The sequence below is a fragment of the Empedobacter sp. UBA1574 genome, assembly GCF_002322895.1.
GTDB classification, from domain to species: domain Bacteria; phylum Bacteroidota; class Bacteroidia; order Flavobacteriales; family Weeksellaceae; genus Empedobacter; species Empedobacter falsenii_B.
On the sequence record NZ_DCOI01000025.1, the window covers coordinates 1 to 57,671 of the forward strand.

At 31.9% G+C, this 57,671-nt stretch carries 61 protein-coding genes and 1 riboswitch (1 of these 62 running past the window's edge); of the genes, 22 read left to right on the forward strand and 39 right to left on the reverse strand.

The window, feature by feature from the left end:
- The first annotated feature begins 281 nt into the window (after positions 1–281).
- The 3 genes from B3578_RS07170 to B3578_RS07180 all read left to right on the forward strand — a co-directional run bounded on the left by B3578_RS07170 (position 282) and on the right by B3578_RS07180 (position 3,064).
- Positions 282–923 (forward strand): hypothetical protein, encoded by a 642-nt coding sequence (locus tag B3578_RS07170; protein WP_312068475.1) that lies wholly within the window; start codon positions 282–284, stop codon positions 921–923.
- Positions 924–1,787, forward strand: a complete 864-nt coding sequence (locus tag B3578_RS07175) for a hypothetical protein (RefSeq protein ID WP_219035105.1) — start codon at positions 924–926, stop codon at positions 1,785–1,787. It begins immediately after the preceding gene.
- A 521-nt stretch (positions 1,788–2,308) separates the two neighbouring features.
- Positions 2,309–3,064, forward strand: a complete 756-nt coding sequence (locus B3578_RS07180) for an acyl-CoA desaturase (protein WP_286496360.1) — start codon at positions 2,309–2,311, stop codon at positions 3,062–3,064.
- Between the two features lie 34 nt (positions 3,065–3,098).
- On the opposite strand, the gene B3578_RS07185 is transcribed toward B3578_RS07180, so the two are convergent.
- The 8 genes from B3578_RS07185 to B3578_RS07220 form a co-directional block, all read right to left on the reverse strand.
- The gene (locus tag B3578_RS07185; protein WP_291047553.1) at positions 3,099–3,707 is read right to left on the reverse strand and encodes a class I SAM-dependent methyltransferase; all 609 of its coding nucleotides are present in this window, start codon (positions 3,705–3,707) and stop codon (positions 3,099–3,101) included.
- Positions 3,707–4,543 (reverse strand): hypothetical protein, encoded by an 837-nt coding sequence (locus B3578_RS07190; protein ID WP_291047555.1) that lies wholly within the window; start codon positions 4,541–4,543, stop codon positions 3,707–3,709. The genes B3578_RS07185 and B3578_RS07190 overlap by 1 nt, the downstream gene beginning before the upstream one ends.
- 87 nt (positions 4,544–4,630) lie before the next feature.
- A complete protein-coding gene (locus B3578_RS07195; RefSeq protein WP_291047557.1) occupies positions 4,631–5,317 on the reverse strand; it encodes a LytR/AlgR family response regulator transcription factor in 687 nt (228 codons plus the stop codon).
- A complete protein-coding gene (locus B3578_RS07200; RefSeq protein WP_291047559.1) occupies positions 5,310–6,350 on the reverse strand; it encodes a sensor histidine kinase in 1,041 nt (346 codons plus the stop codon). The genes B3578_RS07195 and B3578_RS07200 overlap by 8 nt, the downstream gene beginning before the upstream one ends.
- Positions 6,343–6,855, reverse strand: coding sequence for a hypothetical protein (locus tag B3578_RS07205; RefSeq protein WP_291047561.1), 513 nt, complete (start codon positions 6,853–6,855; stop codon positions 6,343–6,345). Before B3578_RS07205 ends, B3578_RS07200 begins: the two co-directional genes overlap by 8 nt.
- A complete protein-coding gene (locus B3578_RS07210) occupies positions 6,842–7,006 on the reverse strand; it encodes a hypothetical protein (protein ID WP_291047563.1) in 165 nt (54 codons plus the stop codon). Before B3578_RS07210 ends, B3578_RS07205 begins: the two co-directional genes overlap by 14 nt.
- Before the next feature lie 60 nt (positions 7,007–7,066).
- Positions 7,067–7,648 carry an intradiol ring-cleavage dioxygenase gene (locus B3578_RS07215; protein WP_291047565.1) on the reverse strand — a complete coding sequence of 194 codons (582 nt, stop codon included), beginning with the start codon at positions 7,646–7,648 and terminating at the stop codon, positions 7,067–7,069.
- 20 nt (positions 7,649–7,668) lie between these two features.
- Positions 7,669–8,304: a hypothetical protein gene (locus B3578_RS07220; protein ID WP_291047567.1), complete on the reverse strand. Its 636-nt coding sequence runs from the start codon at positions 8,302–8,304 to the stop codon at positions 7,669–7,671.
- A 152-nt stretch (positions 8,305–8,456) separates the two neighbouring features.
- Between B3578_RS07220 and B3578_RS07225 the strand changes: the two genes are divergently transcribed.
- The 4 genes from B3578_RS07225 (at position 8,457) to B3578_RS07240 (ending at position 12,425) form a co-directional block, all read left to right on the forward strand.
- On the forward strand, positions 8,457–9,170 hold the full coding sequence (locus tag B3578_RS07225) for a CoA transferase subunit A (RefSeq protein ID WP_038331757.1): 714 nt from the start codon (positions 8,457–8,459) through the stop codon (positions 9,168–9,170).
- Between the two features lie 6 nt (positions 9,171–9,176).
- Positions 9,177–9,833 (forward strand): 3-oxoacid CoA-transferase subunit B, encoded by a 657-nt coding sequence (locus B3578_RS07230; protein WP_219035112.1) that lies wholly within the window; start codon positions 9,177–9,179, stop codon positions 9,831–9,833.
- Positions 9,834–9,922: 89 nt separating this feature from the next.
- On the forward strand, positions 9,923–12,208 hold the full coding sequence (locus B3578_RS07235) for a GH92 family glycosyl hydrolase (RefSeq protein WP_291047571.1): 2,286 nt from the start codon (positions 9,923–9,925) through the stop codon (positions 12,206–12,208).
- An 85-nt stretch (positions 12,209–12,293) separates the two neighbouring features.
- Complete coding sequence (locus B3578_RS07240; RefSeq protein ID WP_257468234.1) at positions 12,294–12,425, forward strand: hypothetical protein; 132 nt, start codon at positions 12,294–12,296, stop codon at positions 12,423–12,425.
- A 46-nt stretch (positions 12,426–12,471) separates the two neighbouring features.
- Here the strand turns inward: B3578_RS07240 and B3578_RS07245 are convergent, their stop codons facing one another.
- Positions 12,472–12,906 carry an FKBP-type peptidyl-prolyl cis-trans isomerase gene (locus B3578_RS07245; protein WP_125350278.1) on the reverse strand — a complete coding sequence of 145 codons (435 nt, stop codon included), beginning with the start codon at positions 12,904–12,906 and terminating at the stop codon, positions 12,472–12,474.
- A gap of 87 nt (positions 12,907–12,993) precedes the next feature.
- Here B3578_RS07245 and B3578_RS07250 point away from each other — a divergent pair, with 87 nt between their 5' ends.
- Entirely contained in the window at positions 12,994–13,890 is an 897-nt protein-coding gene (locus B3578_RS07250) for a hypothetical protein (RefSeq protein WP_291047573.1), read from the forward strand.
- Positions 13,891–13,942: 52 nt separating this feature from the next.
- On the opposite strand, the gene B3578_RS07255 is transcribed toward B3578_RS07250, so the two are convergent.
- From B3578_RS07255 to B3578_RS07330, 16 genes are all read right to left on the reverse strand, one after another.
- Positions 13,943–14,698, reverse strand: a complete 756-nt coding sequence (locus B3578_RS07255; protein WP_219035115.1) for an enoyl-CoA hydratase/isomerase family protein — start codon at positions 14,696–14,698, stop codon at positions 13,943–13,945.
- A 208-nt stretch (positions 14,699–14,906) separates the two neighbouring features.
- A complete protein-coding gene (gene paaZ, locus B3578_RS07260) occupies positions 14,907–16,958 on the reverse strand; it encodes a phenylacetic acid degradation bifunctional protein PaaZ (protein WP_219035116.1) in 2,052 nt (683 codons plus the stop codon).
- A gap of 151 nt (positions 16,959–17,109) precedes the next feature.
- A complete protein-coding gene (locus B3578_RS07265; protein ID WP_219035117.1) occupies positions 17,110–17,703 on the reverse strand; it encodes a transferase hexapeptide repeat family protein in 594 nt (197 codons plus the stop codon).
- Positions 17,704–17,784: 81 nt separating this feature from the next.
- Positions 17,785–18,990, reverse strand: a complete 1,206-nt coding sequence (pcaF, locus tag B3578_RS07270; protein WP_286496259.1) for a 3-oxoadipyl-CoA thiolase — start codon at positions 18,988–18,990, stop codon at positions 17,785–17,787.
- A 51-nt stretch (positions 18,991–19,041) separates the two neighbouring features.
- Positions 19,042–19,455 (reverse strand): hydroxyphenylacetyl-CoA thioesterase PaaI, encoded by a 414-nt coding sequence (gene paaI, locus B3578_RS07275; RefSeq protein WP_291047578.1) that lies wholly within the window; start codon positions 19,453–19,455, stop codon positions 19,042–19,044.
- 13 nt (positions 19,456–19,468) lie between these two features.
- Positions 19,469–20,626, reverse strand: coding sequence for a 3-hydroxyacyl-CoA dehydrogenase NAD-binding domain-containing protein (locus tag B3578_RS07280; protein ID WP_291047580.1), 1,158 nt, complete (start codon positions 20,624–20,626; stop codon positions 19,469–19,471).
- 3 nt (positions 20,627–20,629) lie between these two features.
- Positions 20,630–21,415, reverse strand: a complete 786-nt coding sequence (locus B3578_RS07285) for an enoyl-CoA hydratase-related protein (RefSeq protein ID WP_038335712.1) — start codon at positions 21,413–21,415, stop codon at positions 20,630–20,632.
- A gap of 6 nt (positions 21,416–21,421) precedes the next feature.
- Positions 21,422–21,910: a 1,2-phenylacetyl-CoA epoxidase subunit PaaD gene (paaD, locus tag B3578_RS07290; protein ID WP_219035122.1), complete on the reverse strand. Its 489-nt coding sequence runs from the start codon at positions 21,908–21,910 to the stop codon at positions 21,422–21,424.
- Positions 21,904–22,680 (reverse strand): 1,2-phenylacetyl-CoA epoxidase subunit PaaC, encoded by a 777-nt coding sequence (gene paaC, locus B3578_RS07295; protein ID WP_219035123.1) that lies wholly within the window; start codon positions 22,678–22,680, stop codon positions 21,904–21,906. The genes paaD and paaC overlap by 7 nt, the downstream gene beginning before the upstream one ends.
- A 3-nt stretch (positions 22,681–22,683) precedes the next feature.
- Positions 22,684–22,971 (reverse strand): 1,2-phenylacetyl-CoA epoxidase subunit PaaB, encoded by a 288-nt coding sequence (paaB, locus tag B3578_RS07300; protein WP_038335709.1) that lies wholly within the window; start codon positions 22,969–22,971, stop codon positions 22,684–22,686.
- A 4-nt stretch (positions 22,972–22,975) separates the two neighbouring features.
- Positions 22,976–23,941 (reverse strand): 1,2-phenylacetyl-CoA epoxidase subunit PaaA, encoded by a 966-nt coding sequence (paaA, locus tag B3578_RS07305; protein WP_038335708.1) that lies wholly within the window; start codon positions 23,939–23,941, stop codon positions 22,976–22,978.
- Between the two features lie 22 nt (positions 23,942–23,963).
- Positions 23,964–25,046, reverse strand: coding sequence for a 1,2-phenylacetyl-CoA epoxidase subunit PaaE (gene paaE / locus B3578_RS07310; protein WP_291047587.1), 1,083 nt, complete (start codon positions 25,044–25,046; stop codon positions 23,964–23,966).
- 1 nt (position 25,047) lies between these two features.
- Entirely contained in the window at positions 25,048–25,620 is a 573-nt protein-coding gene (locus B3578_RS07315; RefSeq protein ID WP_038335706.1) for a TetR/AcrR family transcriptional regulator, read from the reverse strand.
- A 4-nt stretch (positions 25,621–25,624) separates the two neighbouring features.
- Positions 25,625–26,962 (reverse strand): phenylacetate--CoA ligase family protein, encoded by a 1,338-nt coding sequence (locus tag B3578_RS07320; RefSeq protein WP_291047588.1) that lies wholly within the window; start codon positions 26,960–26,962, stop codon positions 25,625–25,627.
- A gap of 115 nt (positions 26,963–27,077) precedes the next feature.
- Complete coding sequence (locus B3578_RS07325) at positions 27,078–29,132, reverse strand: alpha-ketoacid dehydrogenase subunit alpha/beta (protein WP_291047590.1); 2,055 nt, start codon at positions 29,130–29,132, stop codon at positions 27,078–27,080.
- Positions 29,133–29,137: 5 nt separating this feature from the next.
- Positions 29,138–30,397, reverse strand: coding sequence for a dihydrolipoamide acetyltransferase family protein (locus B3578_RS07330; protein WP_291047592.1), 1,260 nt, complete (start codon positions 30,395–30,397; stop codon positions 29,138–29,140).
- 165 nt (positions 30,398–30,562) lie between these two features.
- Between B3578_RS07330 and B3578_RS14390 the strand changes: the two genes are divergently transcribed.
- Positions 30,563–30,703, forward strand: a complete 141-nt coding sequence (locus B3578_RS14390; RefSeq protein ID WP_407933297.1) for a PLD nuclease N-terminal domain-containing protein — start codon at positions 30,563–30,565, stop codon at positions 30,701–30,703.
- On the opposite strand, the gene B3578_RS07335 is transcribed toward B3578_RS14390, so the two are convergent.
- The 9 genes from B3578_RS07335 to B3578_RS07375 form a co-directional block, all read right to left on the reverse strand.
- The gene (locus B3578_RS07335; protein ID WP_260509578.1) at positions 30,700–31,488 is read right to left on the reverse strand and encodes a phosphatase PAP2 family protein; all 789 of its coding nucleotides are present in this window, start codon (positions 31,486–31,488) and stop codon (positions 30,700–30,702) included. The genes B3578_RS14390 and B3578_RS07335 overlap by 4 nt on opposite strands.
- A 144-nt stretch (positions 31,489–31,632) precedes the next feature.
- The gene (gene hppD, locus B3578_RS07340) at positions 31,633–32,763 is read right to left on the reverse strand and encodes a 4-hydroxyphenylpyruvate dioxygenase (protein ID WP_125350265.1); all 1,131 of its coding nucleotides are present in this window, start codon (positions 32,761–32,763) and stop codon (positions 31,633–31,635) included.
- A gap of 207 nt (positions 32,764–32,970) precedes the next feature.
- Positions 32,971–34,128 carry a homogentisate 1,2-dioxygenase gene (locus B3578_RS07345; RefSeq protein WP_286496248.1) on the reverse strand — a complete coding sequence of 386 codons (1,158 nt, stop codon included), beginning with the start codon at positions 34,126–34,128 and terminating at the stop codon, positions 32,971–32,973.
- A gap of 2,151 nt (positions 34,129–36,279) precedes the next feature.
- On the reverse strand, positions 36,280–37,263 hold the full coding sequence (locus B3578_RS07350; protein WP_286496247.1) for an aldo/keto reductase: 984 nt from the start codon (positions 37,261–37,263) through the stop codon (positions 36,280–36,282).
- 3 nt (positions 37,264–37,266) lie between these two features.
- The gene (locus B3578_RS07355) at positions 37,267–37,551 is read right to left on the reverse strand and encodes a putative quinol monooxygenase (RefSeq protein WP_221856550.1); all 285 of its coding nucleotides are present in this window, start codon (positions 37,549–37,551) and stop codon (positions 37,267–37,269) included.
- A complete protein-coding gene (locus B3578_RS07360; RefSeq protein WP_125350263.1) occupies positions 37,548–38,159 on the reverse strand; it encodes an NAD(P)H-dependent oxidoreductase in 612 nt (203 codons plus the stop codon). Before B3578_RS07360 ends, B3578_RS07355 begins: the two co-directional genes overlap by 4 nt.
- Positions 38,160–38,405: 246 nt before the next feature.
- The gene (locus B3578_RS07365) at positions 38,406–38,924 is read right to left on the reverse strand and encodes a zinc-binding dehydrogenase (RefSeq protein ID WP_286496246.1); all 519 of its coding nucleotides are present in this window, start codon (positions 38,922–38,924) and stop codon (positions 38,406–38,408) included.
- Between the two features lie 143 nt (positions 38,925–39,067).
- On the reverse strand, positions 39,068–40,180 hold the full coding sequence (locus B3578_RS07370; RefSeq protein WP_291047597.1) for an alkene reductase: 1,113 nt from the start codon (positions 40,178–40,180) through the stop codon (positions 39,068–39,070).
- A 12-nt stretch (positions 40,181–40,192) separates the two neighbouring features.
- Positions 40,193–41,365, reverse strand: a complete 1,173-nt coding sequence (locus B3578_RS07375) for an MFS transporter (RefSeq protein WP_286496244.1) — start codon at positions 41,363–41,365, stop codon at positions 40,193–40,195.
- Positions 41,366–41,462: 97 nt separating this feature from the next.
- On the opposite strand from B3578_RS07375, the gene B3578_RS07380 reads away from it, so the two are divergent.
- On the forward strand, positions 41,463–41,843 hold the full coding sequence (locus B3578_RS07380) for a hypothetical protein (protein WP_260509637.1): 381 nt from the start codon (positions 41,463–41,465) through the stop codon (positions 41,841–41,843).
- An 18-nt stretch (positions 41,844–41,861) separates the two neighbouring features.
- Entirely contained in the window at positions 41,862–42,767 is a 906-nt protein-coding gene (locus B3578_RS07385) for a LysR family transcriptional regulator (RefSeq protein ID WP_291047600.1), read from the forward strand.
- Between the two features lie 256 nt (positions 42,768–43,023).
- On the opposite strand, the gene B3578_RS07390 is transcribed toward B3578_RS07385, so the two are convergent.
- Entirely contained in the window at positions 43,024–43,269 is a 246-nt protein-coding gene (locus B3578_RS07390; RefSeq protein WP_221856558.1) for a hypothetical protein, read from the reverse strand.
- Positions 43,270–44,820: 1,551 nt separating this feature from the next.
- Here B3578_RS07390 and B3578_RS14395 point away from each other — a divergent pair.
- From B3578_RS14395 to B3578_RS07420, 7 genes are all read left to right on the forward strand, one after another.
- On the forward strand, positions 44,821–45,093 hold the full coding sequence (locus tag B3578_RS14395; RefSeq protein WP_221856559.1) for a DoxX family membrane protein: 273 nt from the start codon (positions 44,821–44,823) through the stop codon (positions 45,091–45,093).
- 164 nt (positions 45,094–45,257) lie between these two features.
- On the forward strand, positions 45,258–45,683 hold the full coding sequence (locus B3578_RS07395; RefSeq protein WP_038330686.1) for a MarR family winged helix-turn-helix transcriptional regulator: 426 nt from the start codon (positions 45,258–45,260) through the stop codon (positions 45,681–45,683).
- Positions 45,680–46,102 carry an organic hydroperoxide resistance protein gene (locus B3578_RS07400; RefSeq protein ID WP_038330684.1) on the forward strand — a complete coding sequence of 141 codons (423 nt, stop codon included), beginning with the start codon at positions 45,680–45,682 and terminating at the stop codon, positions 46,100–46,102. Before B3578_RS07395 ends, B3578_RS07400 begins: the two co-directional genes overlap by 4 nt.
- Before the next feature lie 10 nt (positions 46,103–46,112).
- Entirely contained in the window at positions 46,113–46,478 is a 366-nt protein-coding gene (locus B3578_RS07405; protein ID WP_038330681.1) for a DUF1304 domain-containing protein, read from the forward strand.
- Between the two features lie 8 nt (positions 46,479–46,486).
- Positions 46,487–47,122 (forward strand): nitroreductase family protein, encoded by a 636-nt coding sequence (locus B3578_RS07410; protein WP_115000174.1) that lies wholly within the window; start codon positions 46,487–46,489, stop codon positions 47,120–47,122.
- Positions 47,123–47,130: 8 nt separating this feature from the next.
- Entirely contained in the window at positions 47,131–47,817 is a 687-nt protein-coding gene (locus tag B3578_RS07415; RefSeq protein ID WP_291047607.1) for a type 1 glutamine amidotransferase domain-containing protein, read from the forward strand.
- Positions 47,818–48,374: 557 nt separating this feature from the next.
- Positions 48,375–48,674, forward strand: a complete 300-nt coding sequence (locus tag B3578_RS07420; protein ID WP_291047609.1) for a hypothetical protein — start codon at positions 48,375–48,377, stop codon at positions 48,672–48,674.
- 278 nt (positions 48,675–48,952) lie between these two features.
- Here B3578_RS07420 and B3578_RS07425 read toward each other — a convergent pair whose 3' ends face one another.
- Positions 48,953–50,050, reverse strand: coding sequence for a calcium:proton antiporter (locus B3578_RS07425; RefSeq protein WP_221856569.1), 1,098 nt, complete (start codon positions 50,048–50,050; stop codon positions 48,953–48,955).
- Between the two features lie 1,130 nt (positions 50,051–51,180).
- Between B3578_RS07425 and B3578_RS07430 the strand changes: the two genes are divergently transcribed.
- The gene (locus tag B3578_RS07430; protein ID WP_135837047.1) at positions 51,181–51,372 is read left to right on the forward strand and encodes a cold-shock protein; all 192 of its coding nucleotides are present in this window, start codon (positions 51,181–51,183) and stop codon (positions 51,370–51,372) included.
- Positions 51,373–51,722: 350 nt separating this feature from the next.
- On the opposite strand, the gene B3578_RS07435 is transcribed toward B3578_RS07430, so the two are convergent.
- Positions 51,723–52,778, reverse strand: coding sequence for a hypothetical protein (locus B3578_RS07435; RefSeq protein ID WP_291047615.1), 1,056 nt, complete (start codon positions 52,776–52,778; stop codon positions 51,723–51,725).
- 226 nt (positions 52,779–53,004) lie between these two features.
- Here B3578_RS07435 and B3578_RS07440 point away from each other — a divergent pair, with 226 nt between their 5' ends.
- A complete protein-coding gene (locus B3578_RS07440) occupies positions 53,005–53,226 on the forward strand; it encodes a hypothetical protein (protein ID WP_221856573.1) in 222 nt (73 codons plus the stop codon).
- Between the two features lie 110 nt (positions 53,227–53,336).
- On the opposite strand, the gene B3578_RS07445 is transcribed toward B3578_RS07440, so the two are convergent.
- Both B3578_RS07445 and B3578_RS07450 read right to left on the reverse strand, forming a co-directional pair.
- Entirely contained in the window at positions 53,337–53,696 is a 360-nt protein-coding gene (locus B3578_RS07445) for a DUF190 domain-containing protein (protein ID WP_291047616.1), read from the reverse strand.
- 10 nt (positions 53,697–53,706) lie between these two features.
- A complete protein-coding gene (locus B3578_RS07450; RefSeq protein ID WP_291047617.1) occupies positions 53,707–55,014 on the reverse strand; it encodes a voltage-gated chloride channel family protein in 1,308 nt (435 codons plus the stop codon).
- Positions 55,015–55,045: 31 nt separating this feature from the next.
- Positions 55,046–55,114: riboswitch (Fluoride riboswitch) on the reverse strand.
- A gap of 467 nt (positions 55,115–55,581) precedes the next feature.
- Between B3578_RS07450 and B3578_RS07455 the strand changes: the two genes are divergently transcribed.
- Both B3578_RS07455 and B3578_RS07460 read left to right on the forward strand, forming a co-directional pair.
- Complete coding sequence (locus B3578_RS07455; protein ID WP_291047619.1) at positions 55,582–56,223, forward strand: DUF6266 family protein; 642 nt, start codon at positions 55,582–55,584, stop codon at positions 56,221–56,223.
- Positions 56,224–57,622: 1,399 nt separating this feature from the next.
- Positions 57,623–57,671 carry the 5' end (the start) of a helix-turn-helix domain-containing protein gene (locus B3578_RS07460; protein WP_038330760.1) on the forward strand. The gene runs 209 nt beyond the window's last position, so 49 of the gene's 258 nt are visible here — the first part of the coding sequence; its start codon is at positions 57,623–57,625; the stop codon falls past the right edge of the window.

Sequence of the window (57,671 nt, forward strand, 5' to 3'; positions counted from 1 at the left end):
AAATTCAGGGGGATATCCACAGTACAAATTATTGTCAATCAAATTAGAAGTTTCTAATTATTTCATCTTTTTATAAACAGTGATTAAATATGAAAACTACCTCAACTAAGTAAAGAGAACATTATATATTGATATTTAATTTTCTTGAAATTCCTTTCAAAATATTTAATGACAACTTCATCTTTTCATTTTTAAAATAGTATTTTGCATAGATGAATATTTTCTCGTATCATATCGCAAAGCTTAGCTATTTTCAAGCTTTTAAATTGATGTTTTTTCCTTTGAAAACAAATAAAATAAATGGTTTGAAACATTCCGAAACGATGTCCACAATGAAATTAGGTTCGCCCATTTTTTCGAAAACAAGGATTTTCAATCAAACTATTATTGTATTTGCACAATGGGAAGATGAAAAATCACTCGAAAATTTTCTAAAATCCAATTCATACGGAAAACTTTTGACGAAAGGCTGGCATGTTCGATTAGATTTTTTGAGACAATGGGGAAATATTTCTGGTTTTCAAATTCCGACAAAAAATATCGAGGTAAATATGACAAATGAGCCTGTTGTTGCGGTAACAATTGCGCGAATGAAATACACAGAAATTCCTCGTTTTCTGCGCTGGGGAAGACTAGTCGAGAAATTAGTTCGTGATCACAAAGGCACAACACTTTCTTTGGCTTCTATTCGATATCCCAATATTATTTCGACATTTTCGATCTGGAAATCTCAATTAGAAATGACAAATATGGTAAATGGACATAGCAAAATATCTGATCCAAAAAGACACGCTAACGCAATGAAAGAGCGTAATCGAAAGGATTTTCATTTTGAATTTACAACTCTCCGGTTTAAACCAATTTCTGAACATGGACAATGGAATAATTGCGAATCTTTTCTTCCAAAAAAAGAAAATATTTAGATGAATTTAGCTTTTACAATGCAAAAATTTCAGGATTGGTTTACGCAACAATGGGTGATTCTTTGGGGAAGAAAAATTAATCCTACAGATTATCCGTGGTTGATTGCTCCTTTCGGAGAATTGAACGGAATTGGCGAAGAGTTTATTTATCAATTAGCAAAAAATGAAAATTTAATTGTCACTCGAAATTCAACTTCAAAAGGATTATTAAGATCTATTCATGAATTGAATTTCACTGATAATCAACTTGAAATTCTACCAAAAAAAGTGATCGATTTTTATGAATCTACAGCAAATTATGATTTAGAATTCAATGTAAAATGGAATCCTTATTTTTCATTTTTTGGTTATTTGGTCAACCGATTATTTAGTCAGCGAATTAATCAATTAAATATTCCGACAAAAAATATCGCGCAATCTGAAGATTTAGTAAGTGAAATTATCACACTAAATCATCCGCAAAACAACGAAATTATTTATACCATTTGGTTGAGAAAATTCAAAACTTCGGGTAAAGTTATTTATTCGGGAATTTACGGGACGTGTACACTTCCTTCTGGCAAAACCTGTATCAAAGCTGTTTTTCCTTTACCAAAAGGCAATGCAACAGTTATTATGAGTCCTAGAGTCAGTCATGAGAATGAATTGATTTTAGATTCGAGCGGAAAACAATTTGGAGATGCTGGTTTCTACTTTTTATTGAATGATGCTAAACACAATTATTGGGCTCAATTTATATCTTCATTTACCGATCAATTAATTGTAAAAGAAAAAGATAATCATTTACAAGCAATTCAAATTCTAAAACTTTGGGGATGTAAAGTTTCACTATTTACATATCGCATTCAGAAGAAAACCAAATAAAACGATTTCTTCACATGACTTTACAAATACTTTTAATTAGCTTTATAAAATGAATCATTCAGAACTATTTTACAAAGTTGATATCGTTGTGATTGGAAGTCGTTCAATTATTAGACGAAATCTCAAAAGCTACCGATGCAACATAGGTAAAAAGAAGATCACTCGATTTTAGAGATAACAAATTCACCGAAGAATTAGGGCAAGAAGCCGTAGCAATTGTAGATAAACGTGTGAGAGAAGGCTTGCCCATTCAATGGGTGCAAATAGAGCTGGTGCAGCAATTGCAAGAGAAATAATTGCTTATTTAGGTGTGTAACTTTAACATTTATTTAATCAATGCATTTAGTATTAAATATTTACACGTAAAAACCTTACTAACAAATGGATAATTTATTTGATTAAAGTCTATTAAAAATTAAATTTTTTCATTATAAATAATCAATAATTTTATGAGTTCTATGATTTTAATTAGTGGAATTCACAATCCTAGCGATTATATTTGTAAAAATTTAAAATTAGTAATGACAGCAGTAATCATTATCTTTGTTATACATTGGTATGCTTCTTTATTTTTCCAAACTTTTTTTCATCACCGATATGCATCACATGCAATGTTTACGATGTCAAGAGCTTGGGAAAAAATATTTCACGTTTTAGCGTGGATTTTTCAAGGTTCATCTTATCTAAGTCCCTATACATACGGGGTTATGCACAGACATCACCACGCGTATGCAGACACAGAAAAGGATCCACATTCGCCACAATATGATCCAAATTTCTTTGCGATGATGTGGAGAACTCGTATTGTTTACAACGAAATTGACCACGATAAAACACAAGTTTTAGAAAAATTCAAAAAAGGTGTTCCTTCTTGGCGTTCTTGGGATAGATTTGCTGGAAATAATGCTGTACGTTTAGCTTGGGTAATCATTTACATATTAATTTATGTTGCTGTTGACGCTCCACTTTGGACGTATTTTGTATTCATTCCGATGCAAGTTTTGATGAGCCCACTACATGGTGTAATCATCAACTGGTTTTCACACAAATTAGGTTACCGTAATTACGATGTTGGAGATACTTCGACAAACTTGATGCCGATTGACTGGTTAATGTGGGGAGAATGTTTACATAACAATCACCATAAATTTGGCGGACGTCCTAATTTCGCAGTTAAGAAATGGGAATTCGATCCAATGTATCCATGCATTTGGGCAATGAATAAAATGAATATCATTCAGTTCAAAAAAGGTAAATTAGACACCGATTATATGTAAAATAAAAGCGATTCAATAAATTGAATCGCTTTTTTTATTTCTTTTGATAAACGATACTTTCTATATATTTCTTGAAAAAGAATTTGTGTTCGACGATTTTAAAATTGGGTAGAAAACTTTGATACATTTTAGGCAATTGAGAAATATCCAAACCAATAACAATTCTAAAAAAGCTCAACATCACATTCGTCACACTTTTTTGCCAACCTTTCTGATTTTGTACAAAATCAACATAAAACCACAAACCTCCTACTTTCAAATACGAATTTAATTGACTAAATAATTCTTCTGCTTTGGATTGATTAAAATGATCAAACAAAAAAGTAGTCATCACCACATCATATTTTTTATCCGTTTCGAAATCAAAAATATCCGCAACAATAAAATTTATATTTAAATTCGACGTTTTTTCTATTTTCGCTAAATCAATCATTTTCGAAGAAAAATCAACATAATCTATATCCAATTTTAGATTTAACTTTTCTATTTCAGCGATAAATTTTCCCGCTCCTCCTCCAACCCACAAGATTTTATCATTCTTTTTCAAATATTTTAAAATCACAAAATGAGCTTGATGTTGACGATTTAAAAAAATCAACTGGCTCAACGAATGATAATATGGCGCAATAAAATTGTAATTCATTATTCGAATAAAATTACGCTTAAAATTCCACAAATTGCTTTCAACAAAATCATTCCATCAATCGCAATTAAATAATATAAAATGGCTTTTGGACGATTGAGTTTAAAGGCGAAAATAGCTAAAAAAACAATCGGAATTAACATAAACAATATGCGGTGAAGTGGTAATCCATAACATATTCCGAAGATTACAAAACTCAAAAATCCTAGAAATATTAAGGGTAAAATAATGCGGTTTAACGTAAAATGATAACCATATTTTACAACAAAGGTTTTTAAATTTCGGTTGCTATCATCTTCATAATCTTTCAAATCAAACAAAATCGCATTCACAACGCAATACATAAAGGTTTGAGAAAATAGAAAATAGAATTTTGCATCAATGACATAATGCGTTTCATTCTTCAACATCAAAAATAAAACAGGTAAAAAAACGGTTGTAATCGCCCAAGTCCAGCCAATTAAAAATGGTTTTAACAACATCGTTTTACGTAATGAAATTCCTAATTTTAAATCATAATAACCAAAGGATAAAACTGTCGTAAAAAATAAAACAGCCAACCATTTCCAAGTTAATATTTCGTAATTCGGTAAACAATTTATCGCTAAAATAATTCCAGAAACTAAAGCGATTACGGCTAAAATAGCGGTATAAATACAAACAGATTTACGATGAGTAATGTAAAACTGAGTTCTTGGATTACTTGATGATTTTAAAGATTTTGGAATTCTGTAGGCATACAAATAAAACAATACGGTAATGGTGCTAATAAAAGCGTAATACGCAATTGAATTAAACGGTAAACCAATTTTGATATTCGTCTCTATATTGAGCACGATAGAAAGTAGAATTAAAAAAAAATTGGAAAAAAAAATGTTTACGATAAATCGACTAATCACTTTTTTTTCCATTTTCTTAACCTCTTAAATTTTGAAAAATTCTAGAATGACATTTTTATACGTTTCACCAATCGGAATTTCTTCGTCTTTCAAATATAAGACTTTATTTTGAATTGATTTCACTTTTTTTATCGAAACGATATAAGATCGATGAACTCGGACAAAAAGTTGATCGGGCAGTTTTTCTAAGATAGATTTCATCGATATTCGAGCAGTAATTCGTTTTCCGTTTGCGAGATGAATTTTTACATAATCGTCCAAACCTTCAATAAAATCGATATCATCGTACGCAATTTTATTCAGTTTATAATCAGCTCGAATTGTCAAAAACTCTTTGTCTTCATTCAGTTTTTTATCCACCAAAATCAGCACCGCTTTATTCACTGCTTCTTCAAATCTATCGTAATCTATCGGTTTCAACAAATAATCTATCGCCGCAACATTAAAACCATCAACCGCATATTCTGCAAAAGCCGTAGTAAAAATAACAGGAATTTTCTTTTCTAAATTTTTGTAAAATTCCATTCCATTCGTACGCGAAATCTGAATATCCAAAAACATCAAATCGATTGGAAATTGATTGATATATTTCTGTGCATCTTTCAAATTTGAGAATGTTTTCACTAACTCGACATGTTCATTTCTCGAACAATAATTTTCGATTACCATTAATGCTAAAGGCTCGTCATCTATCGCAATTACTTTAATCATTCAAGAAAATTTTTAGTTCAACAATAAATTTAGATAAATCATTATGAATAGCTAATTTATAATGATTTGTATAAAAATAATCTAATCTCTTTTTCGTATTTTTCAAACCAATTTCACTTTTTTCAGTTTCAAGATTTACCTCTTCCGAAATGGTATTTTCTACGTTCAAAAATAGTGTTTGTTGCTCAATTTTTATCGAAATAATAACGGGTTGCGAATCTTCATCAATTACGCCATATTTGAATGCATTTTCGATAAAATTAATTAAAATTAATGGTGAAATTCTTAAATCCGCAGGATTTCCTTCAACCTCAAAAATAACAGATTCTTTGTGCGTTAATCTCAATTTTTGCAACTCAATATAATTCTTGATATAATCTAAATCTTGTTGCAACGGCACAAAATCTTTGGAAGAATCCGAAACCACAAATCGCATCATTTTGGATAATTTCATCACCGCATCCGAAGCAGAATCAGATTTTTGAAGCGTTAAAGCATAAATATTATTCAACGTATTGAACAAAAAATGAGGATTAATTTGTGCTCTCAAATAAGCAATTTCAGACAAATGTTTCTCATTTTTCATTTCCTGAAAACGTTTATTTTGACGTATAAAAAGCGAAACAATCGCCATCATCGAAAACATAATAATTTTCGGACTCCACATCATAAAATCGCGAGGCGGTTTTCGAGGCTCAAAACGATTAAAAGGCGGAGCTTTTGGTGGAACTTTGTTAAAATGAAACGCAAATTCTGGAACTTTATACACTACAAAAAAGAAAATGATGAGAATAATGATGTAGAAAAAATAACGTTTCTGAAAATATAATTTTGGAATTAACACAAAATAATTCACCAAAAAGAACACTAACAACAAGATATTTTCGAAAAGCATTCGCTTGAAAAAACCTGTTTTGAAAATAGATTGATCGCTCGAAAAATTTGGCGCAGCAATAAATGGAATCAACAGAAAAATAATTGAAACTATGCTGAAAATAACGATTTCTCTCTTAGTAATTTTTACTTTATTCATCTTCTAATTCAATTGAAACAATAGAAAAATGTTGTCTATTTGGAATCATCAATGTTTTGATATTAGTTTTTAATTCTTCATCCGAAGAAATTAAATAATGATTGTTCACTTCTCCAAAATAGAAATATTGTTTGGTATAAAACGTAAGCGCAACCTTGTGATTTATGTGATTTTGATTAGATGAATTTATAATATCCAACTCGAAATCTACAAAATTAAGGTGGATTTTGTTCAAATTATCTGTGATTTGATACAAATTTCCTTCCAATTGTTCGATATACGGAATAGTCGCCATTCCTACCAAATAATGCAATTGCTCTGCTTTTTTATTTTGGCGCAACAATTCTCGAAAAGTTTCTACTTTATGCGTTTCTTGTTGAAAAAGTTGCTCTTGCAAATAATACTCTTTGTACGTCGCATGAAAAACATATTTCTCCCAAATTGACGTTGTCGAAGCATCAATCACTAAACGATAAGCAAACTGAACTTTTTTAATTGTTTTCATCTTTTGGTTTTCTATCAAAAGGAGGCATTCCATCTGGAGGTGGAGGCATTCCTGGCCCTCCGCCCATCGGCTCTTTTGCTTTCTCTATATTTTCTGTAGAAATTACAATATCTGCCTCAATTGTATATCCTTTTTCTAAACTTCCGCTCACTTTTGCCAATTGATTTCCGTCTGTATCATCTGTAAAAACATTGTCATTCTCATTGTACGTTTAGCCATTCAAACCTTTTGTATAACCATATTCTTTGGCTGAATTTACAATTTCTACAACAGAATTTTCACCTTCTGGAAAAGCGATTTGAGTCACTTTTAATGATTTTCCTTTCTGATCGTAAATATGAACATGGATATGCGTTGCGCGACTTTCGTACCAACCTGGGAAAATAGAATTAAATTCAACATTTCCATTTTCATCGGTTACTTGTCTACCTCTCAAAAATTTATACGATTTATAATCGGTTGGTTGCATTCGTATTCCGCCATATTGCGAATAATTTCCATCTTTATCACAATGCCAAATATCAACAATCGCGTCTATTAAAGGTTGACAGCTTTCATCAACATTGGTTACATTAATTTTGATTGTCGCCTCTACTCCTGTTCGATCGCCTTTTATATTTTTTGATAAAAAATCTTCTGGCTTTTTTGTAGGAAATGGACCTTCTGTTTCAGAGGCCCATACTTCACAATCATTTACAACAGTAGAATCTTTGCAACTCATCAACACTTTTGGAACAATTAAACTTGCTCCTAATAATCCTAAACTATTTTTTATAAAATCTTTTCTTTCCATTTTGTTAAGTATTTTTAACATTAGTAATCAATTACCATTAACAAAGAATTTTCGCTCAACGATTCAAATTCAACATTCTCATCAGATCTTATTTGTAATAAATCTCTTGATTCTATTAAACGATTGTGAACTTCAAAAATACCTGTCAAAGAAATGATTAACCAACTTCTTTCGTTTCTTTTGAATGGTAATTCAGATTCTTTTCTCAAGTCAAATTTTCCTAAAAAAACATTAAACAAATCATGTCGGATTATTTTCTCTAAACGATTCTCTCTATCCAAATCAATTGGAACAATCATTTTAGCAATTTGCTGTTTTTCTTTTACGATGAATAACGCATAGAAATAAGAAAAATCGTGGCTCAAATCGCCTTCTATTTCTATTATAGTTCCTTTTTCTAAGTAATAAACAAATGATTGATTGACTTCAATTTTCCAATTAAAACCATTCATATTCAAGCGAATATTATTCAATAAAGGCATTAAAATAATATAACCACTTTCTTTAATTACTTTTTGATAAGTACCCATTTCGCTTAACGCAACATCATCAATAAAAGCAAAATCCAAAATCGGATTTGTATCATTTAAAGCATTTATCCTAATAAATTTATTTTCAAATAAATTTCGATTCTCAGCCTTGCACAACTTTATCATGTCCTCATATAATCTTCTAAACAAAAGTATATATCGATATTTTGTTATCTAAATTTAAGAGGTTAACCTAAGATTTTTGTAGGTTAATTGAAATATGAATGGTTTTTATTTATCTTTAACATTAGAATTATATTTGATCAAACACAACAAAAATGATAAACAAAAAAGTAAACAGCATCGAAGAAGCGCTACAAGGCGTAGAAAGCGGAATGACGCTTGCTGTTGGAGGCTTTGGACTTTCTGGAATTCCTGAAAACTTGATTCAAGGATTGGTAGACAAAAAAATCAATAACCTTACGTGTATTAGTAACAATGCAGGTGTAGACGATTTTGGTTTAGGATTATTATTACAAGGACGACAAATCAAAAAAATGATTTCTTCTTATGTTGGAGAAAATGCAGAATTTGAACGTCAAATGCTTTCAGGTGAATTAGAGGTTGAATTGATTCCGCAAGGAACTTTAGCTACTCGCTTAATGGCTGCTGGTTATGGAATGCCTGCAATTTTTACGCCTGCTGGAGTTGGAACTGAAGTCGCTGAAGGAAAAGAAATCAGAAAATTTACCTTTCACGGAATCGAAAAAGAATATTTGTTAGAATATGCTTTCGAGCCTGATTTTGCAATTGTAAAAGCGTGGAAAGGTGATACAGCGGGGAATTTAGTTTTCCGTGGTGCAACAGCAAATTTCAATCATCCAGCTGCTATGTGTGGAAAAATTACGATTGCCGAAGTGGAAGAATTGGTAGAAATTGGAGAATTAGATCCAAATCAAATTCATACGCCTGGCGTTTATGTCAATCGAATTATTCAAGGTGCGAAATACGAGAAACGTATCGAAAATAGAACTGTTCAACCTAAATCATAAAAGAAAATGTTAGATAAAAATGGTATTGCAAAACGTATTGCAAAAGAAGTACAAGACGGATTTTATGTGAATTTAGGTATCGGAATTCCAACGTTGGTTGCTAATTATATTCCCGAAAATGTAAATGTTGTTTTACAATCAGAAAATGGATTATTAGGAATGGGACCTTTCCCTATCGATGGTGAAGAAGATCCTGATTTTATCAATGCGGGTAAACAAACGATTACAACTTTACCAGGTTCAGCTTTCTTTGATTCGACGATGAGTTTCGGAATGATTCGCGCACGAAAAATCAATTTAACAATTCTTGGCGCAATGGAAGTTTCGGAGAATGGAGACATTGCCAACTGGAAAATTCCTGGAAAAATGGTAAAAGGAATGGGCGGTGCAATGGATTTAGTAGCTTCGGCTGATAATATTATTGTAGCCATGCAACATGTGAACAAAGCAGGAGAATCTAAACTTCTAAAAGAATGTACACTTCCTTTAACAGGAATAAAATGTGTCAAAAAAATTGTTACTGAATTAGCTGTTTTAGAAGTTTTACCAGAAGGTGGTTTCAAATTATTAGAGCGAGCACCAGGAATTTCTGTGGAAGACATCAAAAATGCAACTGAAGGAAAATTAATTATTGAAGGAGAAATTCCCGAAATGATTTTATAAAAAATAAAGATTCGAAAGGAAAGTTAAAAAGCTTTCCTTTTTTTATGCTCGATTTGTTTAACTTTATTCAAATTAATACTTAAAAATCGATGCAAACAAAATTAGTAATCGCTCTACTTTCACTCAATTCTCTTGCTTTTGCGCAGCAACAGAATTTAGTAAAATATGTCAATCCCATGATTGGAACAGAAAAAATGGGACATACTTTCCCTGGCGCAACTGTTCCTTTTGGCGCTGTTCAATTAAGCCCAGAAACAGATTCTATTCCTTATGCTATCAACCACAAATACAATCCAAAAGTTTATGATTATTGTGCGGGTTATCGTTTTGAAGATAAAACAATAACTGGATTTAGTCATACACATTTTAATGGAACAGGACATTCTGATTTGGGTGATTTCTTAATTATGCCAACCGTTGGAAAATTAAAATTAAATCCCGGAACTGCTCAAAATCCTGATAGCGGTTATCGTTCTCGATTTTCGCATCAAAACGAAACTGCCGAAACTGGATATTACAAAGTCAAATTGGATGATTATAATATTTGGGCAGAAATGACCGCTTCTACTCGAGTTGGTTTTCATCAATATACATTTCCAAAATCGATTGATTCGCATATTATTTTGGATTTGAATGCTGGAATTTATAATTATGATGACAAAAATACATGGACGTATGTTCGCGTGGTGAATGACACATTGATTACGGGTTATAGACAAACACGAGGTTGGGCAAGAAATAGAACGGTTTATTTTGCGATGACTTTTTCAAAACCATTTAAAAATTATGGACAGAAAAATGAAGACGGACAAGTTGATTACAAAGGTTTTTGGCGTAAATGGAACGAAACTCAGAATTTTCCATTAATCGAAGGAAAAAAGATCAAAATGTATTTCGATTTTGATACAGAAAAAGATGAAAAAGTAAAAATCAAATTTGCGATTTCTCCAGTCAGTCAAACCAATGCGTTAGAAAATCTGACAACAGAAATTCCACATTGGAATTTTGAACAAGTGCGTAACGAAGCAAAAGAAAATTGGAACAAGGAATTGAATCGAATTCAGATTAAAGCTTCAGAAAATGATAAAATAAATTTCTATACAGCGATGTATCATACCTTCATCAATCCGACAACTTATATGGATGTGAATGGGCAGTACAAAGGTTTGGATCAAGAAATTCATCAAGCCAAAGATTTTACAAATTACACCACTTTTTCACTTTGGGATACCTATCGTGCACTGCATCCGTTGTTCAATATCATTCAACCAAAACGCAACAATGACATGGTAAAATCGATGATGAAACATTATGAGCAAAATCCAATAAAAATGTTGCCAATTTGGTCGCATTATGCCAACGAAAACTGGTGTATGAGCGGCTATCATTCTGTTACAGTTGTTGCAGATGCGATTGTAAAAGGTGTTTATAACGAAGATGCAAATGCTGCTTTGGACGCGTGTATTGTTACGGCAAATAAACGTGATTATGAAGGAATTGGCGATTATATCGACAAAGGTTATATTCCAGCTGAGAAAAATGGTACATCAATTTCGAATACGTTAGAATATGCTTTCGATGATTGGTCGATTGCGCAAGCTGCAAAAAAATTGAATCGAATGGATGTATATGAAACATTTATGAAGCGTTCTGAGAATTGGAAAAATAATTATGATGTTTCGATTGGATTTATGCGTCCTCGATTAGCGGATGGAAGTTTCAAGAAAGAATTTGATCCATTGAATACACATGGACAAGGTTTTATTGAAGGAAATTCGTGGAATTTTAGCTTTTTTGTTCCTCAAAATCCAAATGGATTAATTGAAGCAATGGGTGGAAAAAAGAAGTTTGGAGCAAAATTGGACAAATTATTTACGATGCATTTGCCTGACGAATATTTTGCGGAAACAGAAGACATTACGCGTGAAGGAATAATTGGAGGTTATGTTCATGGAAATGAGCCGGCACACCACGTTGCGTATTTGTATAATTGGGCGGGACAAGCGTGGAAAACACAAGAAAAAATCAGAATGATTTTGGATATGCAATACAAGCCAACGCCTGATGGTTTGGGTGGAAATGATGATACTGGACAAATGAGTGCATGGTATATTTTTAGTGCTTTAGGTTTTTATCCTGTTCAGCAAGGATCGACAGATTACGCAATTGGGAGTCCTTTGGTAGATCATGCTATATTGAATTTAGAGAATGGAAAACAATTTGAAATTGAAGTGAAAAATCAATCGAAGAAGAATGTTTACATCCATAAAATAGAGTTGAACGGAAAGAGTTTTTCATCTTTTAATTTGAATCATTTTGATATTGTTAATGGCGGAAAAATCATTTTTTATATGAGTGACAAACCTAAAAAATAAACGTTAAATATTTTATAATTAAATAAATAAGTTTGACTACTTGAGGAATAATGATTAATTTAAATCAAATTTAAAACCAAGAAAAATGGCTAAAAAGGCAAAAAAAGAAGAAAATCATTTACAAGTTTTAGTGGATAAATTAAAAGATCCAAAACATAAACAATTAGTTCAAACGAATCGTTTAAAGAAAAAACGTCGCAATAACGCAAAAAATTAAGCATAAAAAAACCTCCAAAATTTGGAGGTTTTTGTTTTTTAATATTTTATAAAATCCCCATCAACTCTACTTCAAAGATCATGGTAGAATATGGTCCTAATTCTTTTGAAATTTCGCGATCTTTATAACCAATTTCTGGTTTTACAACAAATCTAAATTTACTTCCAACTGGCATTAATTGTACTCCTTCCGCCCATCCTTTTATTACATTTTCCAAAGGAAAAGCGGCTGGCTTCTTACGTTGAACCGAACTATCAAAAACTTCACCTTTGATATTTGTTCCATGATAATGACACAAAACTGTATCGGATAAAGTTGGCTTCACTCCTTCGCCCAATGTGATTATTTCGTACAATAATCCGCTTTCAGTTTCGGTTACACCTTCTTTCAATTTATATTCTTCTCGAAAAGCTAAACCTTCAGTTTTATTCTTTTCAATCAATTCTTGTTTGCGTTTTAGTAATAATTCAGCTACTCCCATACCACAAATTTAAAAGGAATATTTTTAATTATAGCATATTAATCATTTCTACAAATTAGTTTACTTTTAATGAAATTATACAACTAAATGAAAAAGATAATATTTTCGTTACTTTTTACTATTATTTCAATTGTAATTTTCGGGCAGAATATCGTAAAAGAAATACCATTTCGATTAACAAAATACAACAATATTTTAGTACCAGTTATTATCAATCAAAAAGATACGGTGCAATTGATGTTACATACAGGCTCTGATTATATTACAATTATTGAAGATTCGTATAAAAAAATGAAATCTATTTCGATTTCTGATACCTTAAACAATGTGACATCTTGGGCTGGATATTCGGATATGAAAATGAGTCAAAGCAATGTGATTAAATTTGGTAATGAAGAGTTCAGCAAAATTCCAATTTTTATTGACAAACAATCTGGACATGAGAGTGATGGAAAAATTGGTTTGAAATTTTTTGAAGGAAAATATTTAGAAATCAATTTTGATGAGAATAAATTATATGTTTATGATAAAGCTCCTACCAAACTAAAAAAGTATACAAAATTAAATTCGAGATATTCTCAAGAAACACTGTATATAAAAGCTTTTCCATTTATTGACAAAAAACCGATTGAAACAGAGTTTATGATTCACACAAGTTTTTCTGGAGCATTGATGATTTCGGATGATTTTGCCAAAGAAAATAAATTATTAGAAAAATTTGAAATTATTGGAGAATCAAAACTAAATGATGCTGCTGGTAATGTAATACTTTCCAAAAAATCAATTTTACCTAATTTCGAATTGGCAAATCAAACATTCAAAAATGTACCAATGTCATTTTTTGATAGTACAATAAAAATTCAACACAAAAATATTATGGGTGGCGATTTGATTAAACGTTTCAATCTAATTCTCAATCCAGAAAAAGATATTTTATATGTAAAGAAAAGTAAATATTATAAAGACGAGTATTTTAAATTATAAAAAAAATCCACTTCATTTTGAAGTGGATTTTTTTATAAACTATATTGTATTCTTATTTTGCTTTGAATTTGTTAATCGCGTTAATCGTAAATTCTGATAAAACTAATTCACCCGAAATTTTTGCACGCTCGATTAATAACTCATCCCAATTTTCTGTTCCTTCCCAAGAAACACGTTTCAAATGTTTCATTGCTTCTGGATTTGAATTAGCTAATTTTTTAGCTAAAATATCGATGCCTTCATCCATTTCAACTGAATTTGCATAAACTTCTGCATACAAACCTTTTTCTTTAGCCCATTCAGCCGACTGAAATTCAGTTGCATTAATCGCCATTTGTGTAAAAGCAGAATTTCCAACTTTACGTTCTACAGCAGGTCCAACTACAAACGGTCCGATACCTACTGCTAATTCTGATAACTTTACAGATGCAAATTCTGTTGCAAAAGTATAATCTGCTGCCGAAGCAATTCCAACTCCACCTCCGACTGCTTTACCTTGAATACGTGCTAAAACAAATTTTGGTGCTTTGCGAATTGCGTTGATAACATGTGCAAATCCTGAGAAAAATTCTAGACCAGTTTCACGATCTTTGATTGAAATTAATTCGTCAAAAGATGCACCAGCACAGAATGTTCTATCTCCAGCACTTTTTAAAACAATAACTTTTACTTCGTCATCGTTTCCTAATTTTTCAATTTCTGTTGCTAAATTTCTTAATTGAGAACCTGGCATTGAATTACTTTGCGGGTGAAAGAATTCAATTGTACCAATTCCATTTTGTATATCTGATTTTACGTATGCTTCCATATCTAATTTGATAATTTTTTTAAATGTGGTAATGAGCAAATTTAACTAATAAATTATTCATTATATGTTTAATTGTTTGAATCAAAACAATTAATAATTTGAGATGCTTCGACATGCTCAGCATGACAAATATTTCACGTAATTTTTCAATTTGAAAATGATTCTAAATCATCTTCTCATTAACAAATTACCACATTCTCACATTATATTAATCTTGATTTAATTTTTTAACCATTGTTAAAATTGTTGCAATACCAACTGTTTCTCCCGTTTCGTCGTAAATATCAACCAACCAACGAACAATTCCTTTTGCCACATCGTTTTCATCTTTTTTCTCTTGATCGATTTTTTCTTTACACGTAAAACGCACTCCAATTGTAGAACCTGGATATACAGGCTTCACAAAACGACATTCATCTAAACCATAGTTTAATAAAACTGGACCTTTTTTCGCTAAAACAAATAAACCTGCCGCTTTAGACAATAAATAGTATCCGTGAGCAACATTACGCTCAAAAATAGTTCCTTCTAAAGAAGTTGCGTCAACATGTGCATAGAAATTATCCCCAGATAAAGCTGCAAATGCATTAATATCTGATTGTTGAATCGTATGTTTTGCTGTGATTAATGTATCACCAACTTTAACTTCTTCGAAATGCTTCGCGAATGGATGTTTATCTTCTTCGATATAATTTGCTCCATATTGGTATTGTTGAGTAACAGCTGTTAGTTTATTTGGAGAACCCTGGATTGCTGTACGTTGCATATAGTGTAATACACCACGCTTACCTCCCATTTCTTCTCCTCCACCTGCACGACCTGGACCTCCGTGTACTAATAATGGAAGTGGTGATCCGTGACCTGTAGACTCTTTGATACATTCTGCATCCAAAATAACGATACGTCCGTGTAAAGAACCTGCATTCAATACAAATTCTGTTGCGATATCATTATCCGCAGTAACAATCGAACAAACTAACGATCCTTTCCCCATACGAACTAACTCAATTGCTTCAGCAGTTCCGTTGTAAGGAATAATTGTAGAAACTGGTCCAAAAGCTTCGATGTTGTGAACATCAGTTTTATTGAATGGATCGTTGTTTAAAAATAAAATTGGAGAAATGAAAGAACCTTTGTTTTTATCAGCACCTTTCACTTCGAAATTATCTAAGTTTCCAAAAATAATTTCTTGCGATTTAGCTAATTCTTCTACTTTCTCACGAACTTCTTTAACTTGCGCTGCTCCCGCCAAAGCTCCCATACGAACACCTTCCACATTTGGGTCTCCAATTGTAGTCGTTGCCAAACGTTGTCCTAAAGCAATTTGTACATCCTCAACCAAATGAGCTGGAACCAACGCACGACGAACCGCTGTACATTTTTGTCCTGCTTTAGTTGTCATTTCACGTGTAACCTCTTTAATAAAAATATCAAATTCTAGTGAGCCAACTTGTACATCTTCTCCTAAAACACAAGCGTTTAAAGAATCTGCTTCTAAGTTGAATGGAACACCTTCTGAAGTAATTCTTGGATGTGCTTTTAACATTTGTCCTGTCCAAGCAGAACCTGTAAATGTTACAACATCTTCTGACTCTACATTATCTAAAATTCCGTTTGCTGAACCTGTGATTAATTGTAAAGCACCGTCAGGTAAAATTCCAGATTCAATGATTGCACGAACAACAGTTTCCGTTAAGAAAGAAGTAATTGTCGCAGGTTTTACAATAGCTGGAACTCCAGCCAATAAATTAACCGCAACTTTTTCTAACATTCCCCAAACTGGGAAATTGAATGCATTAATATGAATTGCAACACCTCGTTTTGGTGTTAAAATATGTGTACCTAAGAATGTTCCGTTTTTAGAGATTTTATGCGTTTCTCCTTCAACATAAAATGGTTGATCTCCGAATTGACGTCGTAAAGATGCATTGGCAAATAAGTTTCCAATTCCTCCTTCAATATCAACCCAAGAATCTGCACGAGTCGCACCTGTTGCCCAAGAAACCGTGTAAAATTCTTCTTTACGATCCATTAAGTATAAGGCTAATTTTTTCAACATTAAACCTCTTTCTTGGAACGTCATTTTACGTAAAACTGGTCCACCAACTGTACGTGCATAATCCATCATCGCACCGAAATCTAATCCAGCTGATGATGCAGTTCCTATTTCTTCGCCATTGATGGCGTTATATAACATTTGCCCTTCAGACGAACCTTTTGTCCATTGTCCTAAAGCATAATTTTCTAATTGTTTAGCCATTTTTATGTTGTTTGTGTATTTTTTTAGTTATAAGTCGTAAGTATTAAGTTATAAGTTTTTGTCATTCTGAGTTCATCTCAGAATCTCATTAAATTTAAGTGTGATACTGAAACAAGTTCAGTATGACATTTTACATAATACTTTTTACATTTTACTTACTTTCATTCCACGTTTTATAATTCGAAGCCATTGACTCGTAATAATAATCTGGAACTTCTGTTAATGGTTCACAAGGTTTTAAACTATCATGACAATCACTTGGTAATTGCATATATTGTTGAGTACCTTGATCTTTCCATTCGATCATTTGATCCGAAACTTGTTTTACGATTTTTGCAGGATTTCCAACCACAACACTTCTTGTCGGAATATGTGTATCAGCCTTTACAAAAGCTAAAGCACCAACAATACATTCGTCTTCTACCACAACATTATCCATAACAACTGCATTCATCCCAACCATACAATTACGACCAATTGTTGCGCCGTGAATAATTGCGCCGTGACCGATATGCGCTTTTTCTTTTAAATGAACTGTTGTTCCTGGAAACATATGAATCGTACAATTTTCTTGTACATTGCAATTATCTTCGATAATAATTTGTCCCCAATCACCACGTAACGCACAACCTGGACCAATGTAAACATCTTTCCCAATAATCACATTTCCTGTCACCACAGCTTGCGGATGAATAAATGCTGTTGGATGAACAACGGGTTTATATCCTTTGAATTCGTAAATCATTTTTCTAATATAGTTTTTCGTTTGACGAAATTCGAACTTAGTATTACTCGAAAAACTAACTTCGAATTTCGAATAACTATTTTATGCTCTTTCAATAATTACAGCGTAACCTTGTCCTAAACCGATACACATTGTAACCAATGCATAACGTTTTCCTGTAGCTTGTAATTCGTAAGCCGCAGAATTTAAGATACGCGCTCCTGACATTCCAAGTGGATGTCCTAAAGCGATAGCTCCACCATTTGGATTGATACGAGAATCGTTATCTACTAAACCTAATGCACGCGTACATGCTAAAGATTGCGCTGCAAAAGCTTCATTTAATTCAATTACATCAATATCATTCATTGTTAAACCAGCTTTTTCTAATGCAATTTTAGTTGCATTCACTGGTCCAATTCCCATAATGCGAGGCTCAACACCTGCAACACCAGAAGAAACAATACGTGCCATTGGTGTTAAACCAAAATCTTTAATCGCTTGTTCAGAAGCTAAAATATTCGCTGCCGCACCATCATTAAGCCCAGAAGCATTACCCGCAGTTACCGTTCCATCTGCTTTGAAAGCTGGGCGTAACTTTGATAAAATCTCCATTGTTGTATTATTCTTTGGGAATTCATCTATATCAAAAATAATAGCATCACCTTTACGTTGTGGAATAACAACAGGAACAATCTCTTTCGCTAAACGTCCATTCGCTTGCGCAGCAGCCGTTTTTTGTTGAGACCAAACCGCAAATAAATCTTGATCATCACGCGAAATATTATCACGCTCTGCTAAATTTTCAGCTGTATTACCCATTCCATCAACTCCCCACATTTCTTTCATTTTTGGGTTAATAAAACGCCAACCAAAAGTTGAGTCATAAATTTGTGCATCACCACCAAATGGAGAAGCCGATTTAGAAATTACTAAAGGTGCACGTGTCATCGATTCTGCTCCACCAGAAATCATTAATTGTGCATCACCAACCTGAATTGCTCTCGATGCTGCAATTGCAGCTGATAAGCCAGAAGCACATAAACGATTCACTGTTTCACCTGGAACTGTGTAAGGTAATCCAGATAATAAAGCCGACATACGAGCTATATTACGGTTATCCTCTCCTGCTTGATTTGCATTCCCTAAAATTACATCGTAGAATGCAGCAGGATCAATTGATGGATTTCTTTTTAATAATTCGGCGATTACCATTGCCCCCATATCATCTGGACGAACAGCAGATAATCCACCTTTTAATTTACCAATTGGAGTTCTAACTCCATCTATAATATATGTTTGGTTCATTGTTTTAAAGCTTTATGCCTAAAACTTTATGCTTTAGGCAATTTATAAAATTTATTCTTCAATTAAAGGTTTACCTGTTCTAAAGCAAGTTCCTTTAAATAAAGCAATTAATTCGTTGTTTTGATTTGTAACTTTGATATCGTAAATACCTGTTTTTTTCGTTGTCGAAACTTCTTGAGATTCAATGGTAAAAACATCTCCATTGCGTCCAGCTTTCGTAAATGAAATATGAACATCTAAAGCAACTGAGATATTATTGTACATATTGCACGAAAAAGCAAATGCAGAATCTGCCATCGCAAACGTAACGCCTCCGTGAACAGACCCCACTCCGTTCATCATTTCTGGACGAATTGCTGCTTGTAATTTTGCATATCCTTCTCTTACTTCAATTACTTCTAAACCTAACCATTCACTAAATTTATCGTGGTCAAGCATTGAATTTAATAACTTTTGTGATTCCATGTTTTGATATTTTTTAGTAGAATGTTTTGTTCTCTTTGACGAAATTTCTAATAATTGGACTTAAACGGTAACGGTCTTCGTGGTAATAATTGTACAATTCATCTAAATCGTTTTGTACATTTTCAAGACCATATTCATCCGCCCATTTCAATAGTCCTTTAGGGTAATTAACCCCTTTTGTCATCGCTGTATCTAAATCCTCACGGTTTGCAATGTTTAAAAATAAAGCATCAGCTGCTTCATTGATTAACATCACTAAAACGCGTTTGTAGATTTTTTCTAATAATGCTTGATCTTGAGATGGTGCTTTTTTCTCCACTCCTTCTGCATAATTGTAAAATCCACGACCAGATTTACGACCGTAAAATCCAGCTTCGAATAAACGTTTTTGAGAAAAAGATGGTTTAAATCTTGGATCATAAAAGAATGATTCGAAAACCGATTCGGTTACACGATAATTCACATCATGACCAATAAAATCCATTAATTCGAAGGGTCCCATACGGAAACCTCCAACAGAAGTCATCGCAAAGTCTATTGTTTCTGCATCTGCAACTCCTTCTTCTAATAAACGAATTGATTCGCTGTAGAATGGACGAGCCACACGATTTACTATAAATCCAGGAGTATCTTTTGTGATGACTGGTAATTTACCAACAGATTGAATCAATGCTTTTACTTCGTCTGCTAATCCTTCGCGTGTTTGTACGGCTGGAATAATTTCTACCAAAGCCATTAATGGTGCAGGGTTGAAAAAGTGGATTCCAATTACACGTTCTGGTTTAGAACAAGCAGATGCAATTGATGCGATTGATAATGAAGAAGTGTTTGACGCTAAAATACATTCGTCAGAAACGATTTCTTCCACTTGTTTGAAAACTGATTTTTTAATATCTAAGTTTTCAATAATTGCTTCAATCATCAAATCGATGGATGCAAAAGCACTTAAACTATCTGCATATTCGATATTGTTTTGAATTTCTTGTGCTTTTTCAGCAGTATATTTTTCTTTCGCCACTAACTTCTCGAAAGTCTTCGCTAAGTTTTGTTTTGAACGATCTAAAGCTTCTTTATTTGTGTCATATAAAACAACTGGATGACCATATTGAGCAAAAACTTGCGCAATTCCAGACCCCATTGCTCCACCACCAATAATTCCTATTTTTTTCATTTCTTACTCGCCTTTAAAAACAGGATTTCTTTTCTCGATAAATGCGTCTACACCTTCTTGATAATCTGATGTATTCCCTGATTTAGCTTGAAATAATCCTTCTTGAATTAATTGTTCTTCGATTGAATTATTAAATGTTTGATTCAATAATTTCTTTGTATAAGCCAAACCTTTTGTTGGAAGATTGGCTAATTTATCAGCAATCTTTGCAACTTCAGCATCGAAAATATCGTCAGCAAAAAACTCATAAATCATTCCGATTTCTTTTGCTTGAGCCGCCGAAACTTTATCTGCAAGCATCATTAAAGCAGTTGCTTTTTGAAGTCCAATTAAACGAGGTAAGAAATAAGTTCCTCCACAATCTGGGATTAAACCAATTTTAGAAAAAGCTTGAATGAAATTTGTCGATTCTTTCGCAACAACAATGTCACAAGCCAAAGCTAAATTTGCTCCCGCACCGGCAGCAACACCGTTTACAGCAGCAACAACTGGTTTGTCCATGTTTCTAATTTTAAGAACCAATGGATTGTAATTTTCTTGAACGATTTTATTGAAGTCGATTTCTTTTTCTTCTAAAACTTCTCCTAAATCTTGACCAGCGCAGAATGCTTTTCCCGTTCCAGTTAAAACCACTGCACGAACAGAAACATCTTGAGCTGCAACATCCAAGTGATGTTGAAGAGATTTAATCATTTCCTGATTAAAACTGTTAAAAACAGAAGGACGATTCAACGTAATCGTAGCAATTCCTCCCTCTTGTGTGTATAGGATTGATGTTGAATTTTCCATAATTTTTTAATGATGACATTTGAAATAATCAAATGGTTCGTGGCAACTATTGCATTGATACATAGCTTTACAGGCCGTAGAACCAAATTGACTGATAAGTCTGGTATCTGTAGAGCCACATTGTGGACATTCTACATTTTGTTCGTCTGAAAAGAGCTCATCGCTCGAAGGATTTTTAGTTGGAGGCGCAATTCCATAAGCCTTCATTTTTTGCTTTCCTTCTTCTGTCATCCAATCAGTTGACCACGAAGGGCTCAACTGATTAATGACATTGATATTTTTGAATCCTTTTTCGATTAATTTTAAACGAACAGAAATTGAAATTGCACTCATAGCAGGACATCCCGAATACGTAGGCGTAATTGTAACGTTGACACTTTCTTGGTCAATTAATTCAATTTTACGCACAACACCAAGATCAATTACACTAATCACAGGAATTTCTGGATCAGCGACTTCCTCCATGTATTGCCAAATTTCTTTTTCGGTTACCATTGCGAATCTGGATAAGTTCTTTGTAAATATTGTAAATCTGTTAAGATAAATCCTAAATGCTCTGTATGAACACCTTCTTTACCTCCTTTTTGTACAAAAGCATTTTCTACATCAGCTTCGATTGTCGCTTCGTCTAAAATTACTTTTACATTTGTTAACCAAGTCGCTTGGAATTCTTCTGGACTTGAAATTAATCCTTCTTCAACTAAAGCTTTTTGGTAAGGCGCTAATAAAAACGCTTCTTTTACATAAGGTAAAATATTATTTACAGCTTCCTGAATTTTATCGTGAGATTCTTGTGTTCCATCCCCTAAACGAATCATCCATTCTGATGACCATTTTAAGTGATATTTTACTTCTTTTAATGATTTTTCAGCGATAGCTTGTAATTTAAGATCTTTTACTTTCAAGAATTGTTCTAGCAATAACGCGTGGTAAGAATCATAAAAGAATTGACGTGCAACTGTATCACCGAAATGTCCGTTTGGTAACTCAACTAACAATAAGTTTTTGTATTCACGCTCTTCGCGTAACATTGCTAACGTATCTTCTGTTGCTCCATTTCCGATCATTTCAGCCGCATAGTCATAATAATTAGATGTTTGACCTAATAAATCTAACGCCATATTAGACATTGCGATGTCTTGTTCTAAAATTGGACCATGACCACACCATTCGCATAAACGTTGTGCCAAAATTAGATTTGTATCTGCTAAATGTAAGATAAAATCGATGTAATTTTGATTGTTTTGATAAACTGTACTTGTCATAAATTACATGTTTTTAATTTCTTCTGGTACATCATAAAAAGTTGGATGACGGTAAACTTTGTCTTCTGCAGGATCAAAAAATTGTTCTGCTTCATCAGGATTAGAAGCATGAATATTAGCAGATTCTACCACCCAAATACTTACACCTTCTAAACGACGCGTATATACATCACGTGCATTTTCTAGTGCCATTGTAGCATCAGCAGCATGTAAGCTCCCAACGTGTTTGTGGTCTAACCCTTGTTTACTTCTAATGAATACTTCCCATAAAGGCCAATCTCTATTTTCCATCTTTTTATGCGTTTTTGCGTTGTTCTTTTTCTAATTCTCTTTGTTTTCTTTTTTCGTGGTAAGCTGTTGCAGCATCACGAACCCAAGCTCCTTCGTTGTGAGCATTACGGCGAGCATCCAAACGTTGTTTGTTACATTTACCGTTTCCTTTCACAACATTCCAGAATTCTTCCCAATCAATTTCTCCGAATTCGTAGTGACCTGTTTCTTCATTGAATTTTAGATCTGGATCTGGAATAGTTAATCCTAAATATTCGGCTTGAGGAATAGAAATATCCACGAAACGTTGACGTAATTCGTCATTCGAAAAACGTTTGATTCTCCATTTCATTGATAATTCTGAGTTTGATGATTCTTCATCTTTTGGTCCAAACATCATTAATGTAGGCCACCACCAACGATTCATTGCATCTTGCAACATCGCTTTTTGTTCTGGTGTTCCTTTTGATAATACCACTAATGCTTCGTAACCTTGTCTTTGGTGGAAAGATTCTTCTTTACAAACACGTACCATTGCGCGAGCATAAGGTCCGTAAGATGTACGACATAATGGAACTTGATTCAGAATCGCAGCTCCATCTACCAACCAACCAATCATTCCGATATCTGCCCAAGTAAGGGTTGGATAATTGAAGATTGATGAATATTTAGCTTTACCTGAATGTAAATCATTTAATGTTTGAATACGGGAAACACCTAATGTTTCAGCAGCACAATATAAGTATAATCCGTGACCAGCTTCGTCTTGAACTTTCGCTAATAAGATTTTCTTTCTATTTAATGAAGGCGCTCTTGTAATCCAGTTTGCTTCTGGTAACATCCCAACAATTTCTGAGTGAGCATGTTGAGAGATTTGTCTGATTAATGTTTTACGGTATGCGTCTGGCATCCAGTCTTTTGGTTCGATACGAACTTCATTTTCAATCTTATTATCGAAGATTTCTTGAAAATCAATTTCTTTTGCACTCATTTCTAAACGTTTTTAAAGTTGATTATTTGGCATCAAAATCTACCACGACTTCTGCAGAACGAGGGTGCGCTTGACACGCTAATACAAATCCTCTTTCTAATTCATCTGGCTCAAGTGAGTAGTTGATGTCCATTTCTACCTCACCCTTCTCTACTTTACACTTACAAGTTGCGCAAACACCACCTTTACAAGCATAAGGTAAATCAGCTCCGTTTTGTAAAGCCGCATCTAAGATTGTGTCGCCATTGTAACCCAAATCAATCTGTAAAGCTGTTGCATCTAATTTAATGGTAACTTTACTCATTGTATCGTTTGATTGTTTTACAGCTTTTTGACGCTCTACCTTTTTCGCTTCTGCAGATGCACTATAGAATAATTCGAAATGTAAATGTTTTACATCAACTCCTGCTTCTACAAAAGCGTCACGACCGCTTAAAATCATTTCTTCTGGTCCACAAAGGAAAACTTCGCTTACTTCTTTTGGATCGATGATATTTTGCAAGAAATATTCAATTTTTGATTTATCAATACGACCACTCAAAATCTCAGCATCAGCCGTTTCACGACTCAAGATATTGTAAACGCTAATGCGTTCCATGTATCTATTTTTTAATGCTTCGATTTCTTCTTTAAAAATAATCGAACTTTTGTTTCTGTTTCCATATAACAGCACAAATTGACTGTTAGGTTCTGTTTGTAGAACTGTTTTGATAATCGAAAGTACTGGTGTAATTCCAGATCCCGCCACAATTCCTACATATAACTTTTTGTTGTCTTCGTGTACTTCTGTAAAGAAATTTCCTTGTGGAGTCATTACATCAAGAACATCGCCAACTTTGATTGTATCGTTAACAAATGTCGAGAAAATTCCATCCTCAATTTTCTTTACAGCAACTCTTAATTCATTATCCAAAGGACTTGAACAAATTGAGTAAGAACGTCTAATTTCTTCGTTATTGTGAAAATTCTTAAACGTTAAATATTGACCATGTTTGAATTTGAATTCTTGGTTTAATTCTTCTGGCACTTCAAATGTAACGGATACACAATCTGGTGTTTCCTTTTTTACATTTTTAACGCGTAATTGGTGAAAATTTATAGCCATATTATTTTTGAAATCCGTTAATTAATAGTGTCATTAAGTCATTTTCTAACTGCTCTGGTGAGATATCTCGTCCAGGTTTGTACCACAATTCTATCCAACGTAATGATGATAATAAAGTAAATAAAGCAACCGAAACATTCAAATCTTTAAATTCACCTGCTGCAATTCCTGCTTTGATAAGATTGGCGATTCTTTTTTCGTATCCTTTTCGAATTGTTTTATACAAATCCTTTTTCGTATCCGAAAGATTTTTCCAATCATTATTTGCAACAGAAACTTCGTTTGGCTCATCAATAATCATTCTGACATGCAATTGAATTAAATCTCTCAATTTCTGAACATTTGATTCGTTTGTATCTTCGATCGAGCTAATGTGAGAAACATATTGATTAGCAACTTTAAAACAAATCTCTTCTAAAATTTCGTCTTTCGAACGAATATGATTGTATAAACTTGCGGCTTCCATTCCAACCTTTTCAGCCAGTTCACGCATTGATGTTGCCGAATAACCTTTTTGTTTAAAGATTAAGGCAGCTTCTTGAATAATCAGTTCTTTTTTACTTTGTTTAGGCATATATTTATAAATGTCTGTTATCGATGATTCGGTTTAATTTTCCTCCTTCACTTTTCGGAAGTTCATCAACTTGATACAATTTAACATTCATTCCTAATCCAATATTGTCTCTAATTTTTTTGTGAATATTAGAGATTAATTTGCAACATGCATGATTAGATTCGTCGTTCAAATTATCACAAGTGAAACCTTGGCTTGCAAAATAGTCAGGATTAATTTCAAATCCAACTTCTACAGCATCCATATTTTTAGGTTTTGTTAAAACTACTTGATAATTTGGTGATAATTCTGGGAATTCTGGAATAAAATCAGCGATTTGTGTGTGAAAGAAATTTACACCTCTAATAATCATCATATCATCTGCACGACCAATAATTGGTCCCATTTTGATATGTGTTCTTTTCTTAGAATGTTCGTACGTAAGGGTTGTGATATCTCCCGTCCAATAACGCACCAATGGTAAAGCTTCTTTTGTTAACGTTGTAATCACTAAAACTCCAGGTTGTCCGTAAGGCACAGGTTCACCTGTTTTCTCGTCTACAATTTCTGGAAAGAAATGATCTTCCCAAATGTAAGATCCTGATCCTTGCTCTTCATAATCTTCATTAGATACACCAGGTCCGATAATTTCGCTCAATCCATAAATATTAGACGCTTTGATATTCAAACTTCCTTCTACTTCTTGACGTAACGCTTCTGACCATGGTTCTGATCCCAAAATCGCAAACTTAAGATTTAAGCTTTCTAACGATTCTCCTCTTTTTTTGATTTCCTCAGCTACTGTTAATGCATACGATGGTGTTGCACAAATCGCATCAGCCTGAAAATCTTTCAACAACATGATTTGTTTTTCAGTATTTCCACCAGAAATAGGAATAACTGTCATTCCTAATTTTTCTGCTCCATAATGTAATCCCAAACCTCCAGTAAACAAACCATAACCATAGGCATTTTGTAATGTCATTCCTGGTTCGCATCCAGAAGCTGCTAAAGAACGTGCTACTACTTCTGAAAATAATTCGATGTCGTTTTTGGTATAACCTACAACAGTTGGTTTTCCTGTTGTGCCGCTTGAACAATGTAAACGGATTACGTTGCTCTTTGGTTCTGCAAATAATCCGAACGGATAGTTCTCTCTTAAATGTGTTTTTTTGGTAAAAGGTAATTTGTGTAGATCTTCAACACCTTTGATGTCTTCTGGTTTTATTCCAGCTGCATCAAATGCTTCTTTGTAAAAAGGTACATTGTTATACACTTTTTGCAACATGTTTTGAAGTCTTTCGTTTTGAAGAACGCGCAATTTTTCAATTGGCATTTGTTCTATCTCGGGATTAAATATCATAATTTTTGCAGATTTTGATTTTTGATAATAACAAATTTAATCAAAAAAACTAAAAAAACTAACAAACGTTAGTTTTTTTAGTGTAAAAAATACAATTCATACTAATTATTGTCTTTTAATAAGATAAAACATCATTAATCAATGTTTTTAATTTTTCAGCATTAGGTAACATCTCTGCTTCTAAAGTCGAATTTAATGGAATTGCTGGCATATCTTGCGCTCCTAACACACGAATTGGTGCATCTAAGTACTCAAAACACTCTTCATTAATTAAGCCTGAAATACTCTGTGCAAAAGAGTTTTGCTTCGCTTCTTCTGTCAAAACAATACAACGATTGTGTTTTTTTACACTATTAAAGATTGTTTCTTCATCTAACGGAACTAAAGTTCTTAAATCGATAATTTCGACTTGATTAGGAAAATCCTTTGCCGCTTGTTTTGCCCAATACACTCCCATTCCGTATGTAATAATCGAAACAGAATTATGATTTTGAGAAGATTCAGCCGTTAAAACTTCACGTGCTTTACCAAAAGGCAATACATAATCTTCGTCCGGCTCAACTGTCGCAGCATCTTCTGTTCCTTTTATTTTACTCCAATACAACCCTTTGTGCTCTAGCATTACCACAGGATTCGGATCGTAATATGCTGCTTTCATCAAACCTTTCAAATCCGCTCCAGTAGATGGATACGCAATTTTAATTCCTTTAATATTCGTCAAAACACTTTCAACTGAACTTGAATGATAAGGTCCTCCGCTTCCATACGCACCAATTGGTACACGTAAAATCATCGAAACTGGCCATTTACCGTTTGATAAATAATTAGAACGCGCCACTTCTGTAAACAATTGATTCAATCCTGGCCAAATATAATCTGCAAATTGCACCTCAACAATTGGTTTTAAGCCAACTGCAGACATTCCAACCGTAGATCCGATTATAAACGCTTCTTGAATTGGTGTATTAAATACACGATTTTTACCATATTGTTTTGCTAAAGTTGCCGCTTCACGAAAAACTCCACCTAAACGCAATCCTACATCTTGTCCATATAATAAAGCTTCTGGATGTTTTGCCATTAATTCACGAATCGCAAATAATGCAGAATCTACCATTACTGTTTTATCTTTTCCTTCTGGAGAACGATTTCCTTTTTCTTCGTTAATCGGTGTTGATGCAAAAACATGCGTATATAAATCTTCAGAACGTGGATCTTCTGCTTTTAATGCTTCTTGATATTCTGCCTGAACTTGTTCTTTTATCTTATTCTCAATTTCGATTAAATCATTTTCATCGAAACCTTCATTTAATAAAGTATATTTTAATTTATCGTAAGGATCACGAGATTGTGCTTCCTCTAAATCATCTCTGTACCATTCTTTGCGAACGCCAGATGTATGATGATTCAATAAAGGAACTTTTGCATGAACCAAAATCGGACGACGTTCTGTACGAATAATTTCAATTGCACGTTGAATCGTTTCATAAGAAGCTAAAAAATCCGTTCCATCAACCACAAAAACTTCCAAACCATTGAAACCTTTTGCATAATGAGCGATATCTTGTGCACGAATTTCATCTGCCGAAGCCGAAATATCCCATTCATTATCTTGAACCAAATATAAAATTGGTAATTGTTTCAACGCTGCCATTTGGAAAGCTTCTGCCACCTCGCCTTCCGTACAAGACGCATCTCCTAACGAACAAACTGCAATTGGTTTTACTTCTTCATCACAAAGACCTTCTAACTCTTTGTATTGCATTCCCATCGCAATTCCTGTTGTTGGAATCGCTTGCATTCCTGTTGCACTACTTTGATGCGGAATTTTCGGCATATTATCACGGCGCAAACTTGGATGAGAATAATAGGTTCTTCCTCCAGAAAAAATATCGTCGCGTTTTGCCAATAATTGCAACATCAATTCGTAAGGAGTAATTCCGATTGATAGTAACATTGCATCGTCTCGGTAATATGCGCTTAAATAATCTTGTGGTAATAATTGTAATCCTGTTGCAATTTGAATTGCTTCGTGTCCACGCGCTGTTGCATGTACATATTTGCTTGTTACAGCTTTATTTTCTTCGTATAATTCGGTTAAAGATTTTGCAGTAACCAATAATTCGTATGCTTGTTTAAGTAATGTTGTTGTTGATAATGTGGTTTCCATTCTGATTAAATTTGCGTGTTAACATCCCAATTCTCCATGTAATCTGAAATTCGTTTCAAGAAAACGCCTCCCAAAGATCCGTCTATCACACGATGATCAAACGAAAGTGACAAATACATAAATTGTCTTGCTACGATAATATCTCCAAATTCAGTTTCTAAAACCGCAGGTTTTTTCTTGATCACACCAGTCGCTAAAATTGCCACTTCAGGTTGATTGATAATTGGCGTTCCCATCAAATTACCAAAAGTTCCCACATTACTTATTGTGAACGTTCCTCCACGAACATCATCTGGCGAAAGTTTATTATTTCTCGCTTTATCTACAATTGAGTTTACACCTTTTGCTAAACCTTCTAAATTTAATTCATTGGCTTGATGAATAACAGGAACAATCAAATTATTGTTTGGTAAAGCAGTTGCAATTCCAATATTTATCTCATTGTGTTTGATTATTTTAGTCTCAGTCTCATCAACTGATACATTAATCATAGGAAAGTCTTTAATTGCTCGTACAACACAATCTACAATTAACGGCGTAAATGTCAATTTCTGTTTGTATTTTGCTTCAAAAGGAGCTTTATTTTCTTCGCGCCATTTCACAAAATTCGTTACATCAGGTTCAACATAAGCCGTCACATGAGGCGAAGTTTGTTTGCTCTTTTTCATGTGTTTTGAAATCAATTGACGCATTTTATCCATCTCAATGATTTCATCTTTCGCTCCATAAGAAGAACTTGAAACTATATTATTTTTATTTAAAGTATTACTTGAATTATTAGTTGTAAATGATTTATTTTGAATATAATTTAATACATCATTTTTCGAAATTCTTCCATCACGACCAGAACCTTTTATTTGTGAAATATCTGTTGATTGAAGATTTTCTTTTTGGATAATACTTTTTACCAAAGGTGATAAAAAATGATTTGTATCGATTGAATTTATAACTTGCGAAGTTGTAACAGTTTCAATCTTTTTTTCTTCAACATTTTCAGTTTTTTGAGCTGATTGTTGTTGAGTTTCTGAAGGCTCAATTAAAGCGAAAACTTCTCCTATTTTTATTTCATCTCCTTCATTAAATCTAAACTCAATAATTTTTCCAGCAGTTGTAGAAGGCACATCAGAATCTACTTTATCCGTCGAAACTTCGGCAATTACTTCATCTTCTTGAATGAAATCGCCAACGTTTTTTGTAAAACGAACCAATTGTACAGACTCTACACTTTCTCCCAATTTTGGAATCGTTAGTTCTATATTCTTCATTTTATTTGTTTGCAGTTTTGAGCGTTGAAGATAATGATTTTTTATAAAAACTAATGAATGTTAGTTGAAATATTCATTAGTTTTACGCAAATTAATTAAACAATGGAAGATATTTTTGTTGGGATATGGTTTCTTTTTGTATTAACAATGACCTTTTTACCTATAATGTGTTTAATACATGTTATTACACATCAATTTAGAAATTTAAAAACAAAATTTCTATGGATTTTTGTTGTAGTATTAATTCCATACTTAGGTCCTATTTTATATTATTTAAAAGGTCGAAATATGGTTATAAATAACTAAAACCTCATCACCAAACCAACTCCCGCTTGATTATTTTGATAAACAGGAAAAAACATTGTCGCCACTTTTGATTCTTTATTTTTTGGAGAAAACCAATTGTTAATCGTAGGAAATAACCAATACGCCAATTCCGTAGATAAAATCCCTATTCCCGCTCCAGCAACAACATCTCCAACCCAATGGCGATTATTGATAACACGATAAACACCTGTAAAAGCTGCCAAAGGATATCCAGCCAAACTCAACCAAAAATTAGAATCTTGATATTCTCGAAACATAAATTGAGCCGTAGAAAATGCATTCGCCGTATGTCCAGAAGGAAAAGAAAGATTGTTTGTACCATCGGGTCTTTCTTCTTGTACAGTGTGTTTTAGCCCCATCACCAAACCTGTATTGATGATTTGAGATGTTGCAAAAATAATTGTACGATCTCGTAAATTATGTTTCCCTTGAACGCCAGCCAAATTCAATCCATAAACCGCTGCTGCAGGTAAATATTGTGTATAATTATCAAATTTATTTCCTTTTGTTTTATCTTCTAAAATTTCGTTTTGAGTAGATTTATTCAAATTATCCAATGCTGGAATTGCCAAACTCAGACTTCCATATGTAATTAAAGTCGCAGGAATAATCAACTTTTTGGCGTTGAAATGATAAACTTTATCTTCTGGATTAAATATTTGCTTTGGAATAGAATCAAGTTGAATTGAATCGGTTTTAGTTTGCTGAATTGTATCTTGTGCATTCCCTTTTATAGAAAATATTGAAAGTAATACACAATTCATGACTATCGTTTTTGTTTTAATTTGGTTCATTTTCACATTCATTTTATTGAACAAATGTATTTGAAACCTCCTTACACAAAACTTAAGATTTGATTAAGAAAAAAGCCATTAGAAATAATCCAATGGCTTTTAAAAAATATCTATTTATAAATTTCCTCGACGCTCTTGCTCTCTTTCTAAAGCTTCAAACAATGCTTTGAAATTACCTGCTCCAAACGATTGCGCTCCATGACGCTCGATAATTTCGTAGAATAATGTTGGACGATCTTCGACTGGTTTCGTAAAAATTTGTAACAAATAACCTTCTTCATCACAATCAACCAAAATTCCTAAATCTTGTAACTTCTTAATATCCTCATCAATTTCACCAACGCGCTCTGGAATCATATCGTAATAAGCCTCTGGTGGCGCTGATAAAAACTCAACTCCACGAGATTTAAGTTCTGTCACAGTTTTTACAATATCCTTAGTTGCAACTGCAATATGTTGTACACCTTCTCCTTCGTAAAAATCTAAATATTCTTCTACTTGAGATTTCTTTTGACCTTCTGCAGGCTCATTAATAGGGAATTTTGAATAACCATTTCCGTTACTCATCACTTTCGACATTAATGCTGAATATTCTGTATTGATTTGTTTATCATCAAACGATAAAATATTTACAAATCCCATGACATCTTGGTACCAAGCAACCGCTTCGTTCATACGATTCCAACCCACATTACCAACGCAATGATCCACATACAATAAACCACAATCTGTTGGTTGATATGTTGATTCAGACTTCACATAGCCTGGCATAAAAGGACCTTCATAATTTTTACGCTCAATAAACATATGAATCGTTTCACCATATGTATAAATTCCAGACATTTTTACTTCACCAAACTCATCTGTAATCGTAGTTGGCTCCATATAAGGCTTTCCTCCACGTTTCGTTGTTTGCTCAAAAGCATCATACGCATCATCCACCCAAAGTGCTAAAATTTTAACTCCATCACCATGTTTCATTGCATGTTGACAAATTGGAGAATCAGATTTTAAGCCAGATGTTAAAACTAAACGAATTTTCCCTTGTTGTAAAACATAAGAAGCTCTATCTCTCACTCCAGTTTCTGGGCCAGCATATGCAACTTCTTGAAATCCGAAAGCTGTTTTGTAATAATGTGCAGATTGTTTTGCATTACCAACATAAAACTCGATATAATCTGTTCCATTGATTGGAAGAAAATCTTGTGCTAATGCTATTTTTTCTGCAAATGTTTGTGTACTCATTTTTATTGTGTTTTTATTTTTATGTATTATCTAAAAAGTATTAAATTTTTACAGTTATTGATAACTTTGGGGGAGATTCCTCCTAACGTCGGAATGACATCATGTCAAGCTGAATTTATTTCAGCTTCTCTTCAAATTAACTTATGATATATTGAAACAAGTTCACGATGACAAATCGCGCAACTCATAACTCATAGCTCATAACTTTTAATAAAGCCAAGATTTATAATAATCTGGATCTTCAATTTCTAACGCTTGTTCAGTTAACATCAATGGTCTGAAAGGATCAATCATTACGGCTAATTCATGTGTTTCTTTCGCTCCAATCGATTTTTCAACTGTACCAGGATGTGGACCATGCGGAATTCCTGCTGGATGTAATGTAATTTGTCCTTTCTCAACCGATTTTCTCGACATAAAATCTCCATCCACATAATATAAAATCTCATCAGAATCTACATTACTATGGTTATAAGGAGCTGGAATCGCATTTGGATGATAATCGAAAAGACGTGGAACAAAACTACAAATCACAAAACCTGCTCCTTCGAAAGTCTGATGAACAGGTGGTGGCTGATGGATACGCCCTGTAATTGGCTCGAAATTATGAATAGAAAAAGCCCATGGATAATGATAACCATCCCAACCTACAAAATCGAAAGGATGAGTTCCATAAACGTAAGGATAAATTAATCCTTCTTTTTTGATCATAATCTTGAAATCTCCGTGTTCATCATTTGTTTCAAGATTTTGAGGACGTTTAATATCACGCTCGCAAAAAGGAGAATGTTCCATTAATTGTCCAAAATGATTGCGATAACGACGAGGTGTTTCAACTGGGCTAAATGATTCTGTAATAAACAATCGGTTATTAGAATCATTAAAATGAAGTTGATAAATAATTCCACGTGGAATCACTAAATAATCTCCATATTCAAATTCAATTTGTCCATAACCAGTTTTTAAAACTCCAGAACCTTCGTGTATAAAAATTACTTCATCCGCCATCGAATTTTTGAAGAAATAATCAGTCATCGATTCTTGTGGCGCAGCCAATGAAATATGCAAATCATTGTTAACCAAAACTGGTACACGAGATTCTAAATAATCTTTGGTAGGTTTTACTTTAAAACCTTTTAAAGAGGTATGTTTTAAATGTTTTGCGCGGACAATTTTTGGCTCTACCGAATAAGGTTCGCTAATCGCTTTTACCAAAGTTGGTGGATAACAGTGGTAAACATTGGAATACGTACTCGAAAATCCATGCGTAGAAACTAATTCTTCTGCATATAATTCTCCATTTGGTTTTCGGAATACCGTATGTCGCTTTTGTGGGAATTCTCCCAAATGATGATAAAGTGGCATATCGTATTTTGTTTGTTATTTTGATGAAAAGGTAGATAGATGACGAAATTCGTCAACAAATAATCTGCAATATTCTAGTGTGAATATTGAGCAAATACAATTTTGGAAAGTAAAGCAGAAGTTTGCTTATTCATTCCAACAAATAAAGGTTTAATATTTTCTTTAATTGTTTGCATTTCTTTTCTGTGGCTATCTCAAAGATAGAAACATTTTTTGATTGTACAAAATACCTTACTAAAAAATGCTTTACAACAATTATTTTCAATATCTTTAAAAAACTACATATAACCCGTAGTGCATTATTGAATTAGATTAATTTTGGCTTGATCCAAAGCGAACCAAAAAAATCAAGTCCGTGCATACAAGTCGGTCAATAATGACTACTCACTAAATGCTTTAGAACATTCGCATAAGAAATGCGAACATAAATCATTGTTAACGCTCACTACGCCAAATTGACGCTCGACTCTTCAGCAATGACGGTTTTAGAACTCGTTGTTATAAATGGAGTTGAATATTGAAAAAGGAATTAAAAAAATCCGACGATTTAGAATCGAAATGCGATTCAACTCTAAATTATTGAAATAAAAAAGTTGGAGTGTTTGAGTGGAGCGAGTTACCAACTTTATGGAAATAATTTAGTAAGTTGAATCATTGAGAGACTACTGTCGGCATCTTTTTTTGTTTCGTTTTTTTGGATGCTCTTCCCCGAAGGGCATATGAATACCAATAATTAAAATAAACAGGAAATGAATAAAAAATGAAAGGAAGAAATGAAAATAAAGAAAAGGAATACCTGAGCCATACCATGGCTCCTCCTTTTAATTTCAAATGTTTTTTTGGATAAGCTTCCCCGAAGGACATATGAATACCGATAATTAAAATAGATATTCAATGAATAAAAAAGTGACAAAAGATTTCTCGATACCTCGAAATGACATATTGAATGCGATTCTGAGACAAACCCAGAATGACAAAATTCATTGGTTAAAAAGAATTTGAATATTAATAAGAGTTAAGCGTTAAGCGTAGAACGTAAAACTTAATAAAAACCGGCATTAAAACTATCACGTTAAGAAAATGGTTGAATGTAACGTAAAAAAGGTTTTAGCCGTAGGGTTTTTAAAATCTTTAGTGAAATGAGAACATTTTTAGTAGTGAGGTTTACAGCCAAGTCTTTGCTTGTACTGATCCTGCCGAAATATTGATTACTTTTTTGTTCTTTTCCCTGTAAGGCATATGAATACCAATAATTAAAATGAACAGGAAATGAATAAAAAATGAAAGAAAGAGATTCTTAGATAAACTCAGAATGACAACAAACAAATTGTATTTCAATTACAAATTCTCAAGCTGAATTCATTTCAGCTTCTTATTATCGTCAGTCAGAGTGACGTTTGTAAAACGTAGTATCGAAGACTTAGACGAGAAATAACGACTACTCACTAAATGCTTAACTATGTTCATTTTTAACTTGACACAAAAACATTTGAAATTAAAAGGAGAAGCTCTAGTAGAGCTTAGGTACATTTTTAAACTTTTACCTTAATGCAAAGTCTGTGCTAACAGAGTATGTGATTACAAAACGTCAAGACTGCGATTATCGACGTTCAATCTTCATTTTACTCACTAAAAATATTAAATGACTCGCTATCGCTCACTAATCTTTTTTACGCTCGTTTCAATGGATTGAAGCTCGTCTGCAAATCGTATGTCGGTTTTGGTACTCTTATTTACAATAATCTTGTCTCTTCAACAATGACGGTTTTTAATTCATTGTTAAAAGTGAAAATCAGTTGCTTTATTTCCATCGTAATATACATTATCAATTCCAATATGTCCAATATCATTTAACTGTGATCCAACACCTGTCCAACCGTTAACCAATTCATCATTAAAACTAAATTTATTAGAACCTAAAGTCTGTCCACCTTGTTCTCCTGGTTGAATATTGTAAACCTTGCTTTACCAATTTAATCGACTGCATAACCAGTTCGGGCGTAATCAGATTTGCAGCACCTATTTCGTCTCCTTTTCCATAAGGTGATGTTTGTCAACTGGTATCTTTCGGATCAATTAAAGTTTTATCTTGTGCGTAACCAATAGCTACAAATTTGATTATAGGTTTTGTTTTCATCTATTTTCTTATTTTTAGATTTTCGCCAATTCTGTATTGATGAATTTCATTTCTTCAGCAGAAATAGTAATATCCATTGCTTTTGCATTGGCTATCGCTTGTTCAGCATTTCTTGATCCAGCTAAAACAATCGAAATAGCAGGTTGTAAACTTGTCCAACGTAAAACTAATTGTGAAAGTGTAGCTCCTTTTTCTGCTGCAATTGGAGTAATTGTTTCAAGGAAAGTTTTTACTTTATCTAAATCAAATTGTTGGAAATAACCATTTCTGTGGTCATTATCTTTCAGTTTTCCATCTTTAAAGTATTTTCCGGTAAGTAAACCTCTTTCCATTGGGCTGTACACAATAATTCCTAAATCATTATCCAAAGCATAAGGAACTAAGTCCTGCTCTACTCCGCTGTTCAGCATACTATATCCAACTTGATTACTCGCGATATTTAGTGTTTTACGCGCTTCTTCTACTTGATCCACACTGTAATTACTTACACCAGCAGCACGAATTTTACCTTGTTGAATTAAAATTTCCAAGGCTTCCATCGTTTCTGAAATTGGCGTTGTAGTATCTGGCCAGTGAATTTGCAATAAGTCGATATAATCCGTTTGTAAACGTCTTAGACTGTCTTCTACTTCTTTAATAACACTTTCTTTTGATGAATATTTATAAACAGGAATTGCTTTTCCATTTTCTTCTGCATCAAAGAAAAATTCACCTTTTCCCTTATTACTTCCGTCCCAAACTAAACCGAATTTTGTTAACAATTGAATTTTTGTTCTATCATAACCTTTTATAGCTTCACCAATCATTTTTTCGCTCAATCCAAAACCGTAAAATGGCGCTGTATCCAAAGTTGTTACACCATTTTCGATAGAAGCTTGTACCGATGCAATACTATCTTTTTGCTCGTTTCCACCCCACATATTTCCACCGATAGCGAAGGCTCCGTAAGTGATTGCTGATAATTCTAAATCTGTATTTCCTAATTTTCTGTATTCCATTTTTTATAGTTTTTTTGTTAAATAAATTTGTGGTATTTCTTGTAATTTTTCGACAACCAATTTGCCAAATTCTAAGATATAAGACTGTTGATTATGCTCATCTAAACCCTGTTGATCTCTCCAAATTTCGTAGAAAACAAATGTATTTTCGTCCTGCGAACCTTGATGCAAATCATACTGAATATTAGCGTCTTCTTTTCGGGTTTCTGTAACCATATTCTGCAAAACAACTGTTACATCTTCGCGATATTCAGGTTTTGCTTTAATAACTGCTGTTAGGTAAATCATACCAATTCTTTTTCTTTAATGAATATGTTTTCTAAATGTTCTCTATATGCTATACGGTAATTTTCGATACGTTCTTCAGTTGCATTTTTTTCCAAGTCGTGGAAATGGAAACCGTTTATTCTACTTAGTCCTGCAAACTGATTCATTTTGTGGAAACCAAATAAAACACCCTCATCAACTGTTTTTTGATCGAAAAATTCTCCTTCTAAAGTAAAAGCCGTTTCTGGCGCATTCCATGTCGTATTAACCATATATTTTTTACCTTGCATCAATCCACCTGTTCCGTAATTAATTGCTGGATTTTTGCGTGAACGACCATCATTTCTATAAATTCCATTTTCATGTCCAGCCGTAAAAACTTCGTCGATATAATATTTCAAGCGATTTGGAACTTGAAACCACCAAATAGGAAAATGGTAAATAATCAAATCTGCCCATTTAAAATTCTCTACTTCTTCAAAAGCATCAAATTCATCATTTATATTTGTAACACGAAAATCAAAACCTTTTTCTTGTAAAAATTCTGTTGTCCAATTATTTAATGTTTTATTGAAAGCTCCTCCTGAATGAGCAAAGTTTTGCGCTCCGTTGATAATAAATATATTCATTTGTATAATTTTAATTATTGATAATGCAAATTTCTATCATATTTTTTTATTGTAAAAATAATTTAAATTATATATTTTTATCAGAATAGTGATAGATTAATTTATCGACTCTTTTGTTTATCAGCTATAACAATTGTTTTTCTTCCACCAATGCCATTTTTATCATAATCGTATACTTTAGGGATTTCACTCAATAGAAAAAAACTGACTAACTATAAGGTTAAATTTTGTGTTTGATATATTTAATTATTCGGATATACTTACGATGGTCTTTCCTGAACCCTGACCACTTTGAGCGTAAAGATGAGCTTCAGCTACATGATCAAAATCAAATACTTTATTAATAAGTGGTTTTAATTTTGATTGTCCAACCCAAATAGTTAACTGATTCATTATTTCTTTTAATTTATCGATTCCTTGCAGATTATAATAAATCAATAGAGTAATCATATATACAAAATGAAGGTTTAATGCTTTTTGGTGTAAAATTGAAATATCAATCTTTTTATCTCTAGTAAGAGTAGAGACAATCGAACCATTTATCTTAGCAAGCGCAAAACTATTGAATAGATTCTCTCCTCCAACATTATCAAATACAACATCATATCCCTGCCCATTAGTATACTTATCAATAATCTGATTTATATGCTTTTTTTTATAATTAATGGTATAATCTGCTCCTAATTTACTTGCTAATTTTGCTTTGTTTACACTTGAAACCATTGCATGAACCTCTGTTTCACAAATTTTTGCTAGTTGTAACACAACATGGGATTTATAGCACTAGCTTTTACTTTGATTAGCACTTGATCTGGTAAAACCTGTGGTTTTAACACTTCTATTTGCTTAAAAACCTTGTGAGGATCTCCATATTAATCAATTTATAGATACTTTCATATTATACTAAATTATAGTAAGCTATTTTCCTGTTTATAGGTTTTCCAATCAAGATATCCTTCCATAGTTAATCCATAGTGCAATTCTCTTTTTGGTTCAGTTAAAGGCCAATTATTTTCTAAACGTTCAACTAAATCAGGATTAGAGATAAATGGTTCACCAAAACCTGCAATATCAATTACACCTTGATTGATTAATTTTTCTGATTTTTCTCGGTCCATTCCACCTGCCAAAATAATTATTCCATCATACCATGCTCTAAAACGCTCTAAAAACCCTTCTGGAATAGCAAAACTTCCTCTTGATTTTTGATCCATAATATGGATATAAGCAATTTTTCTTTTACTTAATTCTTGGGCTAAATACTCATAAGTTTCCTCTATCTCATCATAATGAGGTAATTCATGTAAACCTCCATAAGGAGTTAAACGAATACCAACTTTATCCGCGCCAATTGCTTCAATACTTGCATCGATTGCCTCTAGTAAAAAGCGACTTCTATTCTCAATGCTTCCACCGTATCTATCAGTTCTATTATTTACATATGGATTTAAAAACTGTTCGATAAGATATCCATTAGCTCCGTGAAGTTCAACACCATCAAAACCTGCTTCAATAGCATTTTTAGCTGCATTAGCAAAATCAAGAACTACTTGATAGACCTCTTTAGTTTCTAAAGCTCTTGGTTTAGAAGCTGTCACAAATCCTTCTTTTCCATTCTCGTCATATCCCCAAGCAGAAGAATTACTAGCTTGAATATTGGAAGGAGCTACTGGAGCCTGCCCATCTGGTTGATTAGAAACATGTGATATACGTCCAACATGCCATAGTTGAGTAAAGATTTTACTTCCTTTAGCATGAACTGCTTCAGTAACTAATTTCCAACCTTGTACTTGAGCAGGTGTATATAATCCAGGAATATGAAGTACACCAGAGGCTGTAGTTGAAATTGCAGTTCCCTCCGTTATAATCAAACCTGCTCCAGTGCGCTGACTATAGTACTCAGCATTATATTGTTTTGGTATTCCGTCCTTATTTCTAGCTCTTGTCATTGGAGCCATTGCGATACGGTTTTTTAATTCTAACGAACCAATTTTTGCTGGTTTAAAAATATTAATTTTCATCATTCTATTTTTTTATATTAATTGGACTTTATTTTTATTTGTTTTCATATAAATACTAAATATGATTATGCCTAATATAACCATACCAATAGCTACAATCTCAGCTGATGTATATCCATATCCTTTTTCTATGGGAACACCTCCTAAATAAGCTCCTAAAGCATTTGCGATATTAAAGCAAGCTGGTCCTAAAGAAGCAACAAGTAATTCCGAATTACTCTTAACTGACTTTAATAACAATAAAGTTAAAGACGGGATTAAGGCAAAAGAAACAACACCTGTTATAAATGTCATCACTAAAGACAACCAAGTAATCTGAGCCGTAAAATAAATAGTTCCCATAGTTAAAATTTGTAAGAAAAGAACAATCATTACAATCTTAGATGCAGAGAATCGATCTGTGAGTTTTCCTCCAATTAAGTTACCAACGAACATGCCTAATCCCGCTAATACCATAATATAAGGCATATTTTGCTCTTGTACACCTGATACTTGTGTCATTAACGGAGCGATATAACTGATCCATGCAAATAATGCTCCTGGGGCTACAGAAAAAATTAAAATCATAAACCATACTTTACTATCTTTAAAGATTACAAAATCGCTCCATGGATTATTTTGGTTTTCTTGTTTTTTAATTTTTACCTCAGGCATCCATAGTTTTAAACTAACAAGAGTAAGAATTCCAATAATTACAATCAATAAAAAAGTATATCGCCAAGAAAAGTGATGTCCTATGTAGGTCCCTAAAGGCACCCCTAATAAATTCGCTACCGTTAAACCTGAATACATAGTTGCTACAGCTTGAGCTTCTTTTCCTTTTCGAGCTAATTTACTTGCCACTACTGAACCAACACCAAAGAAAGCACCATGAGGTAAACCAGAAATAAATCTAGAAAGCATTAAAAATTCAAATGAAGGTGCTATAACTGACAAAGCGTTAAATATTGTGAATAACAACATCAAACCTAAAAGCATTTTTGTTGATGAATACTTTCTCATACCAACTATAAGTAAAGGAGCTCCTATAACAACTCCTAAGGCATAAGAAGTGATCAAATATCCAGCCTTGGGAATAGATACATCAAAATATTTTGCTACATCTGGTAACATTCCCATAATTGTAAATTCTGTTACCCCTATTGCCAATCCACCAAGAGCTAATGCTAATAAACTTTTATTCATTATTATAATTTTAATTATTGATACTGCAAATTTCTATCATTTTTTTTTATTTTAAAAATAATTTAAATTGTACCTTTGTATCATAATAATTATAAAAATGAGAAAACAATATCATTTTCGTCGAATAAATCAGCAACTTTACGCTTGGGATGTGGATCGATTGATTCAGTTAACGCAAGAGCTTCAATCAGAAACAATTGCTTTAAAAGACATCAAAGAGTATAACGAAACTTATTGGTATAGCGATGAAGGTGATTCGCCTACTTGTCGATCAATTACCGAACATATAAAATTGATCCAAGAAGCTGATCTTGCTTATCCTATAATTATTTGTCCAGAAGGTAAATTGATGGATGGTATGCATCGTGTTGTAAAAGCGCATTTAGAAGGATGGACTTCTATACAAGCTTTTCGATTAGCGATGCTTCCAAAGCCTGATTATATTGATGTCGATCCAAATGATTTACCCTACGATTAAGTTTAAAAACAAAAAATTATGCATTGGAATTTAGAATGGTTGCGCACATTTAAAGCGATTTACGAAACAGGAACTTTATCGGCGGCGGCTCAAGAATTGTTTATCTCTCAACCTGGTGTCAGTCTGCATTTAAACTCATTGGAAGCCTATACGGGATCAAAATTATTTGATCGTTCGGCACGTAAAATGGTTCCGACTGAAAAAGGAAAAATATTTTACAATTATATTATCGACCCACTAAAAAAACTCGAAAATGGAGAACAACATTTCCATAAACGTGCGCAAGATGAACGGGTAACGATAAGTGTGGGAATGTGTTTTGAGACTTTTCAATACACATTGGAGGAGCATATTGCAGAGTTGCCTTTTAATTTGATTATCAAGTTCGGAGAATATCCGCAGATGCAAAGTGATTTGGATAATGGATTGTTGGATTTAATCATTACACCGCAAAAAGGAACACAACAAAATATTTCGTATGAGCCGTTTTCGAAAGAACGAATTGTGTTAATTGCAGGAAATAAAGCAGACACTTCGGAAGTTGAAGAATTACTAAAAAAAGGAAAAATAAAAGAAGCAGTAGATCTTTTGAAACAACAATTATGGTACAGCACTGCCGCTGATATGAATCATTTACGAGATTTCTGGACAAAAAATTTTGGTGAACATCCCGATTTTAGTCCAAATTATATTGTACCCAATATCAGTTCGATTATTCGTTGTTTAAGTGACAATACAGGTTTTTCCATCGTTCCTGATTTCCTTTGTTCGGATGCTTTAGTGAAAGATAAAATTAAAATTATTTGGGAAGGTCAAAATCCTGTTGAGAATACGCTTTATTTCGGAACACGTAAAAAAACGATGTATCAAGAAGAAATTGAGCAGTTAGAAGGTTTGCTGAAAGAAAAATGGACAAGTCTGTAAGCTATCAATCATACTTTCTATAAAATATATTTCTGGAAGTATGAATTTTAAATGTTCTTCTAAAGTGGAAAATTCAACTTTTAGTCGTACCTATTTTTAGAAAAAATTACCATGTTACCTATCCTTAATTGTGTAATAAAATAACCTCACTTAAAAAACTTAGCGAGATATAGTTTATTTTATCCAAAACATTTCTTTAACAAAAAAGCTCTTGGATAAGAGCTTTTTTTCTGTGTAACTTTTTATAGAACTAATCTTATTCTGTTTTTTGAATAGAATTTTGTTGAGAATTATTTGCAATAGCACTTAGCATAGCCATATCACGCGCATGTGATTCTTCTTTTTCTCGCTTTTCAATTCGATCAATTTCATGTGCAAGTAATAAATTATGTGAGTTTACTTTGGACGGAATAAGAAATAAATCAATAAAAGCCAAGATTCCTACACCACCAAATGTGATCCAAAAACAAACCAAAAACTTCAAGACTGCGATTTTCGACATTCAATCTTCATTTTACTTACTAAAAATCTTAAACGATTCGCTATCGCTCACTAATCTTTTTAACGCTCGTTTCAATGGATTGAAGCTCGTCTGCAAATCGTATGTCGGCTTTAAAATTCTTATTTACAGTAATCTCGACTCTTCAGCAATGACAATCTATAAATTTGTTGTTAAAAGTGAATTTGATTTAGAAAAGAAGTGATATAGAAAGATTCTGCACTTCGAGAATGCTCAATGACCATGCTAAAGGTGAATTTGAATATTGAAAAAGAATTAAGAAACTGGCATTAAAACTCATACGTTAAAAAAATGATTGAATGAAACGTAAAAAAGGTTTTAGCCCGTAGGGTTTTTAAAATCTTTAGTGAAATGAGAACATTTTTAGTAGTGAGATTTACAGCCAAGAGTTTTTTGATTACTTTTTTGCTCTCAAAAAAGTGATAGAAAGATTTTTCCCGTTCTCCAAAACCACATTTCATTCATTTTTTATTCATGAGTTATTATTGTTTTCAAATGAATTCATCTGCCCTTCGGGGAAGTCTTGACGCAAAAACATTTGAGATTAAAAATTTGAAATTAAAAGAAGAAGCTCCTGTGGAGCTTAGGTAAAATTGTTAAAAATTAATTAATAATTATACGTTCATTTTTACCTTGACGCAAAAACGAACCAAAAACGTCAAGACTGCGATTTTCGACGTTCAATCTTCATTTTACTCACTAAAAATCTTAAACGATTCGCTATCGCTCACTAATCTTTTTAACGCTCGTTTCAATGGATTGAAGCTCGTCTGCAAATCGTATGTCGGCTTTAAAAATTTTTATTTACAGTAATAGCCATTCTTCAGCAATGACGATTTTAGATTTCGTTATTAACAGTGAATTTGAATATTGAAAAAGGATGAAGAAACCGGCATTTAAACTCACACGTAAAAAAAATGATTGAATGCAACGTAAAAAAGGTTTTAGCCCGTAGGGTTTTTAAAATCTTTAGTGGAATGAGAACATTTTTAGTAGTGAGATTTACAGCCAAGAGTTTTTTGATTACTTTTTTGCTCATTTCCCCGTAGGGCATATGAATACCGATAATTAAAATAAATAAGCTATGAATAAAAAAGTGATAGAAAGATTATTCCTGTTCTCCAAAACTACATTTCATTCATTTTTTATTCATGAGTTATTATTGTTTCTAAATAAATTCATATGCCCTTCGGGGAACCTTGACGCAAAAACATTTGAGATTAAGAATTTGAAATTAAAAGGAGACGCTCCTGTGGAGCTTAGGTACATATATTCATTTTTTTTCTTGATAAAAAAAACGAATCAAAAAAGTTATTCATATGATTTATTATTATTTTTAAGGTATTCATGAATGCAAAGCATTACAAGTCCGTGCTTACAAGTCGGTCAATAACGACTACTCGCTAAATGCTTTAAATCATTCACATATAAAATGTGAACAGTAAATCATTTTTAACGCTCGCTACGCCGAATTGACACTCAACTCTTCAGCAATGACGGTTTCCAGAGAAAAATTTTAAAGACACTATAGAAATGGAAGTACCTTATTTTATTGTACTTTTAATAATATTGGTTCAATCAATTGGTGCATTAGCTTTACTTTTAGGTTTTTTAACAAGAATAGCTGCAGCCGGAAATTTTATCATAATGGTAGGTGCTTTGTTTGTTCATTTTAAAAATGACTGGAGTATGAATTGGTATGGTAAAAAACGGAGAAGGTATAGAGTATTTTGTTTTGCTGCTCGGAGTTATACTTGTTTTAATAATAGATGGAGGAGGTTTATTTTCGTTAGATTCTATGATTAAAGTATTTTTGAATAAGTATCAATTCTATTTTTAAATATTATAAAAGGTATTACTTAATGTTTATAAATTGTAATTTAAAAAAAATATTTGTTAATCTTTTACAAAATTATATTGTGTACAATATAATTTTGTAACTTTGTTATGTAATTTAATATTGATCAACTATGAAAGATACGCTAGAACTAGATAATCAATTTTGTTTTCCCATATATGCGCTTTCAAAAAAGATAATCAACATGTACCGTTTGTATTTAGATCCACTTGATATTACCTATCCACAGTATTTAGTGCTTATGGTTTTATGGAAAGAAGAACAGCAAACAGTAGGGCAATTAGGTGAAAAACTTTTTTTAGACAGCGGTACACTAACACCCTTACTAAAAAGAATGGAGCAAAAAGAAATGGTTGTTAGAAGTAGAAATATTGAAGATGAGCGCATTGTAGTAATTTCTTTGACCAAAAAAGGAAGTGCTTTGAAAGAGAAAGCCAAAGATATTCCTGAAAAATTGTTAGAATCAATGGCGATATCTGTAGATGAGCTTAAACAATTAAAAAAAATAGCAAATAAAATTTTAAACAAACAACAATGAAAAAATTATATGAAACTCAGGCTACAGCTACGGGAGGTAGAAGTGGACAAGTAAAAAGTGAAAACGGTGTTTTAGATATGCAAGTACGTACTCCAAAAGCATTAGGAGGTGCAAATGATGACTTTTTAAACCCTGAAATGCTATTTGCAGCAGGATATTCTGCCTGTTTTGATAGCGCTTTGAATTTGGTGATCAAACAGCAAAAAATAAAAACAGGAGAAACGAGCGTTACAGCAAAAGTAGCTATCGGACAATTAGAAAGCGGAGGTTATGGTCTTGCAGCTGAGATACATGCTAATATACCAGGTGTTTCAATGGAAGAAGCTCAAAAGCTTATTGAAACAGCACATAAAGTATGTCCTTATTCTAATGCAACTCGTGGAAATATTGAAGTTATATTAAGTGTTTCTGTAAATTAATACAAATGATATGGAAATTATAGCAAGTATTTTAACCGCAGTTGTTGCAATTGAACATTGTTACATTCTTTGGATGGAAATGTTTGCTTGGGAAACAGCAGGTAAAAAAACATTTAAATCTTTACCAAAAGATTTATTTACTCCTACGAAAGCATTAGCTGCTAATCAAGGTTTATATAACGGTTTTTTGATTGCAGGACTTATTTGGTCTTTTCTTATAGAAAATCATGAATGGAGTTGTAATATTCGTCTATTCTTTTTAGGATGTATTACTGTTGCAGGTATTTTTGGAGGTATAACCTCTGGTAAAAAAATATTTTTGATACAAGGTATTCCTGCTTTAATTACCATGTTGTTTGTGTTTTTAACTAAATAATTAAAAAAATGTCATTAATAGAAGATTTAAATTGGAGACATGCAGTAAAAGCATACAATCCATCGCAAAAAGTTAGTCAAGATAAAATTGATAAAATTTTAGAAGCTGCTAGACTAGCACCTACTTCATCTGGATTACAACCTTTTAAAGTATTAGTTGTAGAGAACCAAGATTTAAAAAATCAATTAGTAGAAGGAGCTCTTAATCCTGAATGTATGAGAGATTGTTCACATGTAATTATTTTTGCTGCTTGGGACAACTATACAGCAGAAAGAATTGATAAAGTATATGATTTTACTACAGATGAAAGAGGATTGCCAAGAGGTCGTTTCGGAAGTTATACAGATAAAATAAAAGGTATTTACTTGAATACACCAGCAGAGGAAAATTTTGCACATACTGCTCGTCAAACTTATATTGCGTTAGGGCTTGCATTAGCACAAGCAGCTGAGTTAAAAGTTGATGCTACTCCTGTAGAAGGTTTTGATAACGCTATTGTAGATAAAGTTTTAAAATTAGACCAGCTAGGTCTTAAAAGTGTATCTTTAATGTATGTTGGTGTTGCCGATCCTGAATTAGACTGGATTGGATCTATGAAAAAAGTTAGACTACCAAGTGAAGAATTTATTGTTGAATTTAAATAATTAAAATTATGAAAATATTATTTGTTGTTACTTCTCATGATGAATTGGGAAATACAGGACATAAAACAGGATTTTGGGTAGAAGAATTTGCTGCTCCTTACTACAAATTTGTAGATGCTGGACACGAAGTTACTATTGCTACACCTAAAGGTGGACAAGCTCCTATAGATCCTAATAGCGAAACTGAAGCTGCACAAACAGAAGCTACAGAGCGTTACAATAAAGACGAAAATGTTAAAGCTTTAATTGCAAATACACATGTATTAGCTAATGAAAAAGCTGAGGATTACGATGCTATTTTCTATCCAGGAGGTCATGGACCACTATGGGATTTAGCAAATGATGTGCATTCTCAACAATTGATTTTAGATTTCTATAATGCTGGTAAGCCAGTTGGTGCTGTTTGTCATGCTCCAGGAGTTTTCAAGAATGTTACTTTAAGTAATGGAGATCCTTTTGTAAAAGGAAAAAATGTAACTGGTTTTTCTAATTCTGAAGAAGATGCTGTACAATTAACAGATGTTGTTCCATTCTTAGTTCAGGCTGAATTAGAAAAATTAGGAGGTCATTACTCTAAAACTGAAGACTGGGGAGTGCATGTTGTAGAAGACGGTTTATTAATTACAGGTCAAAATCCTGCATCTTCGGAAAAAGTTGCTGAGAAAATGATTGCTTACTTACAAAGTAATTTATAAAAATTGTTCCTTTAATGTAAATATTGATTTGTATTTGCGTTAGGGATTGTAGAGAAAATCCTTTTCTGATTAGAAAAGATTGCAACGGAAATCCCGACCAAAGGGAACGCCCAAATTTTATATTTTATATTTTATATTTTATATAAAAGAATTCAATCAACTGTGAAAGTGATGATGATGATGAATTGATTGAATTTCAAGAGCCTATTTTAATACTTATCAAATAATTTATTTCAAATTATTTGATACTTAATTTTAAGTAGGCTCTTATTTATAGCAATAAACTGTAAAAATCACTGCCGTTTCAAATAAAAATCCATTTATTTTCCTTCATTAATTCCTTACTTTGTTAAACAAAAACTTCTATTGTTTTTTAAATAAAACAAATCCTTCATTTATGTTGAATATTTGAAGAGAAAAAGTATAGAATGAGATGAGTTTCTTTCATTACTTTTTTGAATTTATTAAATATGTTTCCATTTATGTTATTTCTATGTTATAATTACACATAAAGTAGAGAGTTTAATTATTATTGTGTACCTTTTAAAAAAATAAGTATGACAACTGGAAGAATTAATGATGAATTGGATAATTTAATATATTATATTAATGAATATCAAAAATCTCAATTTGCTTTAAGTAAAGCTATAAATAAAACTCAAATAGATGATGCTAATTATACTGTAGAACTTAACTTATTAGCAATAGAAGCGGTTTTTAATTTGAATCATGAATTAAAAGAAATTGTATTGCTTAATGAGAAAAATAAAAAAGAATGTATAGAAGGTTCTTTTTTATCTAAAAATTTTATAAACGATGTGAGAAATTATATTCAAAATGTAAAAAATTACGCTTAAAAGCTATTCAGAATTTTATATTATGATATTTCAAATGGGTTTGACTGTATTACAGTTGAACCTTTTTTCAAATATAATTAAGAGTTGATTTAAAAATAACCCCAAATTATCAATTGGGTGTGTCCATATAGTAATGAACTTAAGAAAAATTATCTTTTTATATAAAAAATCACTCATTAACATTTCCAATCTTCTTCTATATATTTAAGAAATTTTAACATAAAACATCTAGCTAATAATTGTTTACCATCAGAAAAAACTAATAAATAATATGATTTCTAAGGTATTATTATAGTGAATAAATAAATTAGAAAAATTGATATTAATACAAATCCCTGCATAATATTAGTTTTCCCTGTTGCTAAAGAAATAGTAATAATAAATAATGACAATCCTAGTAAAATAGTTGATTTAGTATCAATACCTAAACTCATTCTTATCCCTGTAACTACAGATGTTATTGCAATTACAGGAATGCTAAGCCCAATGCTTGCTAGGGCAGAACCAAAAGCCAAATTTAAAGATGTTTGAATTTGATTATTTCTTGCTGCTCGAAAAGCTGCTAAACATTCCGGAAGAAGTACAATTCCTGCTATTATTACTCCTACTAGAGATTTTGGAGCACCTGCCCATTTTACAATATGTTCTACATCTTTTGACAGTAACTTTGCCAATAACACAACAATACCAAGACACAATATCAAAAATAAAATACTTATGTACATTTCCTTGCGTGATGGTTTTATTGGAAGTTTATGTAACTCATTATTTTTAGATAATTTATTCTCTGGAGATATAAAATAACTACGATGACGAATAGTCTGCATCATTGTAAAACCAAAGTATAAGCCTAAACTAATAATAGATACAAAAACTAATTGCATAGATGTATACTCACCTCCATTATGACTAATCGTATAATTAGGTAGAATAAGTACAAAAATGATAATAGAAGTAAGAGTAATTAATGCTGTACTTACACCCTGAAGCGTAAAATTCTGTACTTTAAATTTTATAGAGCCTATAATGATACATCCTCCTATAATTCCAGTAATAATAATCATTACAGCTGCATAAACTGTATCTCTAGCAAGCGTAATAGTTTCTAATCCTTTTGCTCCTAACATAATTGATATAATCAAAGCGACTTCAATTATAGTAATAGCGAATGCTAAGAGAAGTGTACCAAATGGCTCTCCTACCCTATAAGCAATGACTTCTGAATGGTGTACAGCTGCAAGTACACTTCCTATGAGCAAGAAAGATAAAATAAAAGAATAAAATGCTCCAGAAAAATAGTTGTGTCCAAAATAAGTTAACCATCCAAATATTGGAATAAGGATAGTCCATACTAAAAGATATATTTTTTTCTTCATAGAAGATAATAGTGTTTTTTGTAGTAATTAGGAATTAAAAATGAGTGTCCTGTTCTATATTATATACATAGAGTATAAGAAACTTTCATTTAAAAATGCTGAATCTAACTAAACTTCAATAGTTTTAGACATCTAAATTTGGACATTAAAATCAAAGTGGTAATTGAATAGAAGTCTAGAAAGACTAGAAAAAATACTGAATAATCTTTGAAAAAAAATTGAAAAATAAGAGTTCTTGAATTTTCTTATATGTAAATAAAATATTCTCAAATATAGTGATAATCTATAAAGCCATCATTAGAAATGAAAGATTATTTTATATGATACAATTTAAAATCAGGATTATTATAAATTATTTTTTACAATTAACTATGGTATATTTTATACAAATAATTAGTGGGTATATTAAAAGCACCGATTTAAAATAGGAACACATCTTCATATAATTTCTACAGCTTTTTTAGTTGTTATAATTATTTACATCATTATCTTTATAAATAATAAGAGTAATAATAAATTTTCAACATCGAATTGAATTTTTTTTGATTTCATAAATTATAATCATATTAATTTATTATTCCTAAAAATCTATAAAATGAAATATGTTCTGAAGTATATCAAGTCAGTCAATCTATTATTCTCGGTAAAGTTTCAAGCCATTATCAACTAACATCCATAGCTAATTCATATCATATAAATGTATTCGAATGGATTTTTCCTATAAAATTAGTCTAACAAAAAAATGTAAAGCAGTAACAGACTTTTATTTTAAAAAATGTTTTTTTTGTCAAATTGTTATTTATCCAACTATTTACTTTACATTTGTAGCGATATCAGAGATAAGATATTAATTAGTTACAAACTAAATTTTTTAGACATACTATTTTTAATTTTTTGGCAGCAAGCCTTTTACTTCTTAAAATATTGTATTTTTTTACTTTTACTTTATACTTTTCAATATATTCAATTTCAAATTGATTTTTAATCTCAAGTATTTCACGTTAATTATCACGCGTTAAGTTGATGAATTTATTGAGAATAATAAACGATTTCTTTTTTTAGAATAGAAATAGTTCCTTTATGTATAATTATAGAAATTTTTTATTATTCTCTTTTTTAAAAAAAATATTATGCAAGAAGGTACAGTTAAGTTTTTTAACGATACAAAAGGTTTTGGTTTCATTACAATTAAAGAAACAGGAAATGAAATTTTCGTTCATACATCAAATTTAATTGATGATATTAGAGAAAATGATAAAGTTTCGTTTAAAGTAGAACAAGGACAAAAAGGTCTTATGGCTACTAACGTTAGACGCATGTAATTAAACTTTAATAATAATATAGTAACGTAAACATATAATTGTTTTTAAACTAAAATATTATTTAAAACATTATACAAGGCTGATTCTATAAAGGAATTCAGCCTTTTTTTATTCAAAATATCAACTGTTTTTACATGCTGTACTAGAATTATAAAATGTATTATAAACTTTTAATTGTTTTTTTTAAATAGTTCATGTGACCATTGGAGAAACCTTAGTGCAAATTAAATTGTTGTAAAAAGGATTATAAAAATGTCATATAATTTAGAAACAAGTATCAAAAAAATGAAAGTCAAACATAAACGTTATTTGTCATGATGTTGTATCAAACATTTTTTAAAAATTTGTTTCTATTTCATTTTTGTAAGCGCCTGCGAATTTCTCAATACAAACACATATTGAAAATAATCTGTTGTAAATCTACCATTTTGAGGAACTATATTTTCTCCAAAAATTCTAGATTTTACATTGATTAAATACTTCGAATTGTTGTAAGGCGAATATTGTGAATTTAACTTAAAAAGTATTATTGTATTTGGCTTGCTTAATTCTTTTAGATCATTTATTCCTTTTACCAATTGTAAAGGACCATCTGCATTTATCCAATCTATTTTTTCATTTTCTGGAGTAGGAAACTGAGGATTTTTTGGCATATACATTTCACTATCTATAGTATAACTAACAAAACTTGTTGTTTTAATATTTGATTTTTTTAATTCAGAAGCGAATGTTCCTCTCCCATTTTCAGTTGCATTTTGCAAAACGTGATAATAACCAAAAAGACCATAAAATTTTTCATTTTCAAGTTTCAATTTTTTGATTGTATTCTTAAAATTATTTGCCATTGCTAAATCTCTGGACTCTTTTGAGTTATCGTCAAAATTTTTGTCAATCCCAATTACTTTTATTTTTAATGAATCTGCTATTTTTTGATTATAGTCATATATTTCATTCCATTTATCAAATAATTCTTGACTAGACTGTTGTGGTATTCTTTTCTTTATTGCTAATACTACTTCTTTTAATATTTGCCTATCTTTCAAACTATCCTCTAAAAAAATATTTATTTTTTTTGCTGTTATGCTATCCATTTCTGCTATGTAGTATCTCACACCTAACTTTCTATTTAAGAAAAAAAGTAGCTCTTTATCTAATTTTTGATTATCTGCATATCCATGAATTTCGCCTAGCAGAAAAACCTTTGATTTATAAAAATCATTATCAAATAGTTTTTCATCAATTGAATCTGTAACGTCAGTTTTATTTTGAGCTAAATATGACAAATTACTCTCATTTTTTGATTCTAAAAACAATTTATTACTTATAAAAAAGTAAATAAATACAAGTATAAAAATGCTTAAAATTGATATGAATATAAACTTAATGATATTTAAAAATTTTTTCATTGTGATTTGATTATATGTTAATTATTTTGATTCAAAAATATTAGCGATCTTTATAATGTTCAAAAATAAAATGATGAGTTGATGTTTTTTTATGATGAACTGTATAATTTTATTCGAATCAAGTAAAGTTAAAATTTATAATATCTCACAATTTTTAAAATTATAATGGGATTAACTTAAAAGATAAAAAATAATAAATTAAATAATTTTATAAAAGCTCTCTACCATGGATAAAATTAACTACGAATTTATTAAAGATATTATTGAATTAGAAAAATGTTCTGATCACAATGAAAGTCCAAAGTTTATTGAAACAAAAGATGGATTTAGAATTATTGCTTGTTGTGATGATTTTACAACTAGAATGATAGAAAAGTCAACCATTTTAATTACTGAACAATCTCTCAAAAGTGTATTGAGTATTATGAAAAAGTATTTAAATAAGTAAGAATACTCGAAAAATATAAATTATTAAATTTTCATTTTATCAATTAACTAAGTATAATATATTTTTTTTTGAAAATAATATTGACATCTGTATTTCTCTTTTCTTCTTTTCTATTGTGATAATTTAAAACTACTCTCATTGAACAAAACAATATTTGCCTCAGAAAGTAATGCTTTGTTCTTTATTAAGTAATTTTTCAAATTTTTAGGTGTATCAATAAGTTCGAGGCAAACTGGGTTCTTGTTTGATGGAATTTCTGAAATATTAAAACTAATACTATCATTGTGCAAGTAACCTGCTTTAGCTATAAAGATTGCTGCTTGGTTAATGTTCATTTCTTTTGCTCTTTTCAAAAGTAATTGACCTAAATTATTATTCCAAAGTCTTTGCCAGAAAGACTGTCCTTTGGCTTGCTGTCCATAACCAAAATATATTCTCACTATATTTATATTATGTAATTCTGAGTTCATGTAAATGTTTTTAGAGTTCATTTAATCGTTTACCTTTTTGATTTAAAAATCTCTTATACTTTGGTTCACCAATCATTTGTTTATTATAAATACTGTTGTTACCAGAAATCAAATATGCAACAACACAAGCTATAGCAGCATATACTCCACAATCAACACCAAAAAGTTCAAGTGCCATAATACTACAAGCTAACGGCGTATTTGTTGCTCCTGCAAAAACTGCAACAAACCCCATTCCTGCTAAAAGTCCAATCGGTAATGGGATAAAAATACTTATTGCACTCCCCAAAGTAGCTCCAATAAAAAACAAAGGTGTTACCTCTCCTCCTTTAAAACCTGCTGAGAGTGTTAAAATGGTAAAAATCATTTTCAATAGAAAGTCATACGCTGGCAATTGCTCTTCAAAAGATTCAACAATTGTTGGTACGCCCAAACCAATATATTTTGTGGTACCAATTATCCAAACTGCAAGAGCTACGATTGTACCTCCTACTAAAGGACGAAAAGGTGGAAAACTTATTTTTGATTTAAAAATAGCACTTGTCTTATGCATAGATTTACTAAATGTTGCTGCACATATACCAAAAATAACACCTGCTATAATGGTAAAAAAAATGGTGAGAAATGAAATTTCAGGAACAAAATCGATATGATAATGTGTATGCTCAGTATGCCAAAGTTTGGTAACTAAATCAGCAATAATTGCGGACAAAAATGCAGGAAAAATAGCATCGTATTTTAATCGTCCTATTAAAAAAACTTCTAAACCAAAAATGGCTCCTGCTAATGGTGTGCCAAACACTGAACCAAAACCAGCTGAAATAGCTGAAATAATTAAAATTTTTCGCTCATATTCTATCAATCGAAATGGTTTACTAAATTGATCTGCAATTGCTCCTGCCATTTGTAATGCAGTTCCTTCTCTACCTGCTGAGCCTCCAAACATATGGGTAACAAGTGTTCCTATAAATACAAACGGAGCCATCCTAAAAGGAATTATTTCCTTTGGATTATGTATTGTGTCAATAAGTAAATTATTTCCAGCTTCAATGTTTTTACCAAAATAGTAATAAAGTAAACCAATAGAGAAACCACCAATCGGTAAAAATATAATTAACCATAAATGATTTTCACGATAATTTGTAACCCAATTTAATGATTGAAGAAAACCTGCCGAAGCACTACCTACACACAGTCCTATAAGAGAACATAAAAATGCCCATTTTAAAATATAAGGAATTGCAGGAAATTGTCTAAACAACAGATGTAACTGTAAATTTATTTTTTTGCTAAAAGATTTTGTCTGTTTTAATTGCATAACTACCTGATTAAAATGCTTAGATCATTTTATTTAATCAGGCGTCATCAGCTTTTTATAAAGCGGTTGGGTAAGGAAGAACACCATTTCCTTTTTATCTACTGCAAAATTAATATTTTTTTAAAAAAATCTATTAATTTAATCATGATTTTTTTCTCTGCAATCTTATATTATCATTTAGGTATAGTCGAATTCATTAATGAAATAACTACCGTTTCAAATAAAAACCTGTTTATTTTTCCTTTACTTCACCCCTATTTTGTTCGACAATCCTTCGACACTTGTTCGACCGTTGTTCGACAAAACACCCCTTTTTCCGAACCGTTGTCGAAGGACACTCGAACAACACTCGAACAAACCCTATTTCTAGTTTTATCATTTTTGTCTCAAACCCGCTCTAATAAAGGAAAATTGTATTTTTCATCTTTTTTCATCTCTCCTCCATACCGGACAAAAATGGACAATAGTGGACATTAATGGTCTATACTAGACATGGTATATTACAAACCTCAAAACCAATGCATTATTACACTAACTTGCTGCTACATAACATAAAAAATTAAGAGTATGGCCGAAATTAAAAAAGGAATCCTTGGCGGATTTTCAGGAAAAGTAGGAACAGTGATTGGTGTCAACTGGCGTGGAAAGGATATTATCCGAAGTCTACCAAAAGCATCAAAAAAAGCACCCACAGAGGAGCAATTAATTCAAAGGGTTAAGTTTAGGAAAACCATCAATTTTTTGCAACCATTGCGCTCTATCCAAAACATGTATTTTGGGAATAAAGTAGGTAAACAATCGCGTTTCAACAACGCAACTTCCTATACCCTAACCAATGCTGTAGAAATGGTACAAGATTTACCTGTTATTATCGTAGCACGTGTTCTCATTACCAAAGGCGAATTGTTAGATTTTCAGCTTCCAGAACTTGATGCCACAACAGCTGGTATATTTAGTTTTAGTTGGGAAGACAATTCGGGGCAAGGAAATGCGAAAGAAACGGATCTTGTAAACGTAGTTTGCTATTGCGAAGAACTAAATAGCTTCTACATTTCCGAAGAAATTGCAACCCGTGATATGCTTGTAGCAAGTATTAATTTACCTACACCCTATCAAAACAAGGAAATTGATGTGTGGATCTACCTCAACACAGAGAAAAGAACACAAGCCAGTACAAGTATGTATTTAGGGAAACACGAGGTGTTATAACAAGCATATGATCTCAGTTCTATCTACTGTTTGTTTAGTCATTACCGAGAATAAGGTTTTAGAAATAGAATTTTATTCTTGGAATTTTTTTTGTTTTAATGCCATAGTGGAAATGTATTATGTATTATGTATTATGTATTATGTATTATGTATTTGAAAAAGAATTAAGAAACCGGCATTAAAACTCACACGTTAAGAAAATGGTTGAATGTAACGTAAAAAAGGTTTTAGCCCGTAGGGTTTTTAAAATCTTTAGTGGAATGAGAACATTTTTAGTAGAGAGGTTTACAGCCAAGAGTTTTTTGATTACTTTTTTGCTCTCAAAAAAGTGATAGAAAGATTATTCTCGTTTTTCAAAACTATATTTCATTGATTTTTTATTCATGAGTTATTATTGTTTTTAAATGAATTCATATGCCCTTCGGAGAAGTCTTGACACAAAAACATTTGAAATTAAAAATTTGAAATTAAGAGGAGAAGCTCCTGTGGAGCTTAGGTACATTTTTAAACTTTTACCTTAATGCAAAGTCTGTGCTAACAGAGTATGTGATTACAAAACATCAAGTCTATGCTTACAAGTCGGTCAATAACGACTACTCGCTAAATGCTTTAAATCATTCACATATAAAATGTAAACAGTAAATCATTTTAACACTCGCTACGTCGAATTGACACTCGACTATTCAGCAATGACGGTTTTTGAAATTCATTGTTAAAATGAATTTGATTTAGAAAAGAAGTAATGGAAAGATTCTGCACTTAGAGTACCTCAGTGACCATTTTAAATTCTTACTTTCATTTTTTGCTCATCCAAAAAACGAAACAAAAAAAGATGCCGACAGTAGACTCTCAATGATTCAACTAACTAAATTATTTCCATAAAGTTGGCAACTCGTTTCACTCAAACACTCCAACTTTTATATTCTAATAATTTAGAGTTGAATTACATTTCGATTCTAAATCGTCGGATTTTAAATTCCTATTCATTAACAATAAATCAACGTAAAATATTAAAGGTCAATAAATAAACATTCTTAAATAAGGACGGTTTTTAATTCATTGAAAAGTGAATTTGAATATTGAAAAAGAATTAAGAAACCGGCATTAAAACTCACACGTTAAGAAAATGATTGAATGAAACGTAAAAAAGGTTTTAGCCCGTAGGGTTTTTAAAATCTTTAGTGGAATGAGAACATTTTTAGTAGAGAGGTTTACGGCCTTGACTTTTTGGTTACTTTTTAGTCAAGTAAAAAGTGACATAAAAAAAAAGAAATTCGAATAATTAAAACAGAAAATCAATAAAAAAAATTAACACCCCCTCCCTATCCCTACTTCCTCTTATGATTTGTTTTATTTAATTAAAACCCGTATCTTACTGAAATTAAGCAAATTAAAACGTATGCAGAACACTTACTTTTTTACACAAAAAGAGAAGGATAGCAACGAGT

Bases quoted from the DNA above. Each gene is read 5' to 3' on its own strand.
- B3578_RS07175 (WP_219035105.1), top strand. From the start codon at position 924: ATGAATTTAGCTTTTACAATGCAAAAATTTCAGGATTGGTTTACGCAA.
- B3578_RS07180 (WP_286496360.1), top strand. From the start codon at position 2,309: ATGACAGCAGTAATCATTATCTTTGTTATACATTGGTATGCTTCTTTA.
- B3578_RS07185 (WP_291047553.1), bottom strand. From the start codon at position 3,707: ATGAATTACAATTTTATTGCGCCATATTATCATTCGTTGAGCCAGTTG.
- B3578_RS07195 (WP_291047557.1), bottom strand. From the start codon at position 5,317: ATGATTAAAGTAATTGCGATAGATGACGAGCCTTTAGCATTAATGGTA.
- B3578_RS07200 (WP_291047559.1), bottom strand. From the start codon at position 6,350: ATGAATAAAGTAAAAATTACTAAGAGAGAAATCGTTATTTTCAGCATA.
- B3578_RS07205 (WP_291047561.1), bottom strand. From the start codon at position 6,855: ATGAAAACAATTAAAAAAGTTCAGTTTGCTTATCGTTTAGTGATTGAT.
- B3578_RS07215 (WP_291047565.1), bottom strand. From the start codon at position 7,648: ATGGAAAGAAAAGATTTTATAAAAAATAGTTTAGGATTATTAGGAGCA.
- B3578_RS07220 (WP_291047567.1), bottom strand. From the start codon at position 8,304: ATGATAAAGTTGTGCAAGGCTGAGAATCGAAATTTATTTGAAAATAAA.
- B3578_RS07225 (WP_038331757.1), top strand. From the start codon at position 8,457: ATGATAAACAAAAAAGTAAACAGCATCGAAGAAGCGCTACAAGGCGTA.
- B3578_RS07230 (WP_219035112.1), top strand. From the start codon at position 9,177: ATGTTAGATAAAAATGGTATTGCAAAACGTATTGCAAAAGAAGTACAA.
- B3578_RS07235 (WP_291047571.1), top strand. From the start codon at position 9,923: ATGCAAACAAAATTAGTAATCGCTCTACTTTCACTCAATTCTCTTGCT.
- B3578_RS07240 (WP_257468234.1), top strand. From the start codon at position 12,294: ATGGCTAAAAAGGCAAAAAAAGAAGAAAATCATTTACAAGTTTTAGTG.
- B3578_RS07245 (WP_125350278.1), bottom strand. From the start codon at position 12,906: ATGGGAGTAGCTGAATTATTACTAAAACGCAAACAAGAATTGATTGAA.
- B3578_RS07250 (WP_291047573.1), top strand. From the start codon at position 12,994: ATGAAAAAGATAATATTTTCGTTACTTTTTACTATTATTTCAATTGTA.
- B3578_RS07255 (WP_219035115.1), bottom strand. From the start codon at position 14,698: ATGGAAGCATACGTAAAATCAGATATACAAAATGGAATTGGTACAATT.
- paaZ (WP_219035116.1), bottom strand. From the start codon at position 16,958: ATGGCTAAACAATTAGAAAATTATGCTTTAGGACAATGGACAAAAGGT.
- B3578_RS07265 (WP_219035117.1), bottom strand. From the start codon at position 17,703: ATGATTTACGAATTCAAAGGATATAAACCCGTTGTTCATCCAACAGCA.
- pcaF (WP_286496259.1), bottom strand. From the start codon at position 18,990: ATGAACCAAACATATATTATAGATGGAGTTAGAACTCCAATTGGTAAA.
- paaI (WP_291047578.1), bottom strand. From the start codon at position 19,455: ATGGAATCACAAAAGTTATTAAATTCAATGCTTGACCACGATAAATTT.
- B3578_RS07280 (WP_291047580.1), bottom strand. From the start codon at position 20,626: ATGAAAAAAATAGGAATTATTGGTGGTGGAGCAATGGGGTCTGGAATT.
- B3578_RS07285 (WP_038335712.1), bottom strand. From the start codon at position 21,415: ATGGAAAATTCAACATCAATCCTATACACACAAGAGGGAGGAATTGCT.
- paaD (WP_219035122.1), bottom strand. From the start codon at position 21,910: ATGGTAACCGAAAAAGAAATTTGGCAATACATGGAGGAAGTCGCTGAT.
- paaC (WP_219035123.1), bottom strand. From the start codon at position 22,680: ATGACAAGTACAGTTTATCAAAACAATCAAAATTACATCGATTTTATC.
- paaB (WP_038335709.1), bottom strand. From the start codon at position 22,971: ATGGAAAATAGAGATTGGCCTTTATGGGAAGTATTCATTAGAAGTAAA.
- paaA (WP_038335708.1), bottom strand. From the start codon at position 23,941: ATGAGTGCAAAAGAAATTGATTTTCAAGAAATCTTCGATAATAAGATT.
- paaE (WP_291047587.1), bottom strand. From the start codon at position 25,046: ATGGCTATAAATTTTCACCAATTACGCGTTAAAAATGTAAAAAAGGAA.
- B3578_RS07315 (WP_038335706.1), bottom strand. From the start codon at position 25,620: ATGCCTAAACAAAGTAAAAAAGAACTGATTATTCAAGAAGCTGCCTTA.
- B3578_RS07320 (WP_291047588.1), bottom strand. From the start codon at position 26,962: ATGATATTTAATCCCGAGATAGAACAAATGCCAATTGAAAAATTGCGC.
- B3578_RS07325 (WP_291047590.1), bottom strand. From the start codon at position 29,132: ATGGAAACCACATTATCAACAACAACATTACTTAAACAAGCATACGAA.
- B3578_RS07330 (WP_291047592.1), bottom strand. From the start codon at position 30,397: ATGAAGAATATAGAACTAACGATTCCAAAATTGGGAGAAAGTGTAGAG.
- B3578_RS14390 (WP_407933297.1), top strand. From the start codon at position 30,563: ATGTGTTTAATACATGTTATTACACATCAATTTAGAAATTTAAAAACA.
- B3578_RS07335 (WP_260509578.1), bottom strand. From the start codon at position 31,488: ATGAATTGTGTATTACTTTCAATATTTTCTATAAAAGGGAATGCACAA.
- hppD (WP_125350265.1), bottom strand. From the start codon at position 32,763: ATGAGTACACAAACATTTGCAGAAAAAATAGCATTAGCACAAGATTTT.
- B3578_RS07345 (WP_286496248.1), bottom strand. From the start codon at position 34,128: ATGCCACTTTATCATCATTTGGGAGAATTCCCACAAAAGCGACATACG.
- B3578_RS07350 (WP_286496247.1), bottom strand. From the start codon at position 37,263: ATGGAATACAGAAAATTAGGAAATACAGATTTAGAATTATCAGCAATC.
- B3578_RS07355 (WP_221856550.1), bottom strand. From the start codon at position 37,551: ATGATTTACCTAACAGCAGTTATTAAAGCAAAACCTGAATATCGCGAA.
- B3578_RS07360 (WP_125350263.1), bottom strand. From the start codon at position 38,159: ATGAATATATTTATTATCAACGGAGCGCAAAACTTTGCTCATTCAGGA.
- B3578_RS07370 (WP_291047597.1), bottom strand. From the start codon at position 40,180: ATGAAAATTAATATTTTTAAACCAGCAAAAATTGGTTCGTTAGAATTA.
- B3578_RS07375 (WP_286496244.1), bottom strand. From the start codon at position 41,365: ATGAATAAAAGTTTATTAGCATTAGCTCTTGGTGGATTGGCAATAGGG.
- B3578_RS07380 (WP_260509637.1), top strand. From the start codon at position 41,463: ATGAGAAAACAATATCATTTTCGTCGAATAAATCAGCAACTTTACGCT.
- B3578_RS07385 (WP_291047600.1), top strand. From the start codon at position 41,862: ATGCATTGGAATTTAGAATGGTTGCGCACATTTAAAGCGATTTACGAA.
- B3578_RS07390 (WP_221856558.1), bottom strand. From the start codon at position 43,269: ATGTCGAAAATCGCAGTCTTGAAGTTTTTGGTTTGTTTTTGGATCACA.
- B3578_RS14395 (WP_221856559.1), top strand. From the start codon at position 44,821: ATGGAAGTACCTTATTTTATTGTACTTTTAATAATATTGGTTCAATCA.
- B3578_RS07395 (WP_038330686.1), top strand. From the start codon at position 45,258: ATGAAAGATACGCTAGAACTAGATAATCAATTTTGTTTTCCCATATAT.
- B3578_RS07400 (WP_038330684.1), top strand. From the start codon at position 45,680: ATGAAAAAATTATATGAAACTCAGGCTACAGCTACGGGAGGTAGAAGT.
- B3578_RS07405 (WP_038330681.1), top strand. From the start codon at position 46,113: ATGGAAATTATAGCAAGTATTTTAACCGCAGTTGTTGCAATTGAACAT.
- B3578_RS07410 (WP_115000174.1), top strand. From the start codon at position 46,487: ATGTCATTAATAGAAGATTTAAATTGGAGACATGCAGTAAAAGCATAC.
- B3578_RS07415 (WP_291047607.1), top strand. From the start codon at position 47,131: ATGAAAATATTATTTGTTGTTACTTCTCATGATGAATTGGGAAATACA.
- B3578_RS07420 (WP_291047609.1), top strand. From the start codon at position 48,375: ATGACAACTGGAAGAATTAATGATGAATTGGATAATTTAATATATTAT.
- B3578_RS07425 (WP_221856569.1), bottom strand. From the start codon at position 50,050: ATGAAGAAAAAAATATATCTTTTAGTATGGACTATCCTTATTCCAATA.
- B3578_RS07430 (WP_135837047.1), top strand. From the start codon at position 51,181: ATGCAAGAAGGTACAGTTAAGTTTTTTAACGATACAAAAGGTTTTGGT.
- B3578_RS07435 (WP_291047615.1), bottom strand. From the start codon at position 52,778: ATGAAAAAATTTTTAAATATCATTAAGTTTATATTCATATCAATTTTA.
- B3578_RS07440 (WP_221856573.1), top strand. From the start codon at position 53,005: ATGGATAAAATTAACTACGAATTTATTAAAGATATTATTGAATTAGAA.
- B3578_RS07445 (WP_291047616.1), bottom strand. From the start codon at position 53,696: ATGAACTCAGAATTACATAATATAAATATAGTGAGAATATATTTTGGT.
- B3578_RS07450 (WP_291047617.1), bottom strand. From the start codon at position 55,014: ATGCAATTAAAACAGACAAAATCTTTTAGCAAAAAAATAAATTTACAG.
- B3578_RS07455 (WP_291047619.1), top strand. From the start codon at position 55,582: ATGGCCGAAATTAAAAAAGGAATCCTTGGCGGATTTTCAGGAAAAGTA.